Source organism: Mahella sp., from assembly GCF_020054945.1.
GTDB lineage: Bacteria > Bacillota > Clostridia > Mahellales > Mahellaceae > Mahella.
The window spans coordinates 57672-115342 of record NZ_JAIHAU010000004.1; the positions used below are offsets into that span (position 1 = coordinate 57672).

Consider the following 57671-nt stretch of genomic DNA (forward strand, 5'->3'; position numbering starts at 1 on the left):
GCAGCATTTATTATATCGTCCATAGTTGCATTTTCAGTGCCGTACGCTATATTTTCAGCCACGGTACCGTTGAAAAGAAACACATCCTGCAGCACCATGCTTATATTATCCCTCAACGAGCGCAGCGTTACATCGCGTATATCGACGCCGTCTATCTTTATGCGCCCTGACACAGGATCATAAAAGCGGGCCAACAGGCTCATTATAGTAGTTTTGCCCACACCGGTTGGGCCCACAAAGGCCACCATCTGCCCGGGTTTTATCTCAAAAGATATATCCTTCAAAACATATACATCTGGTCTGTAATAGAAAGTTACATCCTCAAATGTTATCTCACTTTTTACATCCTTCAGCTCGATAGCATTTTCTTTTTCCTTAACGTCGGGCTCGGTATCCAACACCTCAAATACACGCTCGGCCCCTGCCAAGGCCTGTTGCAGGTTTTCCATCACCTGTCCCAGCGCTCCTATAGGCTGGTAAAACATACCAAGGTACAGAACGAAGCCGACTATATCTTCCACAGGGAGATTGCCGGCCATGGCCATAAGGCCTCCTATCGCCACTACGATAACCGTGCCCAGCGAACTGAAAAATTCCACTATGGGATGGAATATACCGCTTAGTTTAAGTGCTCGTAATATCGCATCGGCATGAGCATAAGAACGCTGCCTGAGTTTTATCGTTTCATATTCCTGCCTATTAAATATCTGTATTTCGCGTATACCCGACAGATTATCCTGTAAATCAGCGTTGAAATCGGCCAGCGCCCTCTGGGCATATCTGAAATTGGGCTGTATCTTTTTGACGAATACAAAGCCGGCATAAGCCAAAAAAGGTATGGGTATAAGCGTCAGCGCCGCCAAAGCAGCGTTTTTGGAAAATAGGACGACAGCTACGCCTATGAGTATGAGCACATTGGTGACCAGATCGGGCACAGCATGGGCTATCAGCATTTCAAAAGTAGCCGTATCGTTGGTGACCCTGGACATAAGCTGGCCTGTCTGCTTATCATGATAGTATCTGAGCGATAGCTGCTGGAGCTTATCATACACTATAACGCGCATATCCGCTACAAGGCGCCATGCCGCATAGTGCGCCAAGTAGCGGTATAAGAAGGCGAACAATGTCCTGCCAGCGTAAGATATAAGAAGTATGAGGGCCAAATTCAATATAACGCTCCGAGCATCGGGGTATTGGTCGAGATTGGTCACTACTTCAACCAACCGGCTGATAAGATTAGGCCCTATGAGGTTTAGTCCCGTCACTGCCAGCATGCTAAGAGCAGCAGCTATAAGGTACTTCCAATAAGGTCTGGCCTGCTTTACCAAACGCAACAGATACTGCATATGTACTCTCCTCGTCGATCGCTTTTAACTAATTATATACCCTATATGACGTATGCGCAAATACTGTAGATCTTCATACATACAATGCTCTCAAATATCATACCCTTCCAGAGCTTGTTCCCCTATCTTTATGCATTCCTGCGCCCTCTCGAACTGATTAGGCTTTATACCCGATACGTCAGGGCGTATTATATAATCCGCATCTATTACCTTATACTTATAAAGTTGCTTTTGCAGTGTATCTATTGAAAGCATGAGCAGTTCAGCGGCATTGGACGGATTAATCGAAGTCGATGAAAATCCTACATCTACAGCTATTACAACATCAGCCCCCATTTCCTTAACCAAATCCGCTGGAATAAGATCTACAAATCCGCCGTCCACCAATATGCGATCATCAAGGTAGACTGGTTCAAATATCGCCGGTATAGCCGTACTGGCTCTGACCGCGGTGGCTATACTACCGCTTTTGAATATATACGGTTCGCCAGCCATAACATCGGTGGCCACGGCCCAAAACGGTATGCTGAGGTCTTCCATTTTGCGGTTGCCCGTCAGCGTGGCGATGACCGATTCAAGTTTCTTGCCCTGAAGTAAGCCTGTACGCGATAATGAAATATCCAACCAATATTTTGGCGTAATAGTAACCGCCAATTCTTCCAACATGTCCATAGATATGCCCGTACAATAGATGGCTCCTATGAGGGCTCCCATACTGCAGCCCGCCACATAATCAGGGTGTATACCCCGGCTCTCCAGCGCCTTCAATACCCCTATATGCGCGTATCCTCTCGCCGCTCCTCCGCCCAAGGCAAGCCCTACCTTCATATAAATCCTCCTATGATAAAATATTTGCTCGATAATCCTTTTAGCTCCATGATTTCGAATTCCATTTTTGAAAACATGGACGTATCGAAGCTGAGATGGACAGCTTGGATGTGCCCATGTGCTGCTTGCGATACATTGCTTTATTGTATTATACACCAAAAGCAAGCCCTTGTTAAACCTTCTCCAGCTGCAATTCGTAATGGCTCGGTGCTGGCGTAGGCTTTATATCATTGCAAGCGTTGAATTTGCCATACTATAAATTAACATTGGCATTAAAGTTGCTATTGAAATCACTTTGGAAAAGTATTATCATTAGTATAAAATGGCTAAGGAAAAGAGGCGATACATACGAATGATACAAGGAAAATACGCCGCAAAACCGCCGATGCAACAATAATTGTCACTGTACTGGCCGCATTGATAATATATATTTTAAATCGCGATATATATATACCGCTGGGCATAGCCATAGGCACCGCCCTCGCGATATGGCGTTTCGGCGCATTCTTGTCGCTCATAAGCGGGTACATAAAACCCACATCTACGGCAAATATAATATCTAAGGCTATGGTATACCCGCTATGGAATATATTACTTTTAATCGTGGCTACCGGTATAATTTATCTTTTAAAGCCCGCCGCTACCTTTGGTTTTATAATAGGCCTTGGCGTGTATGGTATCGTCATGCCTGTTACAGTAATAATGCATATGCGAAGGGAGGTGACAAAACCAGATGGACATCGAGATAACGGCTAAAACCGTCTTTACCATACCGATATTGGGCGGTATACCGGTCACCCAGACGGTGGTAAATATGTGGATAGTAATGGCCATACTGATAAGCGCGGCAATTATCATACGTTTGACATTGAAGTGGGAAACCGTGCCGCATGGCTTGCAAAATGCCGTAGAGGCCTTGTGGGATATGATATCATCCTTTATAAAGCAAAACCTCGGCGATAAAGCCGATCCGTTCATCCCTTATCTGACCACTGTAGCGCTGTTTCTGGCCGTGGCCAATATGCTGGGCATACTCGGCCTGCGCCCTCCTACAAGCGACATAATGCTGACGGCGACACTCGCCATAATGACCATGGTAATGATTATATTCGGTTCAATAAAATACAAGGGTGTGGGTGGCTGGCTGCATAGCATAGCCGAACCGATAGCAATAATGGTGCCCTTTAATCTTATGGATTATTTTATACGGCCGTTATCGCTGGCTGCTCGGTTATTCGGTAATATACTGGCATCCATGATAATAATGGATCTGGTATTTTCGTTTATACCCATAGGGGTGCCACCGATACTGAGCCTGTATTTCGATTTGTTCGACGGCCTCATTCAAACAGTGATATTCCTATTTTTGAGCATGATATATCTAAGAGAAGCACTGGAATAGAAGGGAGATAATATTATGACAGCAATAGCAGCTGCAATAGCAGCATTAACGGGCATAGGAGCAGGTATAGGCATAAGCATGGCCACAGGCAAAGCCGTAGACGCCGTAGCGCGTCAACCGGAAGCGGCCGACGCTATATTCCGCAACCTTCTCATAGGCGCGGCGTTGTCCGAAGCCACCGCCATATACGGCCTGCTGACCGCCATACTTATACTGGTACTCGCATAATATAGCACGAAAGGAAATGATGCTATGTGGGATATATTGGCCACACCTATATTCGTGGTCATAAACCTGTTTATACTCTATTATATATTGAAAAAGCTGCTCTATAAGCCTCTTATGAATTTCATGGAAAACCGCAGCAAAAATATACAGAGCCAGCTGGAGCAGGCCAAAACGCGTCAACAGCAGGCCGAAGAGCTGTATGCACAGTATGTACAGCAATTAAACGATATAAAGCAGCGCTCCGATCAGTTGTTAAAGGAGACAAGGGACAAAGCCGAGCAACAGATGAATGCCATCTTAAACGATGCTAAAGCTCAGGCCGAAACTATACTCACCAAAGCCCAAATTGAGGCACAAAGGCAAAAAGAACTGACCATAGAGCATGCCAAGGATCAGATAGCCGCGCTTGCCATGGCAGCGGTATCTGAAATACTGCAGCGCGAGCTGGATGCTGAAACCGACGAACAGCTTGTAAAGTCCATTATAGAACAAGGCATAAGGGGGTAGGAATATGCCCGATTCAGTCGCTGAAAACTACGCCGCTGCATTATTCGAAACCGCTGTGGATAAAAACCGCATAGAGGCATATATGCAGCAATTGCAAACCGTCATGGAAACTGTAAGCGCCAGCTCCGATCTCTTTAAGGCATTGATGAATCCCATAATATCCATGGATGAAAAAGCGCGTGCCGTAAGAAGGATATTTTCCGATACATGCGATGAGGAGATAATAAGGTTCATCGGCATAATAATAAAAAACCGCCGTCTTAGTCGGCTGGGCGATATAGTAAAGCAATATGCCCATTTATATCGCCGCCATGCAGGTATACTCGAGGTACGGGCCGTCGCTGCTCGCCCGCTGAATCCTGATATAATGGCTATGCTGAAGGGTCAACTGGAAAAAACGTATGGCAAATCGGTATATATCGAAAATATCGTAGACCCATCCATAATAGGAGGCTTGAGATTGGAGATAGGCGGCCGTACGATAGATCGCTCCATCGCTTCGCGCTTAAGTGCCATAAAATCAGCTGCCAGAAGGCTTGCAGCCAATATTTCCGTTTAGAAAGCGAGGTGTTTAAATGCCCGTAAAAATAAATGAAATAGCCTCTATCCTTCGTCAGGAGATAGAGGGCTTTGATCAAAAGGCCCATGTTGAAGATACCGGCTATGTTACCCGGTACAACGACGGCATAGCCATAATATATGGCTTGGAGCATTGCATGAGCAATGAAATGCTGGATTTCGGTAACGATGTATATGGTCTGGCTATGAATCTGAACGAGGACAGCGTAGGAGCCGTGCTTTTGGACATGTCATCGGATATAAAGGAAGGAACGCAGGTAAAGCGCACCGGCCGCGTTATATCGGTACCTGTGGGCGATGCTTTGATAGGCCGCGCAGTGGATGCGCTATGCCGCCCCATAGACGGCAAAGGCCCGATACCGTCCGATAAGAGCAGGCCCATAGAAAATCCCGCGCCGCCAATTATAGATCGACAACCGGTAACGGTACCATTGCAGACCGGCATCGTATCCATAGACTCGATGATACCTATAGGCCGCGGCCAACGCGAACTCATCATAGGTGACCGGCAAACCGGCAAAACTGCCATAGCATTGGATACCATATTGAACCAAAAAGACCAGGACGTCATATGCGTATATGTGGGTATAGGCCAGAAGGCGTCATCTATGGCGCAATTAGCACATACGCTTGATGAATTTGGCGCTATGGATTATACCGTCATGGTACTGGCGTCGGCAAGCGAACCTGCGGCGCTGCAATATGTATGCCCATATGCGGCCTGCGCCATAGCTGAAGAATTCATGTATAGCGGTAAGGATGTGCTTATAATATACGACGACCTATCCAAGCACGCCGTAGCCTACCGTACCCTTTCCTTGCTGCTGCGCCGTCCGCCGGGCCGTGAGGCATTCCCTGGAGATGTATTTTACCTGCATTCACGCCTGCTGGAAAGGTCGGCGCGTTTGGATGAAAGATTAGGCGGCGGATCTATGACCGCTTTGCCTATTATAGAAACGCTGGCCGGCGACATATCGGCTTATATACCGACCAACGTTATATCCATAACTGACGGTCAGATATATCTTGAAAACGAATTATTCCTGGCCGGCGTCAAACCGGCTGTAAATGTTGGCTTGTCGGTGTCCAGGGTAGGAGGCGCCGCTCAGACCAAAGCGATGAAAAAAATCGCCGGCACACTTCGTCTGGAGCTGGCGCAATACCGCGAGCTGGCCGCCTTTGCCCAATTTGGAGCCGAACTGGACGATAACACACGCCGGCGCCTGGCACGCGGTGAAAGAATTACCGAAATGTTAAAGCAGGAACAATATAAACCGCTGCCGGTAAGCCATCAGGTTGTGCTGCTCTATGCGGCCATAAACAACTATCTTGAAGGTATACCTGTGGAAGCCATAAACGACTTGAAACCGTCATTAATCGAATATATGGAGCTCCATGCGGCACAAGCCATGCAGTTCATACAACAAACAGGCACAATGGATGATGATACCGAAGCAAGCATAAAACAGGCATTGCATGCTTTCATAGAAGAATATAAGCAAAGGCCGGGTGACAAAAATGCCGAGCAGAAGTGAGTTGCTGGAACGTATAAAGAGTGTCAGAGAAACGCAGCAAATAACCAAGGCCATGTACCTCATATCCACCACAAAGGTGAGGCGGGCGCGCGCACAACTGAATGCGACCCTGCCCTATTACCATAAGATACGCGAGACCATGGCCGATATCCTCCAGCACTCACCCGACGTAACCAGTCATTTTATATCGCGCGATATAGGCGACCGTCCCAAAAGAATAGGGTATATAGTGATCACCGGAGATCGGGGCTTATGCGGAGCATACAATCACAATATTATAAAAGAAGCGGTGGCTCAGATGGATGATAAGCCTGAGCGCTCATTGTTCGTCGTAGGCGAAGTTGGCAGGCGTTACTTTATAAGCCACGGTTATACTATAGACGTCGAATTCTTATACACAGCACAGGATCCGAGTATATACAACGCCAGGGATATAGCCGATATGATGGTAAGGCTATACAATCAGCAGCTATTGGATGAGATATATGTAATATATACTGAATTGGTAAGCGGTAGCCGGCAAGAGCCGAGGACTTTGCGTCTGCTGCCGTTGGAAACCGAACGTCTCAAGTTAGATGAGGATAACGACGGCATAAGAGAATTTATAAAATATGAACCGTCGCGCCATGCGGTATTCAGGGTGCTGGTGCCCGAATACATAAAAGGCCTCATATATGGCGCATTGGTAGAGTCTTTCACCAGCGAGCACAGCGCCCGCATGTTAGCCATGCAGACCGCTACAGATAATGCAGATGAATTGTTAAAAGACCTTACATTGACCTACAACACCGTACGCCAGGAGGCCATCACACAGGAAATGGCCGAAATTATAGGCGGCGCCAACGCTATTGCAAAGGAGTGATGACATTGAGTACGAACAACAATATAGGGCATGTGATATCGATTATAGGGCCGGTAGTGGATGTACGGTTCGATAACGGATATCTGCCCGATCTGAATAATGCTTTAGAGATCAGCGCCGATAACGGCAAGGTAGTAGTAGAAACGGCGCAATATCTCGGCAGCGATGTAGTCCGCTGCATAGCCTTGGCCTCCACCGATGGTCTGCAGCGCGGTATGGAAGTTACTGATACAGGCGGCCCGATAAAGGTGCCGGTAGGGCGAGGCGTGCTTGGACGCCTATTTAATGTATTGGGCCAACCGATAGATGACGGCGGCGATGTGAAAGCCACAGATTATATGCCCATACACAGGGAATCTCCTGCATTTTCAGAACAGCAACCGGTCAGCCAGGTATTTGAAACCGGCATAAAGGTGGTAGACCTGTTAGCGCCATATCCCAGGGGCGGTAAAATAGGCTTATTCGGTGGTGCTGGCGTGGGCAAAACCGTCCTCATAATGGAGCTGATACACAATATAGCCACCGAGCACGGCGGGTTTTCGATATTCACCGGCGTCGGCGAGCGCACGCGCGAGGGCAATGAACTATGGAATGAAATGAAAGAATCCGGCGTGCTGGACAAAACCGCCATGGTGTTCGGTCAAATGAATGAACCACCCGGTGCGCGCATGCGCGTGGCCTTGACTGGGCTTACGTTGGCGGAATATTTCCGCGATGTAGAGCATCAGGATGTGCTCATGTTCATAGACAACATATTCCGATATGTGCAAGCAGGCTCTGAGGTATCGGCCCTTTTGGGCAGGATGCCGTCGGCGGTAGGTTATCAGCCCACATTAGCTCAAGATGTAGGCTCGCTGGAAGAGCGCATAACCTCAACAAAAAGCGGCTCTATTACATCTGTCCAAGCCGTATATGTGCCGGCCGACGATCTGACCGATCCTGCTCCGGCCGCTATATTTGCTCATTTGGATGCCATGACCGTGCTGTCGAGAGACATAGTGGAAATGGGCATATATCCGGCCGTCGACCCGCTGGCATCCACATCCCGCATATTAGACGCCCGCATACTCGGAGAAGAGCATTATAATACGGCTCGGCGCGTACAAGAGATACTGGAGCGCTATAAAGAGCTTCAGGATATAATAGCGATACTCGGTATAGAGGAGCTGAGCGACAACGATAAATTGACCGTTTATCGCGCCAGGAAAATACAGCGCTTTTTATCGCAGCCGTTCTCGGTAGCCGAGACCTTCACCGGCATGCCGGGTAAATATGTCCCGCTCAACGAAACTATAAAGGGTTTCAAGGAGATAGTAGACGGTCATATGGACGATGTGCCCGAAGAGGCTTTCCTGATGGTGGGTAATATCGATGAAGTGTACCAAAAAGCCGAGAGATTAAAGCAAGGAGGGCGCTGATATGCCGACCTTTCATTTGGACATAGTTTCGCCCGATCGCGAGTTCTTCGACGGCGACGTAGAGGAAATAATATTCCCTGTTTCCAACGGCTACACCAGCGATGGGTATATGGGCGTGCTGGCCGGCCATGAACCGATGGTATGCCCTATAGGCATCGGCGTGCTGCGCATAAAGCAAAACGGTCAATGGAGGGATGCTGCCATATCGGGAGGATTTATAGAGATACGTCCCCAAACGGTAACGATACTATCCGACACAGTGGAGTGGCCGGAAGAGATCGACGCCCGACGCGCAGAAGCCGCGCGGCGCCGAGCTGAGGAGCGTTTGCGTCAGCGCCTGAGCCAGGAGGAATACCTCCGCTCGCAAGCGGCCCTTGCCCGGGCACTGACCCGTTTGCGCATATCAAATAGAAAGGTATAGCATGGCAAACATATTCCCGCCGCATCACTATCAATGCGGGCGGCTGGTACGTGCCAACAGATACGTTATAAATTGAGCGGCTGTGCGGCCCGAGCGACCGTTGTGCTTGGCCTGCCACTGCAGTGCCATGCTGTTCAGCTCGTCGATATTCATCTCAATACCTTGCTGGCGCGCCAAGCCATCCACTATCTCAAGATACTCCTCCTGATCCGGCTGTAGAAATGTCACTACTATGCCAAAACGGTCGGTCAAAGACAATTTCTCCTGCTTGGTATCGCCCTCATGCAGCTCGTCGTCACCCACTCTGTCGCTGAAGTATTCCTTTACCAGATGGCGGCGGTTGGACGTGGCAAATATTACAACATTATCCGGCCTTGGCTCTATGCCGCCTTCCAATACAGCTTTTAAGCCTGTATAAGCCGACTCATCAGCATCAAATGCCAAATCATCGACAAACAGTATAAAGCGTTGCTTGAACGGCCTGACAGTATCAAGTATATCATAAAAATCATTCAGATTATCGCGCGATACCTCTATAAGCCGTAAACCATCCTTGCCATAACGATGTATAAGCGCTTTCACAGTGGAAGACTTGCCCGTACCCCTATCGCCGTATAATAACATATTATTGGCAGCATAACCGCCCACAAAGCTTTCGGCATTATCTATGACCTGCTTGCGCTGTACATCATATCCTATGAGGTTATCCAGCCGTATTGGGTCGGGATCGGCCACACCTGTCAAATAACCCGTGTATCCTGCACGACTTCCAACCCACCTGAATGTGAGATACTTGTTGAAAATACCTATCCCTGTCTTTTTATAAAATTCAGCCAGAGCATCTATCATATCGGGCCAACAAGCGCTATCCGCTATACGCCGCTTTATCGATATGCGCTGGTTTTGCAGCCACAGTAAGCTGTCGTCTGCCTGATCCGACCGCTCATCTTTGCGTGAATAGCCCGAATTATATAGTATATCCCATCCAGGCCAATGCTGTGTCACCATGCCCGTCCTCATGCCTATATTTTGCTTTAATATATCGCTGTCTATGCTGCATAATGTCTGCAAGTACTGCATATCGCTTTTAACCGCCTGCCGTATGGCATACGGTATATCGGCGTTATCCTCCATGCTCTGGCAATATTTGCTGAAAGCATTTTCGTCATTTAATACAAGATTCAGTATATGATCCTTCCACGGATTGACGCCGTCGCCGCTTTGAATAGATAATAAGTCGTGGACCAGCCAATGATAAGCGTTGACCATATTATACGGCATAACCGACTCGTCATCTATCATCTCCAATAAATCGACAAAACTCCTGACCGTCTCATCTTCCGTTATGCTTTTATAGACCGTTAATCCCGCCGCTGCCAGCCTTGCATTGCGTATATCGTATATATATTCGTTATTCATCGTTATCCATCATCTGCCTTTTACTGCCTCAATTATCAACGGGAACGAACTGTCAGCGTCAAAGGGCTGTTTGGCGAAACTGCCGTAAAGGCTGGTATGGCTGAATCCTACAAGGGTTAATTGCTCTTGTCCCACCGGGAATATATAATCGTAGTATTTGCTTATGTCTTTATAAAAATCCATGGTTATCATCCTTTCGTATATATTTTACCACAACGTATTGAATTTTGGTATTAATCTTGATTCAACCCATTTGCGATCTACCGATGGGAAAGTCCACCCTTTTAAAGTTGGGATGAAAAGCGACTTGCCTTTTTCAGTTAAATTGTGCTATTATAACCATAGCAGGTGGCGGGGTTTGTTTGAAGATATTGGTCATGGATTTCATAAGAAGATTTGCGATTAGCGGGGAGTGTATTTTGCAATGAAGAAAGCATTGGTAATTATAGTATGCTTACTTTTTATAGCTTCAATTGGATTAAATATATATCAATATAGAAAAATTACTAATGAAAAAGAAATTAACATGAATATGGTGAAAGACTATATGAGTACATCAGAGGTAACATTCATAAACGCATTTGAAGTAGTTGATCAAGATATGATGGAGTATATTGCAGATCCGTCAAATCTAAGTAATTTTATCGAAAGCATTCAAGCAGCAGAATTATATTATCTTATAGCATCACAACGTGTTGCTGCATTTCAACTTAATAATAAAGGCCCATCTTCCACTTACTTACAGTCGCGTTCTTTAATAGACGCTTACCTGCAAGAACTCCGATCGTATCGAAAATATCTAATGAGCAATGAAAATGGAGCTTATGCGTATACCGACCAGATTGCGATGGTTATAGCTGACCTAAAAACAATTGCCAACTGGTTGAGCGAAAGATATGAAAATAATAATTTCCAGGTTTATAACGATGATGATTTTTATAAAGAGGTATATGACAATCTTGCTAGTAATATTAAAGAGCATTATTTTATCGGCTTTTCTGGTTGATAATATGGACTGCAATCGTCAATTATGGGACTTGAGCTATTAGCATTCAAGTTATATAATGATTTTACAATCACAAACATGGATGGAAAATAGCATTTAGGTATTTGCGCAGCAAGTTATTACGCAGATCAAAAATTGATGTATTAAGGAGGTTACGATATATGAGGAATATGAAAAAATTGGCCTGTTTGTGTACATTCTTTGCCTTATGAATTGTTTTAATCATTGGCGGTTGTACCTCCAATGGAGCTTCGACAGTTACAGTGAAAGATTTCGATCAATTGTTAACAAGCCTTTATCAAGAGGGGAAATATATTTTTGAAGATTTGCCGTGGCTTATATCCAAAGAAGAGGTAATGGAAAGGAAACAATTGAATGACAATAATTCGGTAAGAGAAGACTTATTGAAAATAGATGGGATCTTTCCTTTTAACGACTCATCGCTGGAACAAACGGTGTTATTTGTGTTTGAAGACGACAAATTTGTATCTGGTGAATATCTATTCTCAACTGCCGACCATGATGAATTTATCAAGTTTTGCGAGGAGCTTAAAACCCATTTGGAAAAATCGCTTCCAAAGCCGTTTGGGAATGATTTAAGCGTATTCGATAATGCAAAGAATGTAGATACTGATGGGCAAGGGGAAAGCGTGAGCTGGAAAGGCGAAGATGGCAGTTATTTAATGGTTGACTTGCTTGCAGCCGCACAGGAGGATGATAAAAAGCAGTATATCATACAGATCCAAAGTACATCTCCTCTTCCTGAAAAAGAAGGATTGCAATAATCATGTCCCGAACCTTGGGTGAAAATCACAATGGCCGTAGTTTCCGAAGAACCTGATGGCGACTTGCCATGTTTATGTTATGAGCCCTATATATTAGGATGGTTGCCGTAGAGAAAATAGTGTATAATAAAAACACGACAAATCCTACGGAGATTTTATAATGTCTGACCATAGAAAGGTAAACGGGTATTATACCCATGAATTTAAAGAGTTAGTCCTTAATATGAATATTCCGGCATCTGAGAGCCAGTTAATCCGATACAAAGAGCCGTCCATTCCGAACATGAGAGTCACAGATTCCAAAAATTCAGTCCGCTGTTGAGGGCCACCAAAGGTATTACAATTATCCTACGAGTAATACCGCGGAGCTGTTCAGCGAACTTGACGCAACAACGGATACATAGGTGGCTCTATCTGAAGAGAATAGATGGCTCTGTCACCCCGGAATATTCAAAAACTTGTTTCTTAATACTTAGTTAAATCTACATTTATCACACCCGAATCTATAACTTTGCCGCTGCTATTTATGGCTTCTATTCTAAACCATGCATTTTCTTTCAAAAAAACTTGCCTCATATTTGTGTAAACATATCCATCTTTAACGTAACCATAATTGCCAGAACTTGTATCAATACGTGTAATATAGAGATAATCATTGTAACGTAAACCCTCGTAATACAATTTATACGATACAGCTTTATCTAAATTTAACCATTTTAATTCAAATATAACATATCTAGAATCAGGAGGATACGGCTCTATTTCAGTCATAGTGATACTTTTCGCCCACTCTGATTGAGGCGCTTGAGGCTTTGGTTGGTCTGTTCCGGGGTGCAGATAATTGCTTGTATCTACGCTTATTTCTGCGGTATCTATTACTTTGCCTTGGATATCTACGACTTCTACCCTGAATTTGTGGTTGTCAGGATAGTAGCCAATACCTCCTGTACTATAATAGATGTCATTATTCCAGTTAATCTCGGCCATAGTTGCTACAAATGAATAGTCACCATCTTCATAATGATATAGGTGATATTCTTTTGCTCCAGGTTTTTTTAACCACTTGATATCTATAAAGACAATTCCAGGATAATCTGGGCTTGTAGAAAATTTTTCAGCTGCAACACTTTTCGCCCATTCCGATTGAGGCGGTTGCTCTGATCCCGGGCGCAGATAATTGGCTGTGTCCATGCTTATTTCTGCTGTATCTATTACCTTTCCTGCGCTATCTATTGCTTCTACTTTAAACTTATGTTTACCTGGAACATAACCAAAATAGTCTTTAAAAAAATCAACTTCAAATACAGAAGCTTTTAACACATACTCATTGTTAGTGTTTTCATAATGATAAAGTTCGTATCTTTCTGCTCCGGGTTTTTTATCCCATTTAAAAGATATAAAGACATATTCGGGAATAATTAAGCTTTCATATACTTTATCAACAGCAACACTTTTCGCCCACTCTGATTGAGGCGGTTGAGGTTCAGGATTAGGCGCTGGTTGTGGGTTTGGGTCCGGCTGTGGATCGGGTTTTCCCCCATTAAACAGCTTTCCAATCAACTTTCCGGGCACTGCGCCTTCTCCGCCCAGCACAAACTGTTTAGTAAACTTATGATCTGCAATATATTTCACCGTATTGTCAAGCCCGTTTACATCATCCGCCAGCAATATAGGTGTCTTATTTTTTGCGGCTAGTACAGTGCCCGCCAGTGAATCGGGATAATCCTTTCCGGTAGCAATTGTTACACCCTGGAAATCACCTTTATCAAACTGCTTTGCTATGTTGAGCGATGTTTCATATCTATTGTTGCCGCTTATCCTTGTTACTTGCATACCAGTTGCTATGGTGTGCTCAATATCGCTTTGCAGTGACTGTGATATCGCTCCGGTGCCTCCGAGAATATATACTTTCTTAACACCCCAACGGGTTAGCGCCTGCCTGTTTATTTCGTCCAATGTAGGTTCCGTTGCCTTATTTGTAACAAACAATATAGGCACATTATTCAATGCGGAAAATGGTGCTGCAGACAAAGCATCTGGAAAATTATAGCCTGTCGCTATCATAACAGTATCAAAGGCAGCCTTTTCTCTAACCCTGTCACCTATCTTAATTGCCGTTTCACGCCTGTCCTGACCGTATATTCGATCCACAACTATGCCATCGTTTTTTAAAGTTTGTTTGATGCCATCTGATACCACAGTAGGACCGCCTATTATAAAGGCTTTGCTCGGCTGCAGTTTTGCTATTGTATCTTTTATAGGCTTAGGTATGGTGTTTTGGTCTACCAGTAGTATCGGAGCATCATACTGATAAGCTAATATTGTAGACGCCATAGCATCAGCAAACTTGTCCTCGCCCGTCCCCCTTACAACCACAATGGTATCGGCATGCTGCCATCCATTATCTACTATGGCAGCGTTTGTTTCAAACCTGTCTTTGCCACCTAAACGCGTAAAATCTTGACTGCTCCCAGCCGCAAAAGCCGGTTCTGATATACCTTTAATAGGTATACTGCTACTTGCTATAAACAGCAATGCAAAAACCAATATTGCTATAACGCTTTTTTTATACATGATTCAGTTTATCTCCCTTCAAAATTTTCATATTTGTAGCCTTTTGTTCGTGAAGCCACTAAACACACCATGCCTGCCCAAAAGTATAAGCACAATTTATTATACACTATTTTCTTTACGATAATTATCCTAACATATAGGGTTTGCAAAACGCTTACCTCCCATACTCTTTCGAAAACCTGCGAGACCTCCCGGGTACGCCAGATATACCTTGCAAGCTCGCCACACTTTAAGGCCCCGGCCGAGCCTCCGCATTCTCTCCATGTCGTTTGCGGATTGCTGCCTGCTGCCACATGGGAGGGCATCGGCTTCGACTTAATTAACTAACGGTAACGGGGCTGAATTGCCTCACGCTTTCGCATTGCGGCTCTCTTGCTCCCCATTTTCACGCTTATAGCTGGACTCTGCCGGACTCGGTATCTCACCGAGCTATATATCTAGCGCCGAACCGGCGCACACCTGCAACGGTTTTCTGTATCTTGCCTGTATGCTATATTATCCCATTTATGGCGCACCTCCTATTATATCGTATCATGCTATGCTTTCTTCTGTTAGGCTCTATTACGAAAGCTATATGGGCTATGTTGGAAATCTAATGCCATTATTTTATCATAAAGTGTCCCATAAATGAACCGAAAAAGTGTTTCATAATAGCTATTTTTAAGTCTATTTTTTATCCCATAATACAAGAAATCAATAAAAAAAGAGAGTATTATCTCTTAAACTACTAAGAAATAATACCCTCACTTTGTTTTCATTTTTGATCTGCAATACTTCCGGTGAACCATATTCGGTAAATGATGTGCATTAATTATAAAAAGGCAAGGTAATGCAAATTATTGCATTACCTTGTAACTTATCAACGTATTCCTTCTATGCGATTGATTATTTATGCTTAACCGCGGCCTGAGCTGCTGCCAATCGCGCTATGGGCACGCGGAATGGCGAACATGATACATAATCCAGCCCTACCGCATCGCAGAATTCTATCGAGCTCGGATCTCCACCGTGCTCACCGCATATGCCGAGCTTTATATCCGGCCGCGTAGCTCTGCCGAGCTCTGCCGCCATCTTCACCAGCTTGCCCACACCTTCCTGATCTAGATGCTGGAACGGATCAAAGTCGTATATCTTCTTATCATAGTAGGCATTCAGGAATTTGCCGGCATCATCTCTGGAGAAGCCGAACGTCATCTGTGTCAGGTCATTGGTGCCGAATGAGAAGAACTCTGCCTCTTTGGCTATTTCATCGGCGGTCAGGGCAGCTCTTGGCACTTCGATCATGGTACCTACATGATACTCTATGCGCTCGCCCTTCTCCTTTATGACATCCTCAGCGGTCTTGACTATTACATCCTTTACATATTTCAGCTCTTTGAGCTCGCCTACCAAAGGTATCATTATCTCGGCTACAATGGTATGCCCCTTCTCCTGCTTTACCTCTATGGCAGCTTCCATTATAGCTCTAGTCTGCATCTCAGCTATCTCAGGATATGTGACCGCCAGTCGGCATCCCCTGTGACCAAGCATGGGGTTGAATTCCTTAAGGCTCTCGACAGTGGCCTTCAGCTCATCAAAGGTTATACCCATCTCTTTTGCCAATTCGGCTATTTCCTCATCTTCATGAGGTAAGAACTCATGCAGCGGCGGATCCAGCAGCCTTATGGTAACCGGCTTGCCCTCCATGGTCTCATACAACCCTTTGAAATCGCTCTTCTGCATGGGCAACAGCTTGGCTAATGCCTTGCGGCGCTGTTCTTCGGTCTTGGATATTATCATCTCGCGCATAGCGGGTATGCGATCTTCATCGAAAAACATATGCTCGGTACGGCACAGGCCTATGCCCTCGGCTCCATATTCAGCCGCCTTTCTGGCATCTCTGGGTACATCAGCGTTGGCCCTTACCTTGAGCCTGCGCAGCTCGTCGGCCCATGCCATAAACGTTGCGAAATCGCCGCTTATAGCCGCTTCAACAGTAGGTATGGCCTGCGCATACACATAGCCGGTGCTGCCGTCTATAGATATATAGTCGCCTTCCTTTATAGTCAAGTCGCCTACTGTGAAATATTTGCCTTCTTCGTTTATCTTGATGTCGCCGCAGCCGGCAACACAACATGTACCCATACCTCTCGCCACCACTGCAGCATGGGAAGTCATGCCGCCGCGTGCTGTCAGTATACCTTGAGCCACGTACATGCCCTCTATGTCTTCAGGTGATGTCTCCGCTCTGACCAGTACAACCTTCTTGCCCTCTTTAGCAGCTTTTACAGCATCCTCCGCCGTAAAGTAAACCATACCGCAAGCAGCGCCTGGCGATGCAGGCAGGCCTTTGGCTACAGGTTTGGCTTCTTTAAGCGCTTTCTCGTCAAACATCGGGTGCAACAGTTGGTCCAATTGCTTTGGTTCTACTTTGAGTATGGCCTCTTCTTTGGTCAATAAGCCTTCATCAACCATGTCTATGGCTATCTTTAAGGCAGCTATGGCCGTGCGCTTGCCGTTGCGCGTCTGCAACATGTACAGTTTGCCGCGCTCTACTGTAAACTCCATGTCCTGCATGTCCTTGTAATGCTGTTCCAATTTCTTGGCTATATCGTTAAATTGCTCATACACATTGGGCAGCACTTCTTTTAGTGCGGATATAGGTTGAGGCGTTCTTATACCTGCCACCACGTCTTCGCCCTGAGCATTCATCAGGAATTCGCCGTACAGTTCTTTTTCACCGGTGGACGGGTTGCGCGTAAAGGCAACGCCCGTACCCGAATCATTGCCCATATTGCCGAATACCATGGTCTGTACGTTGACAGCGGTACCCCACCAGCTCGGTATCTCGTTCAAACGCCTGTATGTTATGGCCCTTGCGTTATTCCATGAACGGAACACCGCTTTTACAGCCTCCATCAACTGCACCTTGGGATCTTGCGGGAAATCTTCTCCTTTTTCCTGCTTATAAAGCTCTTTATAGCGCTTTACTACTTCTTTTAAATCATCGGCCGTAAGATCGGTATCGTATTTATACCCTTTAGCTTCCTTTATCTCATCCAAAATTTTCTCAAATTTGTTCTTATCTATTCCCATCACGACGTCCGAGAACATCTGTATAAAGCGGCGATAGCTGTCATAAGCGAAACGTTCGTTATTGGTCAGCTTAGCCAAGCCTTCCACGGTTTCATCGTTTAAGCCGAGGTTCAATATCGTATCCATCATGCCCGGCATGGAAGTCCTCGCGCCTGAACGGACCGAAACCAGCAAAGGATTGCTCGCGTCGCCGAGCTTTTTGCCGTTAACCTGCTCAAGCCGCGCCAGCATTTCGTTTATTTGCTCTAATATGTCCTCCCCTATGACTTCGCCGTCTTCATAGTACCTGGTACAAGCCTCGGTAGTAATGGTAAATCCGGGCGGCACGGGTAAGCCAAGCCTGGTCATCTCGGCCAATCCGGCCCCTTTACCCCCCAGCAGCTCTTTCATGCTGCCGTCGCCTTCTCCAAAGAAATATACGTATTTATGTGCCATAAAGCTGTATCTACTCCTTTCATTTCTATAAAATCTATATAATAAAGCTGATGTTTCAGCTATATTACAATATAAGAAAAATCACCTATTGTCTTAAACAATTCAGCTATGTTCTTCAAAATCGCCAAGCGATTAGCCCTTATAGCCGGATCCTCGACCATGACCAATACGGCATCAAAAAATTCATCCACTGCCGGCTTAAGCCCCTTTAATATTTCATAGACACGGTCGTAATCCCCTGCAGCCAGCGCCTCATTTAGCATCTCTTTTGCGCCTTTATATGCCTGCCATAATCTGCTCTCTGAACTATCGCTAAAGAGGGCCTCATCTACAAACAAGCTGTCCGCTTTGGCTGCCAGATTATTCGGGCGGTTAAAAGCCGTCATAAAGTCTTCGAAATCCGGGCGTGCCTTCCATTGAGCTATTATTTCAGCGCGTTCGCGCACCTCGCAGATATCATCGAAACCGGCCGCTATGGCAGCATCCACGACATCATAGGATAAGCCCTCGTCTATCAGCATAGAGCGTACCCTTTGCTTTATAAAATCCAGTAACTCGTTAAAAGTCCTGCGCCGGTTTTCATTATCCAAATCGTAAAGCTCCAGGCTGTGCATCACTGCATCGCGCAGCGAAATGCTTATCCTCTTGTCATATATCATTCGGCATATGCCCAAGGCCTGCCTGCGCAGCCCATAAGGGTCCTGCGAACCAGTAGGCTGAAGCCCTATGCTGAAGTATCCGCACAACGTGTCCAATTTATCGGCCAGGCTCATGATTATGCCAACCGTGGTATCGGGCAGGGCGTCAACAGCCGTACGCGGCAGGTACATCTCATATATGGCCTGCGCCACAGGTTCCGGCTCGCCTTGCAATATCGAATATTCTCTGCCCATTATACCCTGCAGCTCATCGAATTCATTCACCATATCGGTCACGAGGTCGGCTCTGGACAGATAAGCCGCTCTATCAAGGTAAGAGAGCATATCTTCGTTCAATCCTAATCTTTGGCCTATATACCGGCACAAATTGCGCAATCGTATGGTTTTATCATACAGCGTGCCGAGGCCATCATGGAACACTATGCCTTTTAGCTCCTCTACGCGTTGCTCGAGAGGGCGCTTTATATCCTCTTCAAAGAAAAACTTGGCATCCTCCAGCCGCGCCCTGAGCACCTTTTCGTTGCCCTCTCTGACCACATCTATGTAATCGCCGGTACCATTCCTGATCCCTATGAAATATGGCATAAGCGCATCCGCATCATCTTTAACGGGGAAATAGCGTTGATGGTCCCTCATAGGCGTAATCACTACTTCTTCGGGTAAATCCAGATATTTTTTATCAAAATTCCCCAAAAATGCCGTGGGGTATTCTACCAGATATACGACTTCTTCCAGCAGGTCCGGGTCTTGCAACGCCGTACCTCCCTTTTTATCGGCCAATTCTTTTATCTGTTGGCTTATCATATCCTTGCGGCGATGTTGATCCACTATGACAAACTGCCGCTCCATGACAGCGATGTAACTATCAGCCCTGTCTATAGCCACCTGCGGCTGTCCTAAAAATCGATGGCCTCTGGAATAGCGTCCGGATGAAATGCCGCCTATATCAAAGGAAATCACCTCGTCGTCCAGCAATGCAACTATCCATCGTATCGGACGCACAAATCTAATATCCATATCGCCCCATCGCATAGACTTGGGAAAGCTCAAAGCCGACACAAGCTGAGGGGCTATTTCCTTTAACGCGTCGCTTGCCTGCATACCGCGCTGCACTTTATGAGCATAGACATAGGGTATACCGTTGACTTCATCGATGATCAAATCCTCGGCGCTTACATTCTGGCTGCGCATAAAGCCGAGCAGTGCCTTAGTAGGCTGGCCGTCATCGTTATACGCCGCCTTTTGGGCAGGTCCTTTGACCAATTGTTTGACATCCTGCTGATACTGGGCCACATCATTTACTATAAGCACTATGCGCCTCGGCGTGCCGTATGCGCGCATATCTTTATAAGGCAGGCGGTATTGTTCAAAAATAGCTTTGCCTTTCTGCTCCATCTGATCCAATATATCCGGCATAAAATGAGCCGGTTATACGACGCCCTCTCGCTTACGCTTATAGCCCCTCTGGCATCCAGGAGATTGAACGTATGGGAACATTTCAGCACATAGTCGTATGCCGGCAATAACAAGCCCTCTTCTACCAGCCTATAGGCCTCTTTCTCATATATATCGAATAAATGCGTCAGCATATCGGTATCGGAACATTCAAAATTATATTTAGAATGCTCCCATTCTGCCCTATGGAATATATCGCCGTAGCTTATATCATCGGCCCATCGTATATCGTATACATTATCCTTATCCTGTATATACATGGCTATGCGCTCCAGACCATAGGTTATTTCTACCGATACCGGCCGGCAATCGATGCTGCCCACCTGTTGAAAGTATGTAAACTGCGTTATCTCCATGCCGTCCAGCCATACCTCCCAGCCCAAACCCCATGCGCCGAGAGTGGGGGACTCCCAGTTATCCTCTACAAATCTCACATCGTGTTTTTCCAGCTCTATGCCCAATGCCCGCAAACTATCCAGATATGACTCCTGGATATCATCAGGCGATGGCTTTATCACTACCTGAAACTGATGATGCTGGTACAGTCTGTTCGGGTTATCGCCGTAGCGCCCGTCCTTAGGTCGGCGCGAAGGCTCCACATAGGCCACCCGCCACGGTTCCGGGCCTAGTGCTCTCAAAAAAGTAGCCGGATTCATGGTCCCGGCACCTTTTTCTATATCATAAGGCTGCATTAAAGCACACCCTTTGTTGCTCCAAAAGCGCTGCAGCGCTAAAATAATATCCTGAAAATTCATATATCGGCTCTACGCCGCTTTATAGAGCGGCATCAACCATCCTCTCAAATAATAATGCTTTTTGGCTAAGTATCCTTATATACTTTAGCAAAAGGACAACTGCTTGTCAATAGCCTAAAAAATCATCTGCAATTCGTAATATAGCAAATTCCGGTCTGCAATGATATAAAGCCTACGCCCGCTACAGGCTACACATATATGCCTCGCTACGGCTGTGAAGCTGGACCACTACGCAATCAAAGATTGCTGTGGTCCTACGCTTCAAAAGCCCGCTCAGCATATATGTGCAGCCTTATATTACGTAATGATTGCATACTTACACTTCGTTTCAGTCGTATATTACGAATTGAAGAGATCTATATAGCCTATCGTGTTAATTAAGCGCCTGTAAGCATTTGATAGGGATGATGCCGACACATTATAATATTGGGCAATGTCCTGCATGCATCCCCAAGCGCCTTTTCTTCTGCAATAGTAATACTCCAGCGCCGCAGCCCATACCTCTTTCTTCCTTATCCTGGTCAGCTTTTCCTGCGGTACTGTGTTCAAATAACATGTCATGACTTTACGCACCGCGGCTTCATAGTTATCGTCATAACGGTCTTTCATCATCTTTACAGCCAGCTCGGCGGCTTCCATGTATGGGACCAAGCTATTGTCCTCGGTCTCGGCTATCAGGTTAACCTTTACCTCCGTCAGTCTCTGGTCTATATAGGCCATATACGGTTCTTTTATCCCATTCTGCTTTAATAAGCCAAAAACCTCTTTGCGCAGTGCTTCTGACTCGCCTTTCCTGAGCAGAAATTCCCTTAAAATCCTTTCGGCTTCCCTATCCTTAAATCCCGATACGGTATGGAGCAGGACGCTCTTTATCACATCATCGTTTATATCCAGACCCCATCTGATTATATCCTTAAATTCGTTGTCTTTGCGCCACATATCGATCAATTGATCTTTAGACGTGGCCAATATCCGGTTTATAAATTGCATACGTCTCAAGAATTCATCATGCGGCACCTGGTACTGATAGAGGTACTCCTGATCGGGTATCAACTGCCTCATGTGAAGGCTGGTCCTTTCTCTGTAAAACGCCGCTATCGAGTTGTCCGGATCCAGCTTCAGCATCTTATCCCACCAATCTATGGCTTGGTCGTATTGCTTTAAGTTAAGGCAGGCTACTCCACAATAATATATTATCCTTATATCATAGGGGTTATATTCCAACAACATTTTTAAAACTTCGAGCGCCCGCTCATGCAACCTGAGCTCGCACAATGTGACGCCTATTTTATATAAGCCGTCAGGGTCATCGGCATCTATTAAATCCGTTATCCTCTTTATATATTCCTCTTTGCTGTCTTGATCGCCTATATCGTCGTAATATAAGGCCATGTTGCAATTTGCGTGTATATTGTCGCTTTGAACTGACAACACGGCTTTTTCTATATTTACCGCTTTATCTATATCACCTGCGCAGAAGTACGCCAATGAAAGATTGTTTTTCACGAATAAGAGCGTGGGATCCTCCTCCATTATCCTCTCAAATACATTTATGGCTTTCTTATATTCACCCTTATCCAAAAGTTGCTTGCCTATCCTCGCGCGTTTATAAAGGGCTTTGAAGCTGTTGTCGTATCCTATCATTTCTTCAATATAGGAGGTTTGCAGCTCCAATATAGCCAGAAATTCCTCCGCTTCATCGACATATTCACCGTCATAATCCATATTAAGATATTTTTTAAAATATTCCCTGGCCTGATCATAATCCTGCATTCCCAGGAAATTGCATGCCATATCAAAATAAATCCTGGCCCTGTATTCTTCCGCACGGTGCAGCGCATATGCCAGTACAGCATTGGACTCGTCAAAAAAACTCATTTCGGTGAATAATTCCGCAAGCTCCAAAACATAGCCTATGTTATCCGGGTCTTTATCCACTGCCTTCCTGTAACAATTCAGTGCCTCTATATAATTGCTCTTACCGATATATTTCTGAGCCCTCTTATAATAAAATGCCCCATCCTGCTCAAAAGGAAGCACGTTACCTTCATTCGGTTTAGTATAAATCATGATCCACCTACCAAAAATCAGCGCTATTACAGTTAAATTATATACTATCTATCAACGTTTGTGAAGAGTGAAAAACGTTCTATACCGTGCTTGGATAGCAACGAATAGATAAGTTTCGGCCTTTCTATAAAATCTTCGGATGTTTCGATAGAATTTAAAATGTCCGGCAGCACTCCGTTTAACCTCTGTTCATCATTGGCATATACCGTGGCTATTATCTCGTCTTTACGGACAAACTCCCCCGCTTTCTTATTGAGCATAATACCGGCAGAAAGGTCGATAGCGTCGTCTTTGGTCGCCCGTCCCGCGCCCAGCCTCATGGCGCACAGCCCAAGCTGCTCCGCATGGAGCCGTGATAGATACAAATCCCTTTCGGCCTTGATCTCATGCTTGATCTTTGCTTGCGGTAAAAGCGAATAGTCCTCCAACGCCTCGCAGTTTCCGCCCTGTGCTGCCACCATCTCTTTTAACTTTGCAAAGCCCCTGCCTGATTTTAACGCATCTTCAAGCATCGATACGGCTTGTCCTCCGCTTGCGGCCATGCCCGCCAGCATAAGCATATGGCTGCCGAGGAATAAACATACATCGAGCAGGTCTTTGCACCCTCTTCCCTTAAGCGTTTCGCAAGCCTCTATTACTTCCAATGAATTGCCTATGGCAAGGCCAAGAGGCTGATTCATATCAGTAATCGCCGCCACCGTTCTCTTTCCCGCGTTTTCCCCTATATTAACCATAAGCTCAGCCAACTTGACCGCATCGTCGTAGTCCTTCATAAAAGCTCCTTCGCCAACCTTCACGTCCAGCACGATGGCATCCGCCCCTCCCGCCAGCTTTTTGCTCATTATTGAACTGGCAATAAGGGGTATAGCATCGACTGTTGCCGTAACGTCCCTTAAAGCATACAGCTTTTTGTCGGCAGGTGCCAGGTCTTCCGTCTGGCCTATAATAGCCAGGCCAATCGTGTTTACATTATTGATAAACTCATCCATGGACAACGAGACCCTCATTCCGGGTATCGATTCAAGTTTATCCAGCGTTCCTCCCGTATGCCCAAGCCCCCTGCCCGCCATTTTTGCAACGGGCGCGCCGCATGCCGCCACCAGAGGCGCTAATACAAGGGTCGTCGTATCAGCTACCCCACCGGTGCTGTGCTTATCGACCTTGATACCGTTGATGGCCGAAAGATCAGCCATCTTACCCGATTTCGCCATAGCAATGGTAAGGTCGGTTGTTTCCCTGTCATTCATGCCGGAAAAATAGACGGCCATATTAAAGGCGGCCATTTGGTAATCGGGTATATCCCCGTTGGTATAACCATCAATGATATATTCAATTTCTTGTTTATCAAGCGCTTGCCCGTCTCTCTTCTTCTTTATAAGATCTACCATCCTCACAATCTGTCGCCCCCGATTTCCCTAAGAAAGCTTATGCCATGTTCAAAGGGTTCAAGCCCGAAGTTTTCAGCTACGGTTTGTGCGATATCGGAAAAGGTATTCCTGATGCCAAGAGAAACGCCATTTTCATTTGAAGGCGTGTATACCAAAAGCGGCACATACTCCCTCGAATGATCGGTGCTCTCGGTGGCCGGATCGCAACCATGATCGGCCGTTATTATCAGCAAATCCTGTTTTCGGACATGGGCCATGATATTGGGCAAAGCGTCGTCAAATTCCTTTAAGGCTTTCGCATAGCCCGCGACATTGTTCCTGTGGCCGTATTGCATGTCAAAGTCCACAAGATTAGTGAAAATCATACCGCTATTCAAGCTGTCCATGCAATCGATCGTTGCTTTTATGCCATCGCGGTTATTTCCGGTATGATTGCTTGACGATATGCCTCTATGGGCGAATATATCCTCGATCTTGCCCACCGCGCAGACCTCAAAGCCCTTGGCAATCATCCGGTCCAGCATGGTGTCCTCCGGCGGAGCAAGAGAAAAATCCCTTCTGCGCTCAGTTCTGATAAAGTTGCCCGGGGTACCGACAAACGGCCTGGCAATTATTCTGGCGACTGTATGTTCTCCCGTCATTATTTCTCTCGCTATATGGCACATCTCATACAGCTTATCCGGCGGTATGATATCCTCATGAGCGGCAATCTGAAATACACTGTCGGCCGAAGTGTATACTATGGGATAGCCTGTTGTGATATGTTCCTGGCCCAATTCCTCAATTATCTCGGTGCCGGATGCCGCTTTATTGCCTATGACCTTTGTGCCTATCCTTTTTTCAAATGCCTCTATAATCCCTTGTGGAAAACCGTCAGGATATGTCCGAAACGGCTTTTTGAGCCAAACTCCGGAAATTTCCCAATGCCCCGTCGTAGTGTCCTTCCCCGCGGACCTTTCGGCCATCTTCCCGTAAAATCCCATGGGATGACCAACCGGCGGCACGCTGGCAAGCGATTTTATATTGCCCAGCCCCAATCTGCCCATATTGGGCAGTTTAACCCCCGTAAGTTCGCTTACATGCCCAAGCGTATCCGAACCTTCATCGCCAAACAAGGCGGCATCAGGCAGTTCTCCTATTCCCACGCTGTCCAGCACAATCAAAATTATTCTATTGAAATAACCCATCAAAACGCCTCCTGAAAAATACTTAGGATTTATAATGCCTGCACATACCTTCCGCTTGTTCTTTTATAACATCCGCCAGCAGCTTAGGCTTAAGCACGACCGCATCGCTGCCATAGCTTAATATCCACCGTCCTATTTCCTCCAAATTGGATACCGTCTTGATGAATACAACGGAACCGTCGGGTTGCTTTATAAGTTTATCGGCCTTCCTTTGCTCATATTCACATACCAGCCTGGCGCCCTTGTTTACAAAACGCACTTCCACCGTATAGTGCTGATCGCCTTTTAATATATTCCACACATAATCGGTATACTGCTCGTAAGAGAAATTCGGATCAATTTCGAAGTGCTTGTCCAGCACATCAATCCATTTTATTCTATCTACACGAAATTCTCTTATCTCATTGGATTTATGGCAGTATCCCACAATATAATAATTGCCATTTTTGAAAAATAACAAATAGGGATCCATTTCCCTCACGCTCTCTTCATCCGACGTGAAAGAATAATACCTCATCTTTACAGTGCAGCGGTCATCAGCCGCCTTTTGAAGCAGATTCATAACACCATCGGAAATTATATGATCCGACGACAGGTCATTGAGATCCACCTTAAAATAAGACGCCATCTGTCGCATAAATTTTTTATTGGGAGCAGGCATGGAATTGATGATGCGATCGACTATCTTATAGGCACCCTCTCCTATCATACTGTTGGAAAATGGTTTTGCTATCTCGCGAAGGAAGTATAGGCCGAGTAATTCATCTATACCTAAATCCAAATTATGTATGTTAAATGCGCCGTCTTTGAACAGCTTATAAATCGGCCGCGCATCGTTTCCGTCCTGGTATACGAAACCAACCTCGCTTAAGTCATCCAAATCATTCATTACAGTGGCGCGAGTAGCCGTATAGCCCGCCTTTTTAACCTTCTCAGTCAATTCCGTCTGGCTGTAGCCATTCGGATTCTGAGCCAGCAATTTTATTATATACCATTGGCGTTCTATCTGCTTTTGGTCGGTGTTTTTGGGCATAGCACATCCCCTCCACAATTATATCAATCTTAATTATATGCCCTTTTTCCTTTTTTGTGAAGGGAGAAAACACCGCTGCTCATCCAATACTATTTAACATAGGCTTTGGCCACCGCTTCCAGTTTCTTCACCTCTTCGGTTGACAGGTGGTTCTTCAATATCTTATCCATATCTTTGGCTTCTTGCAGCGTAACGCCATCCACAGCCATATTGGCCATCTTTTTTATATCGTTCATATCGACTTTAGCCAGCAACTTTGCTACTTCAAGTTTATCCTTAACGCTTACGCTGCCTTTTGCTTCATCCAATTGCGCCAATGTGGCCACCGTTTTTGTGTTATCGGGCTTGAGAGGTGCCGGATCTTCGACGGGTTCATCCGCGGCATCTTTCTCAAACCATGCCGCCAGCATATTTTCGTAGCTTTCTATGGTTTCCTTGACGTCTATCTTTTGCGTCGCTTTATCCTGGGACGGTGGCTCGCCTGCGTCGTTATCAGATTGAGGCACGGCTTCGGTTTCATGCTCATGTATAACCGTATCATCTGATTTCAATTCATCCGACGTTTCCAATGATTCGCTGATTGCCGATGCGGGCGCCGGCTCCACGGTCATTGTATCGCCCGATGCCGCAGCAGGCGTCGTTATATCGAATCGGTTTACGGTCGTTATGGCACAAACCGAGGTCACGGTCAGCCATATCACGATCAGACTGGCTATGATATCTTTTTTCAAAGCAAAATACCCTCCAGAAATATTATTCTAAAGGGTATTATCATCGCAACGCGGCGTTTTTATACTAAATGCCTTGTTTATCGGTCAATACAAACATAAGCTCGGCCTCGGCCGCCAGTTGATCGCCCACATAAGCCGAGCCTTTGCCCTTGCCTATGGAACCTTTCACCTTTACAAGCTCCACTTCCATACGCAATTGGTCACCGGGTACGACCGGTCTCTTAAACCGCGCTTTATCTATACCGGCAAACATAGCCAGTTTGTTCTTATTTTGTTCCATATTCAACACCGCTACGGCGCCTACCTGCACCATAGCCTCTAAGATCAGCACGCCGGGCATTATAGGGTTACCGGGGAAATGCCCCTGAAAGAACGGTTCGTTTACAGTAACATTTTTTATGCCCACCGCCCTTTTACCTTCTTCCACTTCTAATATGCGATCCACCAGCAGGAACGGATAGCGATGAGGCAATATATTCTGTATTTCCCTTATATCCATGACACAGCAACCTTTCATTTTTGTTTATATTTTAACCCAGGCTGCCCGATATATCAACAGTATTCCGACTGCAAAAATAAAAAACCGGTCCGGGCATATGCCCCAACCGGCCATTGTACTATTGATTTTTAAACCAATGCCTTAACGGCGCTCACCACGCGCTGTTTGGGTGTAACCCCTATAATCTGATCGACCATGCGGCCGCCTTTGAATATGCCCAGCGTGGGTATGCTCATAATCCTGTAAGTAGATGCTATCAGCGGATTCTCATCCACGTTCAGTTTAGCCACCTTGAAATCATCATTCTCTTCGGCTATTTCTTCTATTATCGGAGCCATCATGCGGCAGGGGCCGCACCATGCCGCCCAGAAATCTACCAATACAGGTTTATCGGACTGCAATACTTCCTCACTAAAATTTGTATCCGTAACCTCTATAACTTTAGCCATAATTATCAAATCCTCCATATAAAATATACTGTCCCCCCGTATGGGGTATCATAGTTAAATTTTAAGCCATCCGGCTCGTTTTGTCAAGCTTATTTCGCAAATTTCAATATGGTATTGATCAACTCGGCTACCTCGCCGGCATCGATCTTGCCGTTGTTATCTTTAACCAGGCACTGTATGGCGTGTTCTTCCAGCAAAGAATAGCCCACCTTCTCCAAAGAAGCTTTAACCGCTGCTATCTGAAGCAAGACTTCCTGGCATTCCTTACCTTCTTCTACCATGCGCTCTATGCCGCCTATGTGACCTTTTATTGTTTTAAGGCGGTTTAACATATCTTGTCTCGCATCCGACACCAATATACCTCGCCCCTATCTTTTCAGTTTTTCTTTCATTTCTTCATATTCTTGCTCGGTTATCTCACCGCGCGCAAATCTCTGTCTCAATATCTCCATGGCTTGGTCATGCCCAGATGCACCGCGGCTTTCATTGCCCGATAAATGCTTTATAAGGTATATAACACCTATTATTACGGCCACGATGAGCGCTATCTCAAATATAAACCACAATATGGCGATAATGCCGATGCCGCCCGCCGGGCCCCATCCATCCATCATGAAATCATCACATCCCTTCTTAATATATTATAGCACCAAATCACACGTTTTACCGCTCCATCCACAACTTTTGTCGTATGGCGTTGAACACCAGATCTTTGGTCTGCGGGCCAAAAGCCGATAAGCCATCGACAAAGCGTTTGATCTCCTCGCGCTGTGTCCTGCCGTTTGCCGGACACGGATTGGTTATCACCGGAAACTCCAGCCTTCTGGCCATCCCTTTGGTTTCGGCCTCTTTTATATATATAAGCGGCCTTATGACCGTTATGCCGCTGCGTGTAAGATGAACTTTTGGATCGAAGCAGTATATCCTTCCCTCATAAAACAGACTGAGGAAAAAGGTTTCAACGGCATCATCCCTGTGATGCGCCAGCGCTACTTTATTGCACCCGAGCCGGCGGGCGGCGGTATTCAGAATGCCACGCCTCAGATTGGCGCACAATGAGCATGGATTATGCTCTTTTCTTATATCGAATACCACCTCTTTTATATTGGACGGCACGACGTGGTATTCCACGCCCAGCCTGTCGCAAAATTCCTGTACAAGTGCGAAATCAGCGCCCGAGAATCCCTGATCTATCGTTATTGCCACGGGTTCAAATTTCTTAGGATAAAATGAAGCCAGGCGGCTCATGGCATACAGCAGCGTCAGGCTGTCCTTACCGGCCGATACCCCGATAGCTATCCTATCGCCGTCATCTATCATGTCAAAATCCTGTACGGCCTTTCTGACCCTGCCCAATATGCGCTGTACATACTCCCCGTCTATCAATGCCTGCGCCCCTTCAACTCAGCGTATATATCGTCCAGCGTCATACCCTGCTGCACCAGCAGTACCAGCACATGGTAGAATAAGTCGGCCACCTCCCAGCGCACTTCATCATACACGCCGTTTTTAGCCGCTATTATGACCTCTGCGGATTCCTCGCCCACCTTTTTCAGTATCTTATCTATACCCTTTTCAAACAGATAATCGGTATAGGAACCCTCTTTGGGGTTATTCTTCCTGTCCACTATAACATCGTACAGCTCGGCCAACGCGTCCTCTTTGACGGTATCGGGCTGTTCTACAACGGTATTGAAGAAACACGAACGATGTCCCGTATGACAAGCCGCGCCTATCTGCTCGACCTTTATAAGCAGCGCGTCAGCATCACAGTCGTAGCTTATGCCTTTTACATTTTGAAAATGACCCGATGTCTCGCCCTTATGCCATAACTCATCGCGGCTGCGGCTATAAAAACAGGTCTGGCCTGTCTCCATCGTTTTACGCAACGACTGCTCGTTCATATAGGCCAGCATGAGCACTTGCCCATTCGTATAATCCTGTATTATGGCCGGTATAAGGCCTTTATCGTCGAATTTAAGCTCGCTTATAAAATCATCCATTTATTTTTCCTCCATTCTCACCGGTATGCCTTTATCGGCAAGATACCGCTTCACCTGCATTATCTCCAACTCCTTATAATGAAAGAGCGATGCGGCCAACACCGCATCGGCCATGCCCTCCGCTATGGCATCGTAGAAATGCTCCAGCCTGCCCGCACCCCCCGATGCTATGACCGGTATATTTACCGATTGCGCCACAGCCCTCGTAAGTTCTATATCGTAACCGTCTTTTGTGCCGTCGGCATCCATGCTGGTAAGCAGTATCTCACCGGCTCCCATGCGTTCGGCCTCAACAGCCCACTCCAGCGCATCGCGGCCGGTATTAACGCGGCCGCCATTCAGGTAAACATCCCACCCGCTACCGTCGTCCCTGCGTTTTGTATCTATGGCCACGACGACGCACTGGCTGCCGAAACGCCACGCTGCTTCGGATATGAGCTCAGGCCTTTTCAATGCCGCCGAGTTAACCGATATCTTATCGGCTCCTAATTTTAATATGTCACGAAAATCATCTATGCCGCGTATGCCGCCGCCTACCGTAAACGGTATGAATACCTGCTCGGCCGTGCGCGCCACCACATCGCGCATTGTGGCGCGGTTATCCGATGATGCCGTTATATCCAGAAACACAAGCTCGTCGGCGCCGGCTTTGTCATAATATGCCGCTATTTCCACCGGATCGCCGGCATCCCTCAGGTTTACGAAATTCACCCCTTTTACAACACGGCCGCCGGTGACATCCAAACATGGTATTATACGCTTTGTGAGCATGATCATTCCTCCAATCCCAATGCATCTTCAAGGTTTATGCGCCCGTCGTATAAGGCTTTGCCTATTATAACGCCAGCCGCGCCGGCCTCCTTCAGCCGCTTTATATCGTCCAGATCAGATATGCCTCCCGACGCTATTACGTCTCCGGCAAATGATTTTACCATATCAGCGATGGCCTTCACATTAGGCCCGCCCAGCATACCGTCTTTTGATATGTCGGTGTATATAATGGTCTTAACGCCCATCGCGCTCATCTGCCCGGCCAGATCGCAAGCCGATACGCCGGTTACATCCACCCAGCCCCGAACGGCCACCATGCCGCCTTTGGCATCTATGCCTACTGCTATCCGATTACCGTAACGCTGTACGACTTGTTCCACTAAAGACGGCTGCTCGATGGCGGCCGTGCCTATGACAACGCGGCTTATGCCCACCTCATCCAGCATATAGCTTATAGCCTCCATGCTGCGCATACCGCCGCCCAGCTGTACCGGTATATCCACCGACAGCGCTATGCGCCTTATAGCCTCCATATTGGCAGATGCGCCGGCAAAAGCGCCGTCTAAGTCCACCACATGCAGCCATCGCGCGCCGGCCGATCGCCAGCGCAGCGCCGCCGCCAGCGGGTCATCCTCGTATACGGTTTGGCGCCCAATGTCGCCCTGTACCAAGCGCACGCATTTGCCACCTTTTATATCTATAGCGGGATATATCGTCACACCTCCAGCCTCCCGAAATTCTTTAATATATTTAATCCTACCGAGCTGCTTTTCTCGGGATGGAACTGTACCGCAAATACATTGTCTTTGTGTACGGCCACCGGCATATCAATGCCATAATGCACCGTAGCTGTCACTATATAGGCATCGATAGGATTGACATAGTAGGAATGCACGAAATACACGTAAGGATGCCGGCTCAATCCGTCAAATAACGCGTCCTCCTTATGCTCGAGGTCATTCCAGCCCATATGCGGCACTTTAAGGCCCGGCGGTATATGCTCCACCGTACCCTTGAATACGCCCAGCCCCTTATGAGCACCGCCTTCATAGCTGGTATCCATAAGCAACTGCAGCCCGAGGCATATGCCTAAAAAAGGCTTTCCACTATTTATAAAGCCGTATATGGCCTTATCCAAACCGCGGTCCGTCAGTGTAGACATGGCATCAGCAAAGGCCCCTACGCCGGGCAGCACTGCCCTATCGGCTTCGGCTATGACAGCGGGATCATCGGTTATAAAAGCATCGAATCCTATATATTGAAACGCCTTCTCCACACTGCGCAGATTGCCCATACCATAATCTATGACTGCTATCATTACAGCACCCCCTTGGTGGAGGGCACGCCTTTTATGCGTGGGTCTTTTCCCACGGCCGCATCCAGCGCCCTGCCCAGCGCCTTAAACGCCGCCTCTATAATATGATGCGCATTGCGTCCATACAAACAATTTATATGCAGCGTTATGCCGGCGTTAAAAGCCAGAGCGCGGAAAAATTCCTCAAAAAGCTGGGCATCCATCTGGCCTATGGACGGCACGTCCAACGACACATCGTAATGCAGGTACGGCCTGCCGCTTATATCCAGCGATACCATAACCAGCGCCTCATCCATGGGCGCATAAAATGTGCCGAAACGCTTTATGCCCGATTTATCGCCCAAAGCTTTATAAAAGGCCTGTCCCAAGCATATGCCTATATCTTCAACGCTGTGATGGCCGTCAACATAAAGATCGCCTTTACACGACACCTCTATATCGAACAGGCCATGCTTCGCCATAAGCGTCAACATATGATCCAGAAAGCCGATGCCGGTATCCACACGTGCCGTACCGGCACCATCCAGCACCCATTTGACATATATATCGGTCTCGGCGGTACGCCGCGTTACCTCGCCCATACGCTGTACTTCCATCATTTAAACCTCACTCTCACCGAATTGGCATGAGCCGTAAGGCCCTCAAATTGTGCCAGATCTATTATATCATCCTTTATATCGGATAGCGCACCTTCGGAATAATATATAAAGCTGGATTTCTTTATAAAGTCGTCGACGCTGAGCGGCGAGTAAAACCTCGCCGTGCCGCCGGTGGGCAGCACGTGATTGGGTCCCGCCATATAATCGCCCAGCGGCTCGGGGGAATACTTGCCCAAAAATATCGAACCGGCGTTTTTTATACCGCCCAGCATCTCAAATGGCCGGCTGACCATAAGCTCCATATGCTCGGGGGCGATATCGTTGGCCAATCGCACCGCCTCCCTCATATCCCGCACTAAGATTATATAACCGTAATCGGACAGGGATTGAGCGATGATATCGCATCGCGACAGTGCCGCGCATTGCTTCGGCACCTCTTGTGCAACCGTATTGGCCAGCCTTTCATCATCGGTTATAAGTATCGACGACGCCATAGGATCGTGCTCGCTTTGCGACAGCAGATCGGCCGCTATAAACGCAGGGTCGGCGCTGCTATCGGCTATTATAAGTATTTCGCTCGGTCCGGCTATCATGTCTATATCGACATACCCGTATACTGCACGCTTGGCCATGGCAACATATATATTGCCCGGCCCGGTTATTTTATCCACCCTGGGCACAGTATCGGTACCAAATGCCATAGCGGCTACGGCCTGCGCCCCGCCCATGCGGTATACCTCATTCACGCCGGCCTCTTTAGCGGCCACCAGCGTATACGGATACACGCCGCCATCCTCCATAGGTGGCGTGGCCATTATTATGCGCCGCACTCCCGCCACCTGGGCTGGTATGGCGTTCATGAGCACCGATGACGGATAGGCCGCGCGACCGCCCGGCACGTATATGCCCGCACATTCCAGCGCACGATAGATCTGGCCCATCATAGTGCCGTCCTCGCCGTTTATCATCCACGATTTGTCGAGTTGTTTGCTGTGAAATGCCCTTATATTCTCAGCAGCTTTCTTTATAACCTCTATAAAGCGCGGCTCTACCTTATCATAAGCATCATCTATCTCATACTGCGCCACTTTGATCGAATCGGGCAACATGTCCACGTGGTCAAAGCGTTTCTCATATTCCAGCAGCGCCTTGTCGCCTCTATCGCGTATATCCTGCACTATGGACTCGACCGAGGCTTTTATGTCGTCGCGGGCAAGCTGTGAGCGCGAGCGCAAGCGGGCTATAAAATCGTCTTTATCCTGCTCCCTCAAATCTATAAAGTTTATCAATCCGTTCTACTCTCCTTTTTGCACAAATGCTTTTACAGCTTCTACAATATCCATAATGGTCTGATGCTTGGTCTTGAGGCTGGCGCGGTTTACTATAAGGCGAGCGCTGACCTGGCAGACCTCGTCTATAACGTGTAAGCCATTCTCCCTCAGCGTGCTGCCCGTTTCGACCAGGTCCACTATGACGTCAGATAAGCCTACCAACGGGCCCAGTTCCACCGAACCGTTGAGTTTTATTATATCCACCGTTTGACCCCTGCGCCTGAAATAATCATCCGCTATATTGGGATACTTTGTAGCCACACGCGTATTGGCTTTTATGATGCCGCCGCTCTTGTCATCAGGACCTGCCAAAACCATGCGGCAGCGGCCAAAACCAAGATCCAACATCTCGTAAAGCGAACCGCCATACTCCATAACAGTGTCACTACCGGCTATACCTATGTCGGCGGCGCCGTGATCGACATACGTAGGCACGTCCACCGGCTTGACCAGTATCAGGCGGACGCCGCTCTTGTCATCATCGAATATGAGCTTACGCGACGACGAGCGCGCCTCGCTGCAGTCTATACCGCAATGTTCCAAAAGATCCATAGATAAATCAGCCAATCGGCCCTTTGCCAGCGCTATAGTTATATAGCTCAAGTTTCAGTCCTCCTTGCAAAAACGCAACACATTCTTTATCCCTCTCTCTGAGGCATAAGCAGTGGCATCGCCTATATCCTCTAGAGCCTCTGCAATCACGTCAAAGCCTTGCTGCCGCAGTTGTGCGGCACGCTCAAAGGCTTTGTTCATACCGCTTTCATCATAAACTATCAGATAGGCGCACGGTGGCGCAGGCCGCAGCTTACCATGCCTTTCCAAAGCCAGCATGAGGCGCTTTATGCCTATGGCAAATCCGGTGGCGGGCAATGCGGTGCCAAAGTTGGCCAACAGATTATCGTATCGACCGCCGCCGCATATGGAATAGCCAAGTTCAGCCACAAAAGCATTGAATACCATACCCGTATAATAATTGAGGTCGGGTATTATGCTTAAGTCGACCGATATGAGGTCATTCATGCCCCAGTTGGCCAGAGCATTGTATATTCCGTATATGTTATCCAGTGCCGCCATGACGGCCGGCTCTTTTACCATCGCCTTCGCTTTATCGAGAATGTCCAAGCCGCCAAACCATTGGGGCAAGCCGAGCAATATTTCTTTATAATTGTCGTCAATATCAATTTCATCCAGCAAGGCCGCAAGTGCAGGTATATTCTTTTGGTCTATAAGCCGGCTTATGCGCTGCGCATTCGGCTGGTCGACACCGCTTTCTTCGATTATAGATTTAAATACACCGACCTGGCCTATGACTATATGAGGATTATCCAGCCCAGCATATTTAAGCGCGGTTACGGCCAGCGCTATGATCTCGGCGTCGGCCAGTACCGAAGTGCTGCCAATCAATTCGACACCGGCCTGCGTGAATTGCCTCTGGCGCCCTGCCTGCAGCTCATCGTAGCGGAACACGTCGCCGCAATAGCATAATCTCAGCGGCATGGGCTCCGATACCATCTTTGTGGCCACCATACGCGCCACCGGCACCGTCATATCCGGTCTCAGCGCCGCTATGCGCCCGTTGCGATCGACAAACTTTAATATCTCCTCCTGATGCCTATATTTGCTGCTGTCACTAAAGACATCGTAATATTCATATATGGGCGTTTCCACAGATCTGTATCCCCAACGGTGAAACAAATCGGTAAGCCTGTGCTCCAGTTCTTCTTTATTATAGCACTCATCGATCAGATAATCCTGAGTACCCTCCGGTATATGCAATTTCCAGCTTTCCATCCATTCTCCACCCTAATTGCTTTATTACGTTAAAGCGATAAATCGCTAAAGTACATATATTATAATATAAGGCGCATCGGGTTGTCAAATCCCGTTTGCGCCTTATCCTTTACTTTATTTTCTCATAAAACGCCTTATACGCTTTATAGGTCATATACACATCGGCCTTGCTGGATACTTCTAAAGGCGCGTGCATGCTCAAGAGCGGCACACCGCAGTCCAGCACATCCATGCCGTAGCGAGCCAAAAACATAGCTATAGTGCCTCCGCCACCTTCGTCCACCTTACCCAATTCGCTGGCCTGCCATACTATTTCACTATCATTAAACACCTTGCGGACCTCGCCTACGAATTCCGCATGCGCGTCATTGGCGCCATATTTACCCCTTGAACCGGTATACTTATTTATAGCGACGCCTTTGCCTATGTACGCAGCATTGCGTTTGTCCTCCACCTCGGCATAATTCGGGTCTAAACCGTCGCTCACATCAGCCGATAACGCCTTGGTATTTAAGAGGATGTGCTTGACCGTAAGCTCGTTGTATTTGCCGTCCAATGCCACCAGCTCGGATACAAAGCGATCCAAGAACACCGACTCCATGCCCGTATTGCCCATGCTGCCTATCTCTTCTTTATCTGCAAATAGAGCAACGCATGTTTTATCGGGGTTATTAAGCGACAGAAGAGCCTGCAATGATGTATAAGCGCACACGCGATCATCCTGACCGTAAGATATGATCATGCTGCGGTCAAAGCCGAGGTCGCGCGCATTAAATGCAGGCACCAGTTCTATCTCGGCGCTTATAAAGTCCTCTTCGGTTATACCGTATTTTTGTTGCAGCATCTGTAGCACGGTAAGTTTAACCCGTTCTTTTATCTTATCCTTTTCTTCTTCAGATACATCAAGCGGCATGCTGCCGACCAACACATTCAAGCCTTCCCCGGTTATTCCTTCCGACATCTTTTTATCCATCTGCGATTTGGCCAAGTGAGGCAGCAAATCGGTGATGCAAAAGACCGGATCGCTGTCTTTATCGCCTACGCTTATTTCCACCTTGGATCCATCGGCTTTTATTATAGTGCCATATACAGCCAGCGGCGTTATAACCCACTGATATTTTTTTATGCCGCCATAATAATGCGTATCAAGGAACGCCAGGCCCTCGTCTTCATAAAGCGGTTTTTGTTTTAAATCCAGCCGCGGCGAATCTATGTGCGAGCCTATAAGATTAAAGCCACCTTCCAGCAGCTGCTTACCTATTACCGCCAGAGCTATCGTTTTGTTCTTCTGCATATAATATACCTTCATGCCGGGCATGAGCTTTGTATTATCCTGTTTTAGCTGTTCTATGGGTACAAAACCCTTTTGTTCCGCCACACGCCTTATCTCATTGGCACACCGGCGCTCGGTCTTGCTATAACTTAAAAAATCCTTATAGCCCTCGCAGAATTCAAAAACCTCGTCGCGCTGTTTGCCGACAGTATCCCATGCCAATTTGGCCTTGTATGTCAAATGTTCTTGTAATTCTTTTATATCTGATTCCATCATTATCACTCCTTTATAGTCTTTATAGTATAATATCTTATATCCCTTGACATTTCTGCGTATACAGTAATACAATTCTAAGAGACATTACCAAAACTTGCGGAGGATTTTTTATGTACGATTACCATATACATTCTAATTTTTCCACCGACTCCAATATGACTATGGATCAGGCCTGCCGGCAATCCATAGCGCTCGGGCTTAAAGAGATAGCATTCACAGATCATCTTGATATAGATTATCCTAATTTCGACGATCAATTCATGATAGACTTTAGCCTCTACACCGAGCAGTATAACGCAGTACGCGTAAAATATGCCCCTCGTCTGAAGGTCATAAAGGGCATAGAGATCGGCTTACAACCTCACACGCTGCGGCAGTCGCTCGAAATAGCATCCTCTTATGAGTTTGACTATATTATAGCATCAACGCACGTAGTAGACAAGCTCGATTTGCACAATGGCGATTTTTGCCGTGGAAAAACTAAAGAACAGGCTTACAGAAGATATCTCGAAGATATGTACGATTGCATAAAATCATTCCCCATATTCAATGTGCTGGGGCATATAGACCTCATACGCCGGTATGGGGATTATGATGACAAAAGTATGAAATATGGCGATTATGCTGATATATTGAACGTTATATTAAAATGGCTCATAGAAAACGGCAAGGGTATAGAGATAAACACATCCGGTTTTCGCTATAATCTTAATTCCACCATGCCCACGCCGGAATTTGTCCGACGCTATAAAGAGTTGGGAGGCGAAATACTTACTATAGGTTCCGATGCTCATAGCATTGATTATATAGCCTATAATTTCGACCTTGCCTATGACATAGCCAGGGAGGCCGGCTTTAAGTATGTAACTACATTCGAACAGCAGCAACCGTCATTTAAAAAGATATAGCGCAGGCTTTGGCTGATCTCTGTTTCCGGTTCCGGCGGAATTATAGGCATATCGCTCGGCGGCATATTGCGGTGCGGCGCAATGTCGCACGAAGCCAGCAGCAAGCATAAAAATACGGCAATGAGTAATTTGATTATGGATTTCATCATCTTCACCATCCTTTAATATAAAAATCCCTTTATATATTAGATGGTCAAGATGGCAAAAAGGTTGCATAAAATTTAAAATTATTTTGCGTCAAACCCGTTCTATTTTTCCTACAGCCTTTATATCATAGAGTTTATTGAAAATATCCTGCTCTGTTACATTCTCTGTCATTTTTAATTTGAGCAATACCACGACCTCGTCTTGCTCATCATAGCGCTCAATTTTTATATCATCAATCGATACACCTATCTCTCCAAGTGCCTGCACTAATATCGCGAGATGTCCAGGCCTGTCTTTAATGGAGACAGCCACACTCACAGTTTGTTTGGAGCCAAATATCTTGGTATTCTCCAGCCTGTTAAACACATCCAGTATTATAACCACAAACGCGGTGGAAGCCAAAGCAGCACTATAATAGCCTATGCCTATGGCCAGGCCGATGCATGCTACCGCCCATAAGCTGGCTGCTGTGGTAAGTCCTTTTATATTCGGGCCTTCCTTTATTATGGTACCCGCACCCAAAAAGCCTATACCGCTTATCACCTGAGCACCCAAGCGAGCGGGATCCGGCAATGTGGCCGATACAGCCTGCATACGATTGTACATAAAAACCGATATAAGCATAGCAAGTGCCGATCCGACGCATACCAGCACATGCGTTCTAAAACCGGCGGGCTTTTGCACCACCTCGCGTTCCCAGCCAACGATGCCGCCCAGCACACAAGCCAGTGCCATTCTCACTAACATTTCCCATATAGTTAACGGAAACATTATTTCCCTCCTCTCCTCTTAAAGCAGAATTATAGCTCACATCATCCACTTTGGCAAGCTATTTTTCTGTTTTATGTGGTTTCCGGTGTTCTTGCACTTTCTTGTATCAGCCCAGATCTTCCGGTTTGACCGGTTGCTGGCCTGTTAATTCGCATAGTTCGATATCCCGGTTATATGTTAAAGACTCGAATGTTTTGACTTTCCTAAAGCCGGCCCATAATCAAAATGGTTAATCCTGCTTTTTTGAGACTCTTCATGAAATCGATATCTTTCTTGTACAAATATCATCAAAATAACCTGTATGATCGATAATTAAAAAAGTAGCATCTGAGGATTTTATATAATCTTTAATACACTTTTTACAATTAGCATCTAAATTTGAAGTAGCTTCATCTAATATTATAAAATCATTATGCGAAACCATCACTCTTGCTATAGCTATTTTTTGAATTTCCCCACCAGAAAGATAACTTCCTCCTTCGCCAATAAGGCCATTATTTTCTTTTTGGATCCGATCAATAACTTCTTTGAGACCCAACCCGCAAATTACGCTATCATATTTTTCTTTATCATAGTTTTCTATTCCAGTTAATATGTTGTTTTGAATAGTATCATTGAATAAAAAATTTTTTTGTGCTGCATACGAAATGTGTTTTATTAAAGAGCTTCTTTTTATTTGACTAATTTCAATATCGTTGATATAAATATTGCCAGAAGAAACAGGATATAGCTTGAGAATTAATCTAACAATAGTGCTTTTACCACTACCATTTGGGCCTTGCAATATAATTTTTTCTCCTTCTTTTATCTCAAAACTGAGATTTTTCAGAACATAATTATCCATTTCATCATATTTAAACGAGACATCCTCGAATTTTATATTTTCAATACGATCAATTAATTTATTGCCAGAAGGAGGATCTTGATATAATTCAGAGAAGAAGAAATTTCCCACTCTTTTTAATGAGACGATCGCTGGTTGAAGAATAAGGATTGTACTAGAGTAAGTAAAAACAGGCTGATATATTTTGCCGATATAGGCTGATATCGCCATAAAGCTGCCCAATGTCAATTCATTTCTAACAAAAAAGTATCCACCAACGATATATGTAGCCACAGTCAATACATAACTTAAAAAAGTTATAATCCCTGAGAATTCATTAAAAGTATTAGATTGCTTTCTTGTATTTTTTATCATAGCATCGTTATAATGAGCTATTTTCTTTTTTTCGGCATCTTCCAGAGACTGCGTCTTAATTATCTCCATGCCTGAAATTGATTGATTGATTTTCCCAGAGTAATTTGCATTACTATCAAGCGCTTTTTGTAGTTGTTCTTGAACAACTCTAGTCGCCTTTATTATTAAAACAAAAAAGAATGGTATTGGGATAATCATTATAAGTAAAAACTTTAAATTTATGGAGGCTAAAACAATGAACGCAAAAATGAATTGAAAAATTCCTGACAGCAAGCTTAGCGTCTGAGTTGAAAATAAACTATCTATGGAATTCACTTCATTCATCCGCGCATTTATATAACCTGCTTCATTCTTCGTAAAAAAAGACATGTCCAAACTCAATATTTTGTTGTAGATTTCATCCTTCAAGATTTTTAACAAACTACTACTCATATCAATAAACAGCTTTTGAGTAATATAATCGCTAATCACTTTCCCAATGTAAACCGCCAATAGAACCATACATAAAACAATAATTCTCTGAAAATTCTTTTGGCCAAAGCCGTCATCGATAATTAATTGAATAACTTTTGCTGGTACAAGAGCCAGCCCGACTCCCATTAAAAATAAAATAACAGCGAATAAAGTAGTCGCTTTTTTTATTTTTATGTAATCCCATATGATATGGAAAACTTTATTCATTTATTTCTCCTCCGTCAGATATAGATTCCGACGCTACAGAAATCTTACGGCGTTCACGACAACCTCGTACCCCGATAAAGTCTTCTGGCGGCATCGAGCAATATAAAATAACCCGGTATGGTCAAACCTGTCATGACGGCTATTAAAATAGCATACACCATCCCATCGCCCAATGGGCTTGCTATGAGCAATATGGCTATTAAAACCAGCACCGCCAGCAATAAAAGGATAGCCAAAAGTGTAAAACCCGATGCCGCATTATTTTTAAATAACATCTGGGGCGTATCCCAGTCAAACTTGGGATTTAACGCATCCATCAGCATGGCCAGGAATATAGCCAACGTTATACCTGGTATTGCCATCAGCGTTATTATAATGAAATCCACCAGGCTGCAGTGCATAAAAACGGATAAGATGGCTATGACAGCCACAACAAAAGGGGCCATGATAGCCCATGCGCTTAAGAGCTTCGCATTTATGCATTCTTTAACATCAACCGGCGCCGCAGCTGATATCCAAAATGTATGCCCTTCACGGCTGAAAGCTGTATATCCTACGGCGTTACCGCTGGCGGCTATAAATATAGCCACTATAATCAGATTAAATATCATTGAGCCTTGCTGCGAGGCGAAGGACACCGCTAATTCCTGCGATCCTTGGCCAGGACTGCTGGTCATTGTCATCATGGAAAAAATCAAAACTACGGGCATGACGATGAGGGGCATGATGGTGTTAGTTACAAACATCGGCGTTCGCCAGAATAATTTCCATTCCTTGTTGAACAAAGCCCTAGTATGGCTGCGCTTTTTGCTCAATACACCGGCAAGCTGCTGCTGGTTTAAAGCACGACGGCGACCCGATACCTCGGTGCCCGCCAACACCGACCGATAGAATACCGCCTGGGCCAAGAGCAGCATCCCGGCGAAAAGCACAGCCGACACCCCTACGAACAAGGCGAAATATAATGCGGCGGCAGTATCCATCATCATGGCCCGCGTCGCCCACAAGGCCGGAGGAAAGGCGCTGCCGATCATGCGCACGAAATCCATGTTGCCGATCGCAAAATTATCCAAGCCATCCCGGCCTAATATGGTCATATGTCTGCTAAAAAACTGAATGCCTATGCTAACCGCTACACCCAAGACCGCCCCAAGCACGGTGAAGAACTCCTTGCTTTTGGTAGCGCTGACCAAGCGCATGAGGACCATCACTATAAGCGATGCTATGGTCAAAGGCAGAATGGGCGCCAAAAGGGTTATTATGACGGCGATTATCCAGTACATGGCACTCACCGCAGCATAATTGGCATATATGATTATGGCAGGTGCCATAAGGGGTATGGTCAAAAGATATTCGCTCAACATAACACCTATGAATTTTGCCGCTACTATCTGCGATGGTTTTAACGGCATGGGAATAAGTATGGATAGATCCTGAGCGAAATAAAACGCGGTCATGATGGTGAAAACGCCGGTTATAAGCTCAATTACCTGCGCTAATAGGATGGTCATGGTCAGCACCAATTCGGGTTGGCCCAAGGCGGCCCCTCCCGCCGCAACGCCTATCAGCATAAAGACGTACATGACAAACAACGTGCCAAAACCGACCAGCAAAATCAACCCCAAGACTATAGGCTGCCATAATCGTCTTTTATCCTTTATATAGCGCTCCCGGAATTCCGATATGCCATATTGCACATTAAGCAGCGTCTTTACAAGGGAAAAGAATGCCCTGTTCATACATTTGCCTCCTCGGTCAATTGCAGGAAAAGCTGTTCCAGCGATTCATCCCTTTGACCGTGGCGCAGCTCTTCCAACGTACCGCATGCTATAAGGCGGCCCTTGTTTATGATGCCTATGCGATCGCATAGCCTCTCGGCCACCTCCATCACATGCGTGGAGAAAAACACCGTATGCCCTCTATCGCAATGCTGACGCATAAGTTCCTTCAGTTGGAACGACGACCGGGGATCAAGGCCTACCATAGGTTCGTCCAATATCCATACCGATGGATCGTGGAGCAACGCCCCTATCAATACTATCTTTTGCCTCATACCATGGGAATAGCTTTGGATCAAATCATTTACTGCATCAGTCAGCTCGAAGGTGTCCAATAATCCGGCTATGCGCTCCTTGCGTTGCGATACCGGCACATCGTATACATCCGCAATAAAGTTAAGGTACTCTATGCCCCGCAGCTTTTCATACACATCGGGATTGTCGGGCACATAAGCCATGCGGCGCTTAGCCTCTATGGCATCGGTACGCATGTCGAAACCGTCTATACTTATGGACCCGCTGTCTGGCTCCAACAGACCTACCATCAATTTTATCGTAGTGGTCTTGCCGGCTCCATTGGGACCCAAAAAGCCGAATATCTCTCCCGGCTGCACAGTAAGGCTAAGGTTGTTTACCGCTTTTACAGTCCCTCTGTTATAAGCCTTTGAAACGCTTTTCAATTCAATCATATGACGGCATATCTCCCTTCAACTTTCACCCAATCTAAAACTAGTTTATCATAATTCTGGCAAAAGAGCAAAGCATTTTTTGTAAGTGAATAATCGCAAAGGCTTCTTATCGTGTGAAAACAATTAAATTGTATTCTTACTTTTCCTAATATTATATATGTCCATTAAAAATCCTAGCGTTCCTCCCAACCCAATGCATAAAGAAATCCAGAAACTATCGTTTCGGAGTATTACAATAATTACACCAATAATTGAACCAATCCCAATTCCAATTTCACTATATTTTGATATATAACCTTGTTTAATTTCATTATTGCTGTTCTTATTTTTCGATGGATTATTCATATACAAATATCTCCGTTTCTAAAAAGTTGACTTATTCGTTTGGCTCCGTTATGCTAATACTCCTACTTTCAGTATTCTCACCATGAGAATTTCCTGCTATACCTATTAAACTCACGACTATAAAAATTAGGAGTACGGCTGCAATAACGATTAAAACATTCCGCATTAGCTTACTCATAAAGCTCCTCGTCGAGTAGACAGTCTCGACGCTCCTTTCCAAAATAATTTGTTGTTGTGAGGGGATTTCCTGCTTCCCTCATAGGCCCGTACATGCAGTTTTCCCGCATACAGCTTTTCTGGCACACATGTACTAGTGTACTTTTCGCTTACCAACTCCAGATGATACCGGCTGTTGGTTGGACTTTGCCGAGCTCAGTATCTCACCGAGCTATATATCTAGCGCTGAACCGGCGCACCCCTATTTTTAATAATCATACGTCAATACGTACCATACATTTCCGTACCATGTATGACCTGCAGGAGTACCATCAAGGGCGACGCCAAATAAATTCTGGTAGTTTAATTTAAGCAAAGTTCCTTCACTCTTATACATAGCTGAATATTTTACTGTAAATGGATTAATTGCTAATCCTCCGTTCCTATTCCTATCAAAATAATTATAATATAATTGATTGCTCTTGTTTCCGATTCCCTTTATGTGCGTATCACTGTATCCTTCCCACGTATATGAAAATGGCACACTCAATAGAGACCCTATAGAAAAAGTGTATTGACTTCCATTATCCAAATCCAATTCTCCTGTATCGGGAGCCCAATCGATAAGGATATCGCTCGAATAATAATTATCCAATTTTGCTTCAAACGCTCTTGTCGCATACGGAGGCCCCTCATTTAAAGCTGGGAAGGGATAAACTCGTGTGTTTGCCTCTATTATCAGATGATCATAACTTGGCTCAACATCTCTTACATTATAAATTAAATAATCTGTAGTGTGTTTGCCGGCCTGTTTATCATAAAATGTGGTACCTGCAAAATAGAAGTCACCATAAAAAGTATAAGTTTGCCTTATTGAGGCTAAAAGCCGCGTATCGGTATTTTCAGCTACAACAGCAGTACGGGATAATACGGTTTTATATATATCATCTTCATAATCATTTATTAAAGAAGGTATGTCTATATTCTTCAAATAAGTCTTTACCTCTTGTTTTAATTTGTCTTTATTCTGCCTTAAAGATATTATATCTTCGATATTAACAAATGTATAGTCCCCTTTAGGCAATAAAATAATTAAAGGTGTAATGCTTGTGTATTCATCCTGCTTTAAATTAACATCCCCTTCAGAAGTCGTATCTAATGGCTCCACTTTATCAATTTTATTTAAATCCTCCACATCAGTCATATTGTTATATTCTTTGATAAGCCGCTCATCTTTTTCACGCTCTATTGAGAATGGAAGTTTCATTTCTTTAAAAAATGGATATAATTCCACCATATCAATGTTTTCACCATAAATAGCAACAGGTATGTTTTTATTTAATTCATCTTTAACTTTCTCTAAATCATTTATGCCTTTTACATCAAAATTATAAAGATATATATTCTTATATTCAGCAGTATCCTTTGATATTAGTGAGCCTGCAGAAGTCGTTGATCCTGTTACTGACGCTATGCTAGAACCGGATAGCGCGCTAATAATAGCAGCAATTAGCACTATAGCAAATAATAATATTTTTTTCTTTTTGATCATCTTTATCCCTCCCTGTGGACTACTCAAGTTATCCCATTATTACCTGGAGAAATTACAAGCCTCGGAATAACAATATTTGTTACATCTTAAATCAGCTCATTAACATTGTTGCTTCTTTCTGATTCGGATTGTATCATTGTATTTTTATAATTTCAATAGGAAGATATAATTAAAATGCATATTTATCTAACGAACCGCCGTATACCAAACGGTACGTACGGTGGTATGAGCGGGAGGCGACTAGTCGCCGCCTCCTACTCGATTGCATTAGTTAAGCATTGACCTCAAGATTAGCTTCCTTTTAAGAAACCCAGCAACGATAGCAACGAACCGAAAATCAAGAAAATAAATGCTATAAATAAAAGTAGTTCAGATCCTTGAAGTTCTTCTGACATGTCGATATAAACCAGAGTTAAAGGAATACTTATAATTATCCATTGAATACCAAAAAGGCTAAGCTTAACGGAATTTATGGACTTGAAGTTTTTTACCAAATAATAAATGGAAACTATAAGCATAACTAGCAAAAATAGAATAAAAAATATTAAATACAACAAACTCACCTCCCAAATAATAAGTGCTTGTTAATGGAAATCAACAAAATTTCCAGTGACATTACACTCTGCGAACCCGTCTCCTAAGGTGTACACAACTTGTCAGCATTATCCATATCGTTCACTGCATGGCAGCAAGCTTTAGCTTACATTCCCCTATTCCCTTGCATTCTTTCTTTAATAATCACCCAACGGAATCACCTCCAATGTTCTTCTATGGGTACTTTAGAAAACTCCGAAGGCGCTTAAAGGCTATGTTAAAGGCTCGACTGTTTATGCCTTGCCTCCAACATTCACCTTCTTGTCACCGCTCAAATCTCTTATATTAGTGATTCTTCTAGGTCATGATATCATCCTCCGTTTTCTTCTCTCTATATATGAGAGTATCTTATGGCATAAAAGTTGCATTTTTTAAAAAATTTTTTTAACGAATTTTGATCCGCTTACCAAGAAATGGAATCATCTCCAAATACAATTTAGACTACTCTCGGAAACTCCGAAGGCGTTTAAAATCTATGTTAAAAGCTGTACGGACTACCCTATATGTTGGGAATCTATTGGGTTCCAAGTCCGTTTTAGAAAGCCATTTATTTTATAATTCCTTCTTTTTCAAAAATTTTCTTTGTCCGTTAAGGGGCTAAATAAACTGTTTTCGCCATTCAATCACAAGATACTATCAACGTTCTTTTAAGCAAATAGTTCAAATATAGGAAATTGATACCACAAAACAGAATATTCCAAATAGCTTCGTTCAGGGGTAGCATAAAACTATATGGCACCGGCGAATGATTTATCTAATACGGCTATTTCATTTCTATACGCGTAAACAGTTTTTCTGCGATATACAGCAGCAGGACCAGTGCTACCGGCGTACCGGCGGCAAAAGCGTAAAATGCCGCAACCATGCTGTCCATGGCGACACCTACTATGATAGCCGGCAGTATGGCAGGTAGCATAGACAACGCCTGCACCGCCATGCGTATATAGGCGTACAACACATTTTTTGCATCATAGAACGGCAGGGCTATGTTTATCAGGACACCGCTAAAGAGGGTCATTATATCCACTGAACTTGAAAACAGCCATATCGCTAAAGCTTGATAGATGTTCAGCTTTGCCAGGATCCAAATGGGCAGGACGAGCGCGGCGTTCCTGATCACCGCCTTTGCAGACGAAATCGTATTGATCGCCAGGATTTTATACATCGGCCTTCCCGGCAGCGTATAAATGTATTGCTTTCGCAGCTCATATTGCAAACCGACTGGCATGGCCTCTATAAGCGCCACATACATGACCGCATAAACTATAATGAAACCGGCTACATTGTTAAAATCCGCTGATGCTATAAAACCAAATATTATGCCGACAATCAGCAGGAGCAACTGATCCCAACCTAGTATCATAAACCTCGAGGCTCGCTTATTGGCCACTGCCTGTTTCCATATAAACGCCCAAGGGCCCTTAGCGCTCCAACCCACATCCACATGCCTGCCTTTTTTCTTCGGTTCCTCGCTGCTAGCCGTTGTTTCAATGTTTCCGCTGGAAACAGACTTAACCCATTCGGCAACGCCGATCGCCTCCTCATAATAGTCCACCGCGAAATGAACAGCTAGGACTACGATAATTATTGCAGTCGCAAGTAATCCTAAGAGCAGCGGCAGTGGCGACAATCCGGCTGTAAAAGGCGACATAATCAGGGCTTTTGCCCAGCCTATAACCGGTATATTCGAAAATACCGAGCCGTTGACGGTTACAAGCAATCCTTCCAATATGCTGTCGGCTGTCAATGCCCCCCACGCTGTATATGCCAATAAACCTATGGTCATCAAGCGTATGGCGATTTTAATGATCTTGCCTATACCAAAGCGATGAGACACTGAATATATGAAAAAATTCAACGCCGACCCCAATACCGATATGATTATTATAGTTATAACCGTATAAGCCAGCTTTGAGGCATTCATGGGCAACCCTGCCATCAACGATATGAAAGGCAGGTATATTATGGCAAGCAGTGCCAGATAAAGCGATGAGCCCATCTCTCTCAGCATGGACCATGCATATACCGTGCGCTGGCTGATAGGCGACGGAAATAGGAAATTAACATCGCCCATCGAGTATTGGCCAGGGGCGTATTTAACCGAAGCCTTATTCATACCACTAAAAAAAATCAATACGAGCAAAGCCATTACAGCCGCGCCTAAGGCATCCAAGCTCAAAGCCCACGGCACGGCGGGTTTATTCGATCGGGCAAAAAAAATGGGCAAAAGCCAGACAAACTGTAGGCCGTATTGCAGTAAAAGTCCTACGAGCTTTCCCGGATGCCTAGCAGCATCGACTAGATAATTTTTAAATTTGGCGAAATCCAAAAAGAATAAAACCCGCAGCTCTTTCCACACCTTATTGCTGCTCATCGGCCGTAACCTCCAAAAACAGATCCTCCAGCGTGCTGTCCGCGGACGCTTTCATTTGCTCCCTGAGTTCTTCTACGGTGCCTTCAGCTATCAATCTGCCGTTTTTCATCACCAATACCCTATCGCATAAGCTTTGCGCCGTATCGAGCATATGCGTACTTATGAGCAGTGTTTTGCCATCGGCTTTAAGATCAAAAAAGGCGTTCTTGAGCTGGCGCATTGCCCTGGGATCGATGCCCACCAATGGTTCGTCGAACAGTAGAACGTCAGGATGATGCAGCAAGGCACAGCATATGGAAGTTTTTTGTTTCATGCCTTTAGATAGATGCGCCCCCAGTTCCGTTCGTTTATCGATGAGATCAAACCGCTCCAGCAGCGCTTTGGCTTCCTGCTCCCAATCAGCGAGGTTATAGGCCAGGGCTATAAACTTCATATGTTCCCATACAGTCAGCATATCGTATATATCCGGCGCCTCCGGGATATACGCCAGCCTGAAACGAGCCTTATCATCGCGGTGATCCAGCCCTCCTATGGTTACGCTGCCATCGTCCTTGCGCAGTAAACCGGCTATGCATTTGAGGGTAGTAGTTTTGCCGGCCCCATTAGGTCCCAACAGGCCTATAACCTGCCCTTCCTCCAGAGCAAAGGATATGCCGTCCACCGCTTTAGTCTTGCCAAAATACTTTTTAAGTTCGCGTACTTGCAAAACCATATTGACCTCATCCCTTTCGATCAACATTAATGCCGATATCATTTTACCACGCAAATACATTTTTGGCAACAGTATTTCCCACAGCAAGCCAACCCACAGCCGGCTTGAAATATATGCGCCGAAAGTTCACTCCCCTCGCTTTGGCAGCGGCCAACACCTCTTTAGCAAGGTCAGGCGGTTTTGAGTATCTACGACGACTTTTCCCATGGATGGAATGTTATATTTATCAATACCACGGAAACTACTGCGCCGGCGACCAATGGGAGAAAAATTGACAATCCCCTCGGTAAAGAGATAGTAAAGGGTAAATAAAAAAACACTAATATTAACCAGTGTGAAATAAACTTCATTTTTTTCTTGACAAACAAAATAAACTGTGATAACATGAAGCTAGCTTCATAAGAAGTTTGCTTCATGTTATTAAGGAGGTAGATAATGAAAACAAAAGTAAAAGAATTGCGTACCCGTGCCAAGATGACACAACAGCAGTTAGCTGATTTAGTTCATGTATCGGCAAGAACAATAATTTCCATTGAAAAAGAGCAATATAGTCCATCACTTATGTTGGCGTATCGATTAGCCGAGGTGTTCAATACAACAGTAGAGGATTTATGTTGCCTTGAAGAAAATAAAAAATTGGAGGATGAGCGATATGAAAAGAATTAAAAACACCAGAGCCTTTATTGTAGGTATTATTGCCGCAGTCATTGCTGCCATCTGCTTTGCTGCAAATCTTCTCGATGGAATTGAGCTCCGTTTTCTTGTTAGTGGATTTTGGGCGCTTGCATGGTCTGCGATGAGCTTTTATTTTGCTTTTTCAAAAAAAGGGTTGACGGAAAGCGTTTCAGATAGTATAGATGAACGAGATCAGTACATCACAATGAAAAGTGGTAAAATGGCGCTTCAAATTTTGAATTATATTCTATGGGGAGGTGGCCTTATTAGTAGTACTTTGTATGGAATATTCCGCCAGCCGATTTTCATGATTGTAGCAGCTACTTTGTGCGCTGTTATACTTACGCTATTTATTATTATATTGAGTGTCAATATATACTATGAAAAACATAACTAAAACGCATATTTATCTACCGAACCGCCGTATACCAAGCGGTACGTACGGTGTATGAGAGGGCGGCGGCTAATCGCCGCCTCCGAAGGTGCACAGAACTTGACTGTTCAAGCTATCTCGGCCATTATCCTTTCTACCATATCATACCGTCCAAACGGCGGCATCATATAGACACCGCTAACCATGCCGCGGCATTGCTTTATCAGCTCGGCTGCTATAGCCACACCTTCGTCCAGAGCCTTATCGCCGGCATCTTTCATGCGCTGGCGTATGTCAGGTGGTATGGTTATGCCCGGCACCTCATTATGTAAAAACTCCGCATGTTTGTAACTCCTGAGCGGCAATACACCCATAAGGACCGGTATATTATAACCGGCTATGTTCTTTACCATTTTTTCAACGGTTTGTATATCATATACGGGTTGCGTCTGTATGAAGTTAGCACCATTTTCGATTTTTTTGTTCAATTTCTCAAGCTCTGCACCGAGATCATCAGCATTGGGATTAAAGGCTACACCTATAGCAAAATTTGTGCTGCCCTCCAGGATATTGCCCATATAGTCGCGGCCTCGATTCAAGGAATCCAATATATATACCAGCCCCTCCGATGTTATATCGAAAACACCCGTGGCCTTGGGGTGATCCCCGATAGAAGGCGGGTCCCCTGTTAACGCCAGCACATTGTTTATGCCAAGAACAGCCGCGCCTATAAGCTCGGATTGGATACCTATAAGATTCCTGTCCCTACAGGTGAAATGCAATATAGCATCCAATCCCACCTCCTGTTTTATACGTGTCGCCAGCGCTATAGGGCTTACCCTTACCCTCGCCATAGGGCTGTCGGCTATATTTACAGCATCCACACCGCATGACTTCAAGGCGCGTGCAGCTGCCAATTCTTTTTCTATATGAGTACCTTTAGGCGGATCCATTTCCACCGTCACGACAAATTTTTGTTCTATCTTTTCCAAAATATTGCCAGCCTTTGCAATGCCAGGCTGCGTCGATTCCTGTCGGTTTGTTTCCACCGTAATCATACCGTCCTGCTCGGCGGTCGTATTCGCTGCTTCAAGCCTCGCGTTTTCGTCCAATACTCTGCGCATCGCCGCTATATGCTGCGGTGTAGTGCCACAGCAACCACCTATTATATTTACTTTGAGTTTAATATAGTCCTTTACATACGATGCAAAGTAATCGGCCTTGGCTTTGTATTGAAGCCGGCCTTGCGCATAACAGGCAAAACCCGCGTTTGGCTGTATGGATAAGAATTTAGTGCCATCGATGTATTCCGCAATGAATTTCATGAATTCCACCATGTCGCGCGGGCCGCTGCCACAGTTTAGGCCGACTACATCAGCGTCGCAATGCTTTAGAAACTCCGCCACACTCTGCAGGCTTTCTCCGGAAGAATCAAAGCCATCGGGCAATAAAGAAAATTGACATATCACAGGAATATCGGCAACGTCCTTGGCGGCTTTTATAGCCATTTCAGCCTCGAGCGTGCTGCCCATGGTCTCGGCTATGATAGCATCAACGCCCTCGCCGCACAATGCCTCTATCTGCTCTCTATAGGCTTCATAAATATCACCGCAGTTCGTTTCGTTCACCGGCACCATCGGTATGCCTATAGGCCCGACCGAACCTAAAATCCAAATGTTATCGCCTGCCGCCTGCTTGGCCAATTTCACCGCTTGCCGGTTTATGTCGGCTACTTTATCTCCTAAACCATAAGCAGCTAGTTTAAATCTATTGGCCCCAAACGTATTGGTCTCTATTATGTCCGCACCAGCACTTATATAATCCTTGTGCAAGGTCAGCACCATATCAGGCTGCGATATGTTCACATACTCAAGGCATGCTTCACTATCAGCCCCGCGCTCACGCAGCATGGTCCCCATAGCGCCGTCGCACAACAAGGTTTTATTTTTAAGCGCGGTTAAAAAATCTTTTTCTTTTCTCATGCATCCAATCCTTCTGCAAGGTATTTTTCTTTTATCAGAATAAAATCCTCCCACGCCGGCTTTTTTTTGCTCGGATCCCGCAATATCGCTGCCGGGTGAAAGGTCGCAATAAAATAATAGCCTTTGCGCTCTATCCATTGTCCCCTTTGCTGAGTTATCTTAAAATCGGGGTCTATCAGGTTTTTGGCTGCCGTAGCGCCCAGGCATACTATTATCTTCGGTTTTATTATAGCCACCTGATTGCGCAGATACGGCAGGCATGCCTTGGCTTCGCTCGGTGTGGGAACGCGGTTTTGAGGCGGGCGGCATTTGACTACATTAGCTATATATACCTCCGAACGTTTTATCCCTATAGCTTCCAGCATATTATCCAGCAATTGGCCGGCCCTTCCGACAAATGGCCGGCCTTGCAGGTCTTCATCCTTGCCCGGCCCTTCCCCTACAAACATCAGGCGGGCATTTAAGTCGCCTTCACCGAACACCGTATGCGTACGGCTTTGCGCCAATGGGCATTTGGTACAATTAGCTACCTCTTCCATCAAAGGTTTAAGCTTTAGCAATGCCATCGTCTTATCTGGCTAAGATAGCCCTTTCTTCAGTGCTAAGATTGCTCAAACCGTCCTTTATCATGTCGATAAATTCTTCATTGGAAGAGGTTTTTATAAGTCGGCTTATAAGATATTCGGTCACTTCGGAAGTACCCATAGAGCTCAAAGCTTTGCGTATAGCCCATATACATTCCATTTCCTTCTGTGAAAGCAGCAATTCCTCACGACGAGTGCCGGAGCGATTTATGTCTATAGCAGGGAATATACGTTTCTCCGATAACTTGCGGTCGAGATAGATCTCCATATTGCCCGTGCCCTTGAATTCCTCGAATATAACATCATCCATGCGGCTGCCGGTCTCAATGAGCGCCGTGGCTATTATGGTAAGGCTACCGCCTTCTTCTATATTCCTGGCTGAACCGAAGAATTTCTTAGGTTTGTATAAGGCACCGGGATCCAATCCTCCGGACAGGCTTCTGCCGGTAGGCGCTATCGTAAGATTATACGCTCTGGACAGACGCGTGATGCTATCCAGCAATATAACGACGTCCTTTTTATGTTCCACCAGCCTCTTGGCCCTCTCCAGCACTATTTCCGATACCTTAGCGTGGTGCTCAGGCATTTCATCGAATGTGGAATATATGACCTCTCCTTTTATAGAACGCTTCATATCGGTAACTTCTTCAGGACGCTCGTCTATGAGCAATACTATTACGTGAATATCCGGAAAGTTTTTTGTTATGCTGTTGGCTATCTTTTTAAGCAATATAGTTTTACCGGCTTTGGGCGGCGATACTATAAGCCCACGCTGGCCTTTGCCTATAGGCGCTATAAGATCTATGAGCCTCGTAGAGAGCTCTTGCGGGTTATCATGATCCTCCAGCGTTATCCTTTCATTGGGGAAGATAGGCGTCAGTTCATCGAATGGTTTCCTCCTCAGAGCTGTTTCCGGGTCCTCACCGTTTACGCTGGTAACATAAAGAAGCGCCTGAAATTTTTCGCCTTCTTTAGCCTGCCTGGTCTTGCCTTTGACGAGATCACCTGTCCTCAAACCGAAACGCCTTATTTGAGACTGCGATATATACACGTCTTTATTGCCAGGCAGATAATTTTCAGAACGTAAAAAGCCGTAACCATCCGGCAACACCTCAAGTACCCCCTCGGCATCGCCGTATTCCAATTCCTTTAACGATTCCGGCACTCCTGCAGACCTTTGCTGATAACCGTAAGGCTGACGCTGATAATGATTTGTTTGCGTGCCTCCCCATCGGTTAAAGCGTTCGCCGTTTTGTGGCGAATTGCGGTCGATTCGACCATTAGGCCTATTATCATATCCGGATTGCTCGCGTCTAGGTTGGTCATACCTGGGTTGGTCGTACGGCGGTTGCTCACGTCTAGGTTGCTCACGGTTCGGTTGTTCATATCGCGGCTGAGCATACCTGGGTTGGTCGTATGGCGCTTGTTCGCGTCTAGGTTGCTCACGGTTCGGTTGCTCATATCGCGGCTGTTCAACCTCATCCTCATCTTCAATCTCAGGTTCAATATCCACTTCATCTTCAAGCACCGGTTCTATGGTAATATCGGCCTCGTCGATATCTTCTTCCGGCTCTGCTTGCTCTACAATCGGCTCTGATATCTCTTCTATCGAAGCTTGTTCCGGCTGCGCATTTTTATACTCCTGGCGCATTTCATCGAGTTTCTGCTTTATCATATCCAGTAACTGCTGTTTCCTATAACGAGTTACTCCTTTTACGCCTACCTGACGACCTATATCGCGTAATTCAAATATACCCTTTTCTTCTAAATTATCAAAATCCAAAAATGCATTCTCCTTCCTAAAACTTGGATTTGACGCCTTCCCAGTCCTTTAAAAACCGCTCTATGCCGATATCGGTTAAAGGATGGGAAAACATCTGCTGCAATACTTTATACGGTACGGTCGCTATATGCGAACCGGCTTTAGCAGCCTCTATAACATGCATGGGATGCCTTATGCTGGCCGCTATTATCTGTGTGGGTATATCATGGAGCAAAAATATATCGGCTATATCCTTTACGACCTGCATACCCTCATTGGCCACATCATCCAATCTCCCCACAAACGGGCTCACATATGTCGCGCCCGCTCTGGCCGCCAAAAGTGCCTGGGCTGCTGAAAATATAAGCGTAACATTGGTCTTTATGCCCTGTTGGCTCAATATCTTGACGGCCTTTAATCCTTCCGGCAGCATTGGTATTTTTATTATGACGTTCGGATGCACAGCGGCTAATTTCTTAGCCTCTTCCACCATGCCTTCATGTTGTGTGCTTATAACCTCCGCGCTTATAGGGCCATCGACTATACCACATATTTCTTTCAATACTTGCATGAAATCACGGCCCTCTTTGGCTACAAGCGACGGATTTGTGGTAACACCGCATATAACGCCCCAATCATTAGCCTCTTTTATCTCATCCACATTTGCTGTATCTATAAAAAGTTTCATCGAAAAATACCTCCTGATATTATTATTTTTTATACTTATACTTATGCTTGGCCTGAACAACCGAATAGACGCATTTTGTTTCTTACTGTTTCTACCATAGTTTCTTTGGCTGCGCCCAATATTTTACGCGGGTCATATTCTGCAGAATTATCGGCAAGAATTTCTCTTACGGCTTTGGTAAAGGATTGGCGTATCTCGGTATCGATATTTATTTTGCATACCCCTCTTTCCACAGCCTTTCGTATGCTGTCGTCGGGAACCCCTGAAGCGCCGTGAAGCACTATCGGAATATCCAACATACTTCTGATCGTAGCCAATCTGTCGAAGTCCAGCTTAGGCTCACCTTTATAAGGGCCATGAGCGGTGCCTATGGATATTGCAAGACTATCTACCCCGGTTTCTTTAGCGAATTGCACTGCTTCCTCCGGTTCCGTGTACAACGCCTCTTTCTCCGAAACGGTTATATGGTCCTCGGTACCGCCTATCTTACCCAATTCGGCTTCTACCGAAACATCTACGGCATGGGCTATCTCTACTACCTTTTTGGTTATAGCTATATTTTCTTCAAATTGATATTTTGAACCGTCTATCATCACTGAAGTGAATCCGTGACGTATACATAACATAATCAGATTAAAATCCGTGCCATGATCCAAATGCAGGGCCACAGGCACTGAAGCTTTTTGTGCGGCTAATCTGCCCATCGCTTCTATATAATCTACTCCTGCGTATTTCAATGCGGCCTGGCTGGCCTGCACTATAACCGGTGCATTTTCGATCTCGGCTGCTTGAACGATAGCTTGGAGAATCTCCATATTGCTCATATTGAATGCACCTATAGCATATCTCTTCTCGCGTGCTTTGTCAAGCATTTCTCTAGTATTTACTAACATTTGTATAATTCCTCCAATTGTATTATATATTTTTATTTATATTAATTCGGCTTTTTGCACAATGGCAAAGCCGAATTATAATTGCTATTGTAAAAAATCTGAAGAACGGTCATTGCATATATTGAACTTATATAGTATGGCTTGAACTATGCGCTCGGATGCATGTCCGTCTCCATATGGATTTATGGCGTTCGCCATGCGCTTATATTCATCGGCGTCGTCGAGCAGGCGTGATGTTTCCTTTATTACAGCGTCAGCATCGGTGCCCACTATCTTTACCGTACCGGCCTCTACCGCCTCCGGTCTTTCGGTAACATCGCGCAGTACCAATACCGGTTTGCCGAGTGATGGTGCTTCTTCCTGAAGCCCGCCCGAATCTGTCAATACGAGATAACAGCGGGCCATCAAATTATGCAGTTCCTCGGTATCCAGCGGATCCAACAGCATTATGCGTTTTACATCGCCGAGCATAGAAAATACCGTATCGCGGACAGACGGGTTTAAATGTACAGGATATACTATATGAACATCGGCATACTTTTCAACGATTTTTTTCAATGCAAGGCATATGTTCTCCAATGGCGCGCCGATATTTTCACGCCTGTGCGCCGTCACTACCAAAATGCGTTGATTTTTGAAATCTAACCTTTGGAGCTGCGGCGTTTGAAATTCATATTCGTCCTTAACGGTGGTAAGCAAAGCATCTGTAACGGTATTTCCAGTTACAAATATATTATCGGCAGATATATTCTCTTTTATCAGATTTTTTTTGGCATTAGCGGTCGGCGCAAAGTGCAGATCAGC

General features: G+C 45.4%; 55 protein-coding genes (2 of these 55 cut by a window edge). 14 read left to right on the plus strand and 41 right to left on the minus strand.

Features of this window, described 5'->3' with window-relative positions; genetic code table 11:
• A protein-coding gene (locus JG770_RS01590; protein WP_291954297.1) for an ABC transporter ATP-binding protein crosses the window boundary here: on the minus strand, window positions 1–1346 show its 5' portion. It extends 409 nt beyond the left edge of the window; the window shows 1346 of its 1755 coding nt (coding positions 1–1346); its start codon is at window positions 1344–1346; its stop codon lies off the left edge, out of view.
• 90 nt (window positions 1347–1436) lie between these two features.
• On the minus strand, window positions 1437–2174 hold the full coding sequence (locus JG770_RS01595; RefSeq protein ID WP_291954300.1) for a patatin-like phospholipase family protein: 738 nt from the start codon (window positions 2172–2174) through the stop codon (window positions 1437–1439).
• A gap of 417 nt (window positions 2175–2591) precedes the next feature.
• On the opposite strand from JG770_RS01595, the gene JG770_RS01600 reads away from it, so the two are divergent.
• The 9 genes from JG770_RS01600 to atpC are packed head-to-tail and all read left to right on the plus strand — an operon-like array spanning window position 2592 to window position 9126.
• A complete protein-coding gene (locus JG770_RS01600) occupies window positions 2592–2930 on the plus strand; it encodes a hypothetical protein (RefSeq protein WP_291954303.1) in 339 nt (112 codons plus the stop codon).
• Window positions 2908–3576 carry a F0F1 ATP synthase subunit A gene (locus tag JG770_RS01605; RefSeq protein ID WP_291954305.1) on the plus strand — a complete coding sequence of 223 codons (669 nt, stop codon included), beginning with the start codon at window positions 2908–2910 and terminating at the stop codon, window positions 3574–3576. The genes JG770_RS01600 and JG770_RS01605 overlap by 23 nt, the downstream gene beginning before the upstream one ends.
• Before the next feature lie 15 nt (window positions 3577–3591).
• On the plus strand, window positions 3592–3804 hold the full coding sequence (atpE, locus tag JG770_RS01610) for an ATP synthase F0 subunit C (protein ID WP_291954307.1): 213 nt from the start codon (window positions 3592–3594) through the stop codon (window positions 3802–3804).
• 24 nt (window positions 3805–3828) lie between these two features.
• A complete protein-coding gene (atpF, locus tag JG770_RS01615) occupies window positions 3829–4311 on the plus strand; it encodes a F0F1 ATP synthase subunit B (RefSeq protein ID WP_291954310.1) in 483 nt (160 codons plus the stop codon).
• A 4-nt stretch (window positions 4312–4315) separates the two neighbouring features.
• Window positions 4316–4870 carry an ATP synthase F1 subunit delta gene (gene atpH / locus JG770_RS01620; RefSeq protein WP_291954314.1) on the plus strand — a complete coding sequence of 185 codons (555 nt, stop codon included), beginning with the start codon at window positions 4316–4318 and terminating at the stop codon, window positions 4868–4870.
• Window positions 4871–4886: 16 nt separating this feature from the next.
• Entirely contained in the window at window positions 4887–6425 is a 1539-nt protein-coding gene (gene atpA, locus JG770_RS01625; RefSeq protein WP_291954317.1) for a F0F1 ATP synthase subunit alpha, read from the plus strand.
• Complete coding sequence (gene atpG / locus JG770_RS01630) at window positions 6409–7287, plus strand: ATP synthase F1 subunit gamma (RefSeq protein ID WP_291954319.1); 879 nt, start codon at window positions 6409–6411, stop codon at window positions 7285–7287. Before atpA ends, atpG begins: the two co-directional genes overlap by 17 nt.
• Entirely contained in the window at window positions 7287–8705 is a 1419-nt protein-coding gene (atpD, locus tag JG770_RS01635; protein WP_291954320.1) for a F0F1 ATP synthase subunit beta, read from the plus strand. Before atpG ends, atpD begins: the two co-directional genes overlap by 1 nt.
• A 1-nt stretch (window position 8706) precedes the next feature.
• Entirely contained in the window at window positions 8707–9126 is a 420-nt protein-coding gene (gene atpC / locus JG770_RS01640) for an ATP synthase F1 subunit epsilon (RefSeq protein WP_291954322.1), read from the plus strand.
• A 30-nt stretch (window positions 9127–9156) separates the two neighbouring features.
• Here the strand turns inward: atpC and JG770_RS01645 are convergent, their stop codons facing one another.
• Complete coding sequence (locus JG770_RS01645) at window positions 9157–10545, minus strand: ATP-binding protein (protein WP_291954324.1); 1389 nt, start codon at window positions 10543–10545, stop codon at window positions 9157–9159.
• Window positions 10546–10554: 9 nt separating this feature from the next.
• Window positions 10555–10728: a hypothetical protein gene (locus tag JG770_RS01650; RefSeq protein WP_291954326.1), complete on the minus strand. Its 174-nt coding sequence runs from the start codon at window positions 10726–10728 to the stop codon at window positions 10555–10557.
• A gap of 241 nt (window positions 10729–10969) precedes the next feature.
• Between JG770_RS01650 and JG770_RS01655 the strand changes: the two genes are divergently transcribed.
• Window positions 10970–11551: a hypothetical protein gene (locus JG770_RS01655; protein ID WP_291954328.1), complete on the plus strand. Its 582-nt coding sequence runs from the start codon at window positions 10970–10972 to the stop codon at window positions 11549–11551.
• A 263-nt stretch (window positions 11552–11814) separates the two neighbouring features.
• Window positions 11815–12336, plus strand: a complete 522-nt coding sequence (locus JG770_RS01660; protein ID WP_291954330.1) for a hypothetical protein — start codon at window positions 11815–11817, stop codon at window positions 12334–12336.
• A 465-nt stretch (window positions 12337–12801) separates the two neighbouring features.
• Here the strand turns inward: JG770_RS01660 and JG770_RS01665 are convergent, their stop codons facing one another.
• The 23 genes from JG770_RS01665 to JG770_RS01775 form a co-directional block, all read right to left on the minus strand.
• Window positions 12802–14910, minus strand: coding sequence for a cell wall-binding repeat-containing protein (locus JG770_RS01665; protein WP_291954332.1), 2109 nt, complete (start codon window positions 14908–14910; stop codon window positions 12802–12804).
• 885 nt (window positions 14911–15795) lie between these two features.
• Window positions 15796–18420, minus strand: a complete 2625-nt coding sequence (gene ppdK / locus JG770_RS01670) for a pyruvate, phosphate dikinase (RefSeq protein ID WP_291954333.1) — start codon at window positions 18418–18420, stop codon at window positions 15796–15798.
• A gap of 59 nt (window positions 18421–18479) precedes the next feature.
• Window positions 18480–20495 (minus strand): glycine--tRNA ligase subunit beta, encoded by a 2016-nt coding sequence (glyS, locus tag JG770_RS01675; protein ID WP_291954335.1) that lies wholly within the window; start codon window positions 20493–20495, stop codon window positions 18480–18482.
• Entirely contained in the window at window positions 20390–21289 is a 900-nt protein-coding gene (gene glyQ / locus JG770_RS01680) for a glycine--tRNA ligase subunit alpha (RefSeq protein WP_291954338.1), read from the minus strand. Before glyQ ends, glyS begins: the two co-directional genes overlap by 106 nt.
• A gap of 339 nt (window positions 21290–21628) precedes the next feature.
• Window positions 21629–23359: a tetratricopeptide repeat protein gene (locus tag JG770_RS01685; protein WP_291954341.1), complete on the minus strand. Its 1731-nt coding sequence runs from the start codon at window positions 23357–23359 to the stop codon at window positions 21629–21631.
• A 44-nt stretch (window positions 23360–23403) separates the two neighbouring features.
• Window positions 23404–24753 carry a pyrimidine-nucleoside phosphorylase gene (locus JG770_RS01690; protein WP_291954342.1) on the minus strand — a complete coding sequence of 450 codons (1350 nt, stop codon included), beginning with the start codon at window positions 24751–24753 and terminating at the stop codon, window positions 23404–23406.
• The gene (locus JG770_RS01695) at window positions 24750–25934 is read right to left on the minus strand and encodes a phosphopentomutase (protein ID WP_291954343.1); all 1185 of its coding nucleotides are present in this window, start codon (window positions 25932–25934) and stop codon (window positions 24750–24752) included. The genes JG770_RS01690 and JG770_RS01695 overlap by 4 nt, the downstream gene beginning before the upstream one ends.
• A 22-nt stretch (window positions 25935–25956) precedes the next feature.
• Window positions 25957–26967 (minus strand): WYL domain-containing protein, encoded by a 1011-nt coding sequence (locus JG770_RS01700; protein WP_291954345.1) that lies wholly within the window; start codon window positions 26965–26967, stop codon window positions 25957–25959.
• An 89-nt stretch (window positions 26968–27056) separates the two neighbouring features.
• The gene (locus JG770_RS01705) at window positions 27057–27698 is read right to left on the minus strand and encodes a hypothetical protein (protein ID WP_291954348.1); all 642 of its coding nucleotides are present in this window, start codon (window positions 27696–27698) and stop codon (window positions 27057–27059) included.
• A gap of 64 nt (window positions 27699–27762) precedes the next feature.
• Window positions 27763–28197 carry a 3-hydroxyacyl-ACP dehydratase FabZ gene (gene fabZ, locus JG770_RS01710; RefSeq protein WP_291954351.1) on the minus strand — a complete coding sequence of 145 codons (435 nt, stop codon included), beginning with the start codon at window positions 28195–28197 and terminating at the stop codon, window positions 27763–27765.
• Window positions 28198–28325: 128 nt separating this feature from the next.
• Window positions 28326–28646, minus strand: a complete 321-nt coding sequence (gene trxA / locus JG770_RS01715) for a thioredoxin (protein ID WP_291954490.1) — start codon at window positions 28644–28646, stop codon at window positions 28326–28328.
• Between the two features lie 89 nt (window positions 28647–28735).
• Window positions 28736–28978 carry a metal-sensitive transcriptional regulator gene (locus JG770_RS01720; protein ID WP_291954493.1) on the minus strand — a complete coding sequence of 81 codons (243 nt, stop codon included), beginning with the start codon at window positions 28976–28978 and terminating at the stop codon, window positions 28736–28738.
• Window positions 28979–29014: 36 nt separating this feature from the next.
• The gene (locus JG770_RS01725) at window positions 29015–29260 is read right to left on the minus strand and encodes an SHOCT domain-containing protein (protein ID WP_291954354.1); all 246 of its coding nucleotides are present in this window, start codon (window positions 29258–29260) and stop codon (window positions 29015–29017) included.
• Window positions 29261–29309: 49 nt separating this feature from the next.
• Window positions 29310–29966 (minus strand): tRNA 2-thiocytidine biosynthesis TtcA family protein, encoded by a 657-nt coding sequence (locus JG770_RS01730; protein WP_363320877.1) that lies wholly within the window; start codon window positions 29964–29966, stop codon window positions 29310–29312.
• Window positions 29967–30028: 62 nt separating this feature from the next.
• The gene (gene hisIE / locus JG770_RS01735; protein WP_291954360.1) at window positions 30029–30649 is read right to left on the minus strand and encodes a bifunctional phosphoribosyl-AMP cyclohydrolase/phosphoribosyl-ATP diphosphatase HisIE; all 621 of its coding nucleotides are present in this window, start codon (window positions 30647–30649) and stop codon (window positions 30029–30031) included.
• Window positions 30650–31420 carry an imidazole glycerol phosphate synthase subunit HisF gene (gene hisF / locus JG770_RS01740; RefSeq protein ID WP_291954363.1) on the minus strand — a complete coding sequence of 257 codons (771 nt, stop codon included), beginning with the start codon at window positions 31418–31420 and terminating at the stop codon, window positions 30650–30652.
• 2 nt (window positions 31421–31422) lie between these two features.
• The gene (gene hisA, locus JG770_RS01745) at window positions 31423–32139 is read right to left on the minus strand and encodes a 1-(5-phosphoribosyl)-5-[(5-phosphoribosylamino)methylideneamino]imidazole-4-carboxamide isomerase (protein WP_291954365.1); all 717 of its coding nucleotides are present in this window, start codon (window positions 32137–32139) and stop codon (window positions 31423–31425) included.
• Window positions 32136–32738 carry an imidazole glycerol phosphate synthase subunit HisH gene (gene hisH / locus JG770_RS01750; protein ID WP_291954368.1) on the minus strand — a complete coding sequence of 201 codons (603 nt, stop codon included), beginning with the start codon at window positions 32736–32738 and terminating at the stop codon, window positions 32136–32138. The genes hisA and hisH overlap by 4 nt, the downstream gene beginning before the upstream one ends.
• Complete coding sequence (gene hisB / locus JG770_RS01755; protein WP_291954370.1) at window positions 32738–33334, minus strand: imidazoleglycerol-phosphate dehydratase HisB; 597 nt, start codon at window positions 33332–33334, stop codon at window positions 32738–32740. The genes hisH and hisB overlap by 1 nt, the downstream gene beginning before the upstream one ends.
• The gene (gene hisD, locus JG770_RS01760) at window positions 33331–34623 is read right to left on the minus strand and encodes a histidinol dehydrogenase (RefSeq protein WP_291954373.1); all 1293 of its coding nucleotides are present in this window, start codon (window positions 34621–34623) and stop codon (window positions 33331–33333) included. The genes hisB and hisD overlap by 4 nt, the downstream gene beginning before the upstream one ends.
• Window positions 34624–34629: 6 nt before the next feature.
• The gene (hisG, locus tag JG770_RS01765) at window positions 34630–35268 is read right to left on the minus strand and encodes an ATP phosphoribosyltransferase (protein ID WP_291954375.1); all 639 of its coding nucleotides are present in this window, start codon (window positions 35266–35268) and stop codon (window positions 34630–34632) included.
• Window positions 35269–35271: 3 nt separating this feature from the next.
• Window positions 35272–36456 carry an ATP phosphoribosyltransferase regulatory subunit gene (hisZ, locus tag JG770_RS01770; protein ID WP_291954379.1) on the minus strand — a complete coding sequence of 395 codons (1185 nt, stop codon included), beginning with the start codon at window positions 36454–36456 and terminating at the stop codon, window positions 35272–35274.
• 109 nt (window positions 36457–36565) lie between these two features.
• Entirely contained in the window at window positions 36566–38005 is a 1440-nt protein-coding gene (locus JG770_RS01775; protein WP_291954382.1) for an aminopeptidase, read from the minus strand.
• 110 nt (window positions 38006–38115) lie between these two features.
• On the opposite strand from JG770_RS01775, the gene JG770_RS01780 reads away from it, so the two are divergent.
• Window positions 38116–38913, plus strand: coding sequence for a histidinol-phosphatase HisJ family protein (locus JG770_RS01780; RefSeq protein WP_291954384.1), 798 nt, complete (start codon window positions 38116–38118; stop codon window positions 38911–38913).
• A 237-nt stretch (window positions 38914–39150) separates the two neighbouring features.
• Here JG770_RS01780 and JG770_RS01785 read toward each other — a convergent pair whose 3' ends face one another.
• The 8 genes from JG770_RS01785 to JG770_RS01820 all read right to left on the minus strand — a co-directional run bounded on the left by JG770_RS01785 (window position 39151) and on the right by JG770_RS01820 (window position 49910).
• Window positions 39151–39831, minus strand: coding sequence for an MgtC/SapB family protein (locus tag JG770_RS01785; RefSeq protein WP_291954387.1), 681 nt, complete (start codon window positions 39829–39831; stop codon window positions 39151–39153).
• Window positions 39832–40084: 253 nt separating this feature from the next.
• The gene (locus tag JG770_RS01790; RefSeq protein ID WP_291954389.1) at window positions 40085–41710 is read right to left on the minus strand and encodes an ABC transporter ATP-binding protein; all 1626 of its coding nucleotides are present in this window, start codon (window positions 41708–41710) and stop codon (window positions 40085–40087) included.
• Between the two features lie 53 nt (window positions 41711–41763).
• Window positions 41764–43449, minus strand: coding sequence for a hypothetical protein (locus tag JG770_RS01795; RefSeq protein ID WP_291954392.1), 1686 nt, complete (start codon window positions 43447–43449; stop codon window positions 41764–41766).
• On the minus strand, window positions 43446–44177 hold the full coding sequence (locus JG770_RS01800) for an ABC transporter ATP-binding protein (RefSeq protein ID WP_291954394.1): 732 nt from the start codon (window positions 44175–44177) through the stop codon (window positions 43446–43448). The genes JG770_RS01795 and JG770_RS01800 overlap by 4 nt, the downstream gene beginning before the upstream one ends.
• 123 nt (window positions 44178–44300) lie before the next feature.
• The gene (locus JG770_RS01805) at window positions 44301–44522 is read right to left on the minus strand and encodes a hypothetical protein (RefSeq protein WP_291954397.1); all 222 of its coding nucleotides are present in this window, start codon (window positions 44520–44522) and stop codon (window positions 44301–44303) included.
• Between the two features lie 424 nt (window positions 44523–44946).
• Complete coding sequence (locus JG770_RS01810) at window positions 44947–46230, minus strand: hypothetical protein (protein WP_291954400.1); 1284 nt, start codon at window positions 46228–46230, stop codon at window positions 44947–44949.
• Between the two features lie 1357 nt (window positions 46231–47587).
• Window positions 47588–49198, minus strand: a complete 1611-nt coding sequence (locus JG770_RS01815) for a putative ABC exporter domain-containing protein (RefSeq protein WP_291954402.1) — start codon at window positions 49196–49198, stop codon at window positions 47588–47590.
• Window positions 49185–49910: an ABC transporter ATP-binding protein gene (locus JG770_RS01820; RefSeq protein WP_291954405.1), complete on the minus strand. Its 726-nt coding sequence runs from the start codon at window positions 49908–49910 to the stop codon at window positions 49185–49187. The genes JG770_RS01815 and JG770_RS01820 overlap by 14 nt, the downstream gene beginning before the upstream one ends.
• Window positions 49911–50345: 435 nt before the next feature.
• On the opposite strand from JG770_RS01820, the gene JG770_RS01825 reads away from it, so the two are divergent.
• Both JG770_RS01825 and JG770_RS01830 read left to right on the plus strand, forming a co-directional pair.
• The gene (locus JG770_RS01825) at window positions 50346–50576 is read left to right on the plus strand and encodes a helix-turn-helix transcriptional regulator (protein WP_291954408.1); all 231 of its coding nucleotides are present in this window, start codon (window positions 50346–50348) and stop codon (window positions 50574–50576) included.
• Complete coding sequence (locus tag JG770_RS01830) at window positions 50563–50982, plus strand: hypothetical protein (RefSeq protein ID WP_291954411.1); 420 nt, start codon at window positions 50563–50565, stop codon at window positions 50980–50982. The genes JG770_RS01825 and JG770_RS01830 overlap by 14 nt, the downstream gene beginning before the upstream one ends.
• Window positions 50983–51086: 104 nt before the next feature.
• Here the strand turns inward: JG770_RS01830 and JG770_RS01835 are convergent, their stop codons facing one another.
• The 6 genes from JG770_RS01835 to wecB all read right to left on the minus strand — a co-directional run.
• A complete protein-coding gene (locus JG770_RS01835) occupies window positions 51087–52940 on the minus strand; it encodes a bifunctional homocysteine S-methyltransferase/methylenetetrahydrofolate reductase (RefSeq protein WP_291954413.1) in 1854 nt (617 codons plus the stop codon).
• Window positions 52937–53506 (minus strand): uracil-DNA glycosylase, encoded by a 570-nt coding sequence (locus JG770_RS01840; protein WP_291954416.1) that lies wholly within the window; start codon window positions 53504–53506, stop codon window positions 52937–52939. The genes JG770_RS01835 and JG770_RS01840 overlap by 4 nt, the downstream gene beginning before the upstream one ends.
• Window positions 53507–53510: 4 nt before the next feature.
• Window positions 53511–55307, minus strand: a complete 1797-nt coding sequence (gene rho / locus JG770_RS01845; protein WP_291954419.1) for a transcription termination factor Rho — start codon at window positions 55305–55307, stop codon at window positions 53511–53513.
• Between the two features lie 16 nt (window positions 55308–55323).
• On the minus strand, window positions 55324–55974 hold the full coding sequence (gene fsa, locus JG770_RS01850; protein WP_291954422.1) for a fructose-6-phosphate aldolase: 651 nt from the start codon (window positions 55972–55974) through the stop codon (window positions 55324–55326).
• Between the two features lie 41 nt (window positions 55975–56015).
• Entirely contained in the window at window positions 56016–56867 is an 852-nt protein-coding gene (locus JG770_RS01855; protein WP_291954424.1) for a class II fructose-1,6-bisphosphate aldolase, read from the minus strand.
• Window positions 56868–56951: 84 nt separating this feature from the next.
• Window positions 56952–57671, minus strand: partial view of a UDP-N-acetylglucosamine 2-epimerase (non-hydrolyzing) gene (gene wecB / locus JG770_RS01860; protein ID WP_291954427.1) — the 3' portion only. The gene runs 474 nt beyond the window's last position; 720 of the gene's 1194 nt are visible here — the last part of the coding sequence; its start codon lies off the right edge, out of view; its stop codon occupies window positions 56952–56954.

Bases quoted from the DNA above. Each gene is read 5' to 3' on its own strand.
- JG770_RS01595 (WP_291954300.1), bottom strand. From the start codon at position 2,174: ATGAAGGTAGGGCTTGCCTTGGGCGGAGGAGCGGCGAGAGGATACGCG.
- JG770_RS01605 (WP_291954305.1), top strand. From the start codon at position 2,908: ATGGACATCGAGATAACGGCTAAAACCGTCTTTACCATACCGATATTG.
- atpE (WP_291954307.1), top strand. From the start codon at position 3,592: ATGACAGCAATAGCAGCTGCAATAGCAGCATTAACGGGCATAGGAGCA.
- atpF (WP_291954310.1), top strand. From the start codon at position 3,829: ATGTGGGATATATTGGCCACACCTATATTCGTGGTCATAAACCTGTTT.
- atpH (WP_291954314.1), top strand. From the start codon at position 4,316: ATGCCCGATTCAGTCGCTGAAAACTACGCCGCTGCATTATTCGAAACC.
- atpA (WP_291954317.1), top strand. From the start codon at position 4,887: ATGCCCGTAAAAATAAATGAAATAGCCTCTATCCTTCGTCAGGAGATA.
- atpG (WP_291954319.1), top strand. From the start codon at position 6,409: ATGCCGAGCAGAAGTGAGTTGCTGGAACGTATAAAGAGTGTCAGAGAA.
- atpD (WP_291954320.1), top strand. From the start codon at position 7,287: ATGACATTGAGTACGAACAACAATATAGGGCATGTGATATCGATTATA.
- atpC (WP_291954322.1), top strand. From the start codon at position 8,707: ATGCCGACCTTTCATTTGGACATAGTTTCGCCCGATCGCGAGTTCTTC.
- JG770_RS01645 (WP_291954324.1), bottom strand. From the start codon at position 10,545: ATGAATAACGAATATATATACGATATACGCAATGCAAGGCTGGCAGCG.
- JG770_RS01650 (WP_291954326.1), bottom strand. From the start codon at position 10,728: ATGGATTTTTATAAAGACATAAGCAAATACTACGATTATATATTCCCG.
- JG770_RS01655 (WP_291954328.1), top strand. From the start codon at position 10,970: ATGAAGAAAGCATTGGTAATTATAGTATGCTTACTTTTTATAGCTTCA.
- JG770_RS01665 (WP_291954332.1), bottom strand. From the start codon at position 14,910: ATGTATAAAAAAAGCGTTATAGCAATATTGGTTTTTGCATTGCTGTTT.
- ppdK (WP_291954333.1), bottom strand. From the start codon at position 18,420: ATGGCACATAAATACGTATATTTCTTTGGAGAAGGCGACGGCAGCATG.
- glyS (WP_291954335.1), bottom strand. From the start codon at position 20,495: ATGCCGGATATATTGGATCAGATGGAGCAGAAAGGCAAAGCTATTTTT.
- glyQ (WP_291954338.1), bottom strand. From the start codon at position 21,289: ATGAATTTTCAGGATATTATTTTAGCGCTGCAGCGCTTTTGGAGCAAC.
- JG770_RS01685 (WP_291954341.1), bottom strand. From the start codon at position 23,359: ATGATTTATACTAAACCGAATGAAGGTAACGTGCTTCCTTTTGAGCAG.
- JG770_RS01695 (WP_291954343.1), bottom strand. From the start codon at position 25,934: ATGGGTTATTTCAATAGAATAATTTTGATTGTGCTGGACAGCGTGGGA.
- JG770_RS01700 (WP_291954345.1), bottom strand. From the start codon at position 26,967: ATGCCCAAAAACACCGACCAAAAGCAGATAGAACGCCAATGGTATATA.
- fabZ (WP_291954351.1), bottom strand. From the start codon at position 28,197: ATGGATATAAGGGAAATACAGAATATATTGCCTCATCGCTATCCGTTC.
- trxA (WP_291954490.1), bottom strand. From the start codon at position 28,646: ATGGCTAAAGTTATAGAGGTTACGGATACAAATTTTAGTGAGGAAGTA.
- JG770_RS01720 (WP_291954493.1), bottom strand. From the start codon at position 28,978: ATGTTAAACCGCCTTAAAACAATAAAAGGTCACATAGGCGGCATAGAG.
- JG770_RS01725 (WP_291954354.1), bottom strand. From the start codon at position 29,260: ATGATGGATGGATGGGGCCCGGCGGGCGGCATCGGCATTATCGCCATA.
- JG770_RS01730 (WP_363320877.1), bottom strand. From the start codon at position 29,966: ATGATAGATGACGGCGATAGGATAGCTATCGGGGTATCGGCCGGTAAG.
- hisIE (WP_291954360.1), bottom strand. From the start codon at position 30,649: ATGGATGATTTTATAAGCGAGCTTAAATTCGACGATAAAGGCCTTATA.
- hisF (WP_291954363.1), bottom strand. From the start codon at position 31,420: ATGCTCACAAAGCGTATAATACCATGTTTGGATGTCACCGGCGGCCGT.
- hisH (WP_291954368.1), bottom strand. From the start codon at position 32,738: ATGATAGCAGTCATAGATTATGGTATGGGCAATCTGCGCAGTGTGGAG.
- hisB (WP_291954370.1), bottom strand. From the start codon at position 33,334: ATGATGGAAGTACAGCGTATGGGCGAGGTAACGCGGCGTACCGCCGAG.
- hisZ (WP_291954379.1), bottom strand. From the start codon at position 36,456: ATGGAAAGCTGGAAATTGCATATACCGGAGGGTACTCAGGATTATCTG.
- JG770_RS01775 (WP_291954382.1), bottom strand. From the start codon at position 38,005: ATGATGGAATCAGATATAAAAGAATTACAAGAACATTTGACATACAAG.
- JG770_RS01780 (WP_291954384.1), top strand. From the start codon at position 38,116: ATGTACGATTACCATATACATTCTAATTTTTCCACCGACTCCAATATG.
- JG770_RS01785 (WP_291954387.1), bottom strand. From the start codon at position 39,831: ATGTTTCCGTTAACTATATGGGAAATGTTAGTGAGAATGGCACTGGCT.
- JG770_RS01790 (WP_291954389.1), bottom strand. From the start codon at position 41,710: ATGAATAAAGTTTTCCATATCATATGGGATTACATAAAAATAAAAAAA.
- JG770_RS01795 (WP_291954392.1), bottom strand. From the start codon at position 43,449: ATGAACAGGGCATTCTTTTCCCTTGTAAAGACGCTGCTTAATGTGCAA.
- JG770_RS01800 (WP_291954394.1), bottom strand. From the start codon at position 44,177: ATGATTGAATTGAAAAGCGTTTCAAAGGCTTATAACAGAGGGACTGTA.
- JG770_RS01805 (WP_291954397.1), bottom strand. From the start codon at position 44,522: ATGAATAATCCATCGAAAAATAAGAACAGCAATAATGAAATTAAACAA.
- JG770_RS01810 (WP_291954400.1), bottom strand. From the start codon at position 46,230: ATGATCAAAAAGAAAAAAATATTATTATTTGCTATAGTGCTAATTGCT.
- JG770_RS01815 (WP_291954402.1), bottom strand. From the start codon at position 49,198: ATGAGCAGCAATAAGGTGTGGAAAGAGCTGCGGGTTTTATTCTTTTTG.
- JG770_RS01820 (WP_291954405.1), bottom strand. From the start codon at position 49,910: ATGGTTTTGCAAGTACGCGAACTTAAAAAGTATTTTGGCAAGACTAAA.
- JG770_RS01825 (WP_291954408.1), top strand. From the start codon at position 50,346: ATGAAAACAAAAGTAAAAGAATTGCGTACCCGTGCCAAGATGACACAA.
- JG770_RS01830 (WP_291954411.1), top strand. From the start codon at position 50,563: ATGAAAAGAATTAAAAACACCAGAGCCTTTATTGTAGGTATTATTGCC.
- JG770_RS01835 (WP_291954413.1), bottom strand. From the start codon at position 52,940: ATGAGAAAAGAAAAAGATTTTTTAACCGCGCTTAAAAATAAAACCTTG.
- JG770_RS01840 (WP_291954416.1), bottom strand. From the start codon at position 53,506: ATGGCATTGCTAAAGCTTAAACCTTTGATGGAAGAGGTAGCTAATTGT.
- fsa (WP_291954422.1), bottom strand. From the start codon at position 55,974: ATGAAACTTTTTATAGATACAGCAAATGTGGATGAGATAAAAGAGGCT.
- JG770_RS01855 (WP_291954424.1), bottom strand. From the start codon at position 56,867: ATGTTAGTAAATACTAGAGAAATGCTTGACAAAGCACGCGAGAAGAGA.